At 59.9% G+C, this 57,467-nt stretch carries 54 protein-coding genes and 1 tRNA gene (2 of these 55 only partly in view); 24 read left to right on the forward strand and 31 right to left on the reverse strand.

The annotated features are described in order from the left end of the window. The 4 genes in view from P5706_RS20585 to P5706_RS20600 are tightly spaced (at most 41 nt apart) and all read left to right on the forward strand, a layout consistent with a single transcriptional unit that may run on beyond the window. On the forward strand, positions 1-1,178 hold the 3' portion of the coding sequence (locus tag P5706_RS20585; RefSeq protein ID WP_285681383.1) for a type VI secretion system Vgr family protein. It extends 760 nt beyond the left edge of the window; the window shows 1,178 of its 1,938 coding nt (coding positions 761-1,938); the start codon falls outside the window, past its left edge; its stop codon occupies positions 1,176-1,178. Between the two features lie 19 nt (positions 1,179-1,197). Next, the gene (locus tag P5706_RS20590; RefSeq protein WP_200433854.1) at positions 1,198-1,626 is read left to right on the forward strand and encodes a DcrB-related protein; all 429 of its coding nucleotides are present in this window, start codon (positions 1,198-1,200) and stop codon (positions 1,624-1,626) included. Positions 1,627-1,667: 41 nt separating this feature from the next. Next, positions 1,668-6,224 carry an RHS repeat-associated core domain-containing protein gene (locus P5706_RS20595; RefSeq protein ID WP_285681388.1) on the forward strand — a complete coding sequence of 1,519 codons (4,557 nt, stop codon included), beginning with the start codon at positions 1,668-1,670 and terminating at the stop codon, positions 6,222-6,224. Between the two features lie 17 nt (positions 6,225-6,241). After that, entirely contained in the window at positions 6,242-6,943 is a 702-nt protein-coding gene (locus P5706_RS20600) for an Imm25 family immunity protein (RefSeq protein ID WP_285681391.1), read from the forward strand. A 213-nt stretch (positions 6,944-7,156) separates the two neighbouring features. On the opposite strand, the gene P5706_RS37240 is transcribed toward P5706_RS20600, so the two are convergent. After that, complete coding sequence (locus P5706_RS37240; RefSeq protein ID WP_285681394.1) at positions 7,157-7,309, reverse strand: hypothetical protein; 153 nt, start codon at positions 7,307-7,309, stop codon at positions 7,157-7,159. Between the two features lie 94 nt (positions 7,310-7,403). Here P5706_RS37240 and tnpB point away from each other — a divergent pair, with 94 nt between their 5' ends. The 8 genes from tnpB to P5706_RS20645 all read left to right on the forward strand — a co-directional run bounded on the left by tnpB (position 7,404) and on the right by P5706_RS20645 (position 12,975). After that, positions 7,404-7,763: an IS66 family insertion sequence element accessory protein TnpB gene (tnpB, locus tag P5706_RS20610; RefSeq protein ID WP_060766773.1), complete on the forward strand. Its 360-nt coding sequence runs from the start codon at positions 7,404-7,406 to the stop codon at positions 7,761-7,763. Between the two features lie 18 nt (positions 7,764-7,781). After that, positions 7,782-9,314: an IS66 family transposase gene (tnpC, locus tag P5706_RS20615; RefSeq protein ID WP_060766772.1), complete on the forward strand. Its 1,533-nt coding sequence runs from the start codon at positions 7,782-7,784 to the stop codon at positions 9,312-9,314. A 16-nt stretch (positions 9,315-9,330) separates the two neighbouring features. Beyond that, a complete protein-coding gene (locus tag P5706_RS20620; RefSeq protein ID WP_285681397.1) occupies positions 9,331-11,094 on the forward strand; it encodes an RHS repeat-associated core domain-containing protein in 1,764 nt (587 codons plus the stop codon). A 93-nt stretch (positions 11,095-11,187) separates the two neighbouring features. After that, positions 11,188-11,646 (forward strand): SMI1/KNR4 family protein, encoded by a 459-nt coding sequence (locus P5706_RS20625; RefSeq protein WP_285681400.1) that lies wholly within the window; start codon positions 11,188-11,190, stop codon positions 11,644-11,646. A 72-nt stretch (positions 11,647-11,718) separates the two neighbouring features. Next, a complete protein-coding gene (locus P5706_RS20630; protein ID WP_285681403.1) occupies positions 11,719-12,174 on the forward strand; it encodes a hypothetical protein in 456 nt (151 codons plus the stop codon). Next, positions 12,171-12,323, forward strand: coding sequence for a hypothetical protein (locus P5706_RS20635; RefSeq protein ID WP_285681406.1), 153 nt, complete (start codon positions 12,171-12,173; stop codon positions 12,321-12,323). Before P5706_RS20630 ends, P5706_RS20635 begins: the two co-directional genes overlap by 4 nt. 34 nt (positions 12,324-12,357) lie before the next feature. Beyond that, positions 12,358-12,534 carry a hypothetical protein gene (locus P5706_RS20640; protein WP_285681409.1) on the forward strand — a complete coding sequence of 59 codons (177 nt, stop codon included), beginning with the start codon at positions 12,358-12,360 and terminating at the stop codon, positions 12,532-12,534. A 249-nt stretch (positions 12,535-12,783) separates the two neighbouring features. Next, positions 12,784-12,975 carry a hypothetical protein gene (locus tag P5706_RS20645; protein ID WP_200433855.1) on the forward strand — a complete coding sequence of 64 codons (192 nt, stop codon included), beginning with the start codon at positions 12,784-12,786 and terminating at the stop codon, positions 12,973-12,975. Positions 12,976-13,469: 494 nt separating this feature from the next. On the opposite strand, the gene P5706_RS20650 is transcribed toward P5706_RS20645, so the two are convergent. The 5 genes from P5706_RS20650 to P5706_RS20670 all read right to left on the reverse strand — a co-directional run bounded on the left by P5706_RS20650 (position 13,470) and on the right by P5706_RS20670 (position 17,185). Then, positions 13,470-13,545: transfer RNA gene (locus tag P5706_RS20650), tRNA-Gly, on the reverse strand. Between the two features lie 63 nt (positions 13,546-13,608). Further along, positions 13,609-14,169 (reverse strand): CDP-diacylglycerol--glycerol-3-phosphate 3-phosphatidyltransferase, encoded by a 561-nt coding sequence (gene pgsA / locus P5706_RS20655; protein ID WP_099547687.1) that lies wholly within the window; start codon positions 14,167-14,169, stop codon positions 13,609-13,611. Between the two features lie 32 nt (positions 14,170-14,201). Further along, positions 14,202-16,025, reverse strand: a complete 1,824-nt coding sequence (uvrC, locus tag P5706_RS20660) for an excinuclease ABC subunit UvrC (protein ID WP_138815548.1) — start codon at positions 16,023-16,025, stop codon at positions 14,202-14,204. Position 16,026: 1 nt separating this feature from the next. Continuing rightward, positions 16,027-16,668, reverse strand: a complete 642-nt coding sequence (gene gacA / locus P5706_RS20665) for a response regulator transcription factor GacA (protein ID WP_003190387.1) — start codon at positions 16,666-16,668, stop codon at positions 16,027-16,029. Positions 16,669-16,819: 151 nt separating this feature from the next. Beyond that, complete coding sequence (locus P5706_RS20670) at positions 16,820-17,185, reverse strand: helix-turn-helix domain-containing protein (protein WP_285681412.1); 366 nt, start codon at positions 17,183-17,185, stop codon at positions 16,820-16,822. 81 nt (positions 17,186-17,266) lie between these two features. Here P5706_RS20670 and P5706_RS20675 point away from each other — a divergent pair, with 81 nt between their 5' ends. Next, the gene (locus P5706_RS20675) at positions 17,267-17,506 is read left to right on the forward strand and encodes a DNA-binding protein (RefSeq protein ID WP_200433874.1); all 240 of its coding nucleotides are present in this window, start codon (positions 17,267-17,269) and stop codon (positions 17,504-17,506) included. A gap of 35 nt (positions 17,507-17,541) precedes the next feature. Here P5706_RS20675 and P5706_RS20680 read toward each other — a convergent pair whose 3' ends face one another. Both P5706_RS20680 and P5706_RS20685 read right to left on the reverse strand, forming a co-directional pair. After that, a complete protein-coding gene (locus P5706_RS20680; protein WP_285681415.1) occupies positions 17,542-17,988 on the reverse strand; it encodes a GNAT family N-acetyltransferase in 447 nt (148 codons plus the stop codon). A gap of 1 nt (position 17,989) precedes the next feature. Next, the gene (locus P5706_RS20685) at positions 17,990-18,739 is read right to left on the reverse strand and encodes a carbon-nitrogen hydrolase family protein (protein WP_285681416.1); all 750 of its coding nucleotides are present in this window, start codon (positions 18,737-18,739) and stop codon (positions 17,990-17,992) included. A 619-nt stretch (positions 18,740-19,358) separates the two neighbouring features. On the opposite strand from P5706_RS20685, the gene P5706_RS20690 reads away from it, so the two are divergent. Further along, positions 19,359-20,438 carry a 3-deoxy-7-phosphoheptulonate synthase gene (locus tag P5706_RS20690; RefSeq protein ID WP_285681418.1) on the forward strand — a complete coding sequence of 360 codons (1,080 nt, stop codon included), beginning with the start codon at positions 19,359-19,361 and terminating at the stop codon, positions 20,436-20,438. 1,136 nt (positions 20,439-21,574) lie between these two features. Here P5706_RS20690 and P5706_RS20695 read toward each other — a convergent pair. From P5706_RS20695 to P5706_RS20745, 11 genes are all read right to left on the reverse strand, one after another. Then, positions 21,575-22,276: an NAD(P)H-dependent oxidoreductase gene (locus P5706_RS20695; RefSeq protein ID WP_285681420.1), complete on the reverse strand. Its 702-nt coding sequence runs from the start codon at positions 22,274-22,276 to the stop codon at positions 21,575-21,577. A gap of 9 nt (positions 22,277-22,285) precedes the next feature. After that, on the reverse strand, positions 22,286-23,905 hold the full coding sequence (locus P5706_RS20700) for an ABC transporter ATP-binding protein (protein ID WP_285681422.1): 1,620 nt from the start codon (positions 23,903-23,905) through the stop codon (positions 22,286-22,288). 2 nt (positions 23,906-23,907) lie between these two features. Further along, positions 23,908-24,735 carry an ABC transporter permease gene (locus tag P5706_RS20705; RefSeq protein ID WP_200434073.1) on the reverse strand — a complete coding sequence of 276 codons (828 nt, stop codon included), beginning with the start codon at positions 24,733-24,735 and terminating at the stop codon, positions 23,908-23,910. Between the two features lie 3 nt (positions 24,736-24,738). Further along, complete coding sequence (locus tag P5706_RS20710; protein ID WP_200434072.1) at positions 24,739-25,698, reverse strand: ABC transporter permease; 960 nt, start codon at positions 25,696-25,698, stop codon at positions 24,739-24,741. 149 nt (positions 25,699-25,847) lie between these two features. Further along, the gene (locus P5706_RS20715; RefSeq protein WP_285681424.1) at positions 25,848-27,434 is read right to left on the reverse strand and encodes an ABC transporter substrate-binding protein; all 1,587 of its coding nucleotides are present in this window, start codon (positions 27,432-27,434) and stop codon (positions 25,848-25,850) included. A 19-nt stretch (positions 27,435-27,453) separates the two neighbouring features. Continuing rightward, positions 27,454-29,061, reverse strand: coding sequence for a 5-guanidino-2-oxopentanoate decarboxylase (locus P5706_RS20720; protein ID WP_285681426.1), 1,608 nt, complete (start codon positions 29,059-29,061; stop codon positions 27,454-27,456). After that, positions 29,051-31,159 carry an acetate--CoA ligase family protein gene (locus P5706_RS20725; RefSeq protein WP_285681428.1) on the reverse strand — a complete coding sequence of 703 codons (2,109 nt, stop codon included), beginning with the start codon at positions 31,157-31,159 and terminating at the stop codon, positions 29,051-29,053. Before P5706_RS20725 ends, P5706_RS20720 begins: the two co-directional genes overlap by 11 nt. 18 nt (positions 31,160-31,177) lie before the next feature. Continuing rightward, complete coding sequence (locus P5706_RS20730) at positions 31,178-32,338, reverse strand: acyl-CoA dehydrogenase family protein (protein ID WP_200434068.1); 1,161 nt, start codon at positions 32,336-32,338, stop codon at positions 31,178-31,180. Between the two features lie 18 nt (positions 32,339-32,356). Further along, positions 32,357-33,148, reverse strand: a complete 792-nt coding sequence (locus P5706_RS20735) for an enoyl-CoA hydratase/isomerase family protein (protein ID WP_285681431.1) — start codon at positions 33,146-33,148, stop codon at positions 32,357-32,359. Between the two features lie 150 nt (positions 33,149-33,298). After that, positions 33,299-33,937: a TetR family transcriptional regulator C-terminal domain-containing protein gene (locus P5706_RS20740; protein ID WP_285681433.1), complete on the reverse strand. Its 639-nt coding sequence runs from the start codon at positions 33,935-33,937 to the stop codon at positions 33,299-33,301. 41 nt (positions 33,938-33,978) lie between these two features. Beyond that, positions 33,979-34,737: a class II aldolase/adducin family protein gene (locus P5706_RS20745; RefSeq protein WP_285681435.1), complete on the reverse strand. Its 759-nt coding sequence runs from the start codon at positions 34,735-34,737 to the stop codon at positions 33,979-33,981. A 133-nt stretch (positions 34,738-34,870) separates the two neighbouring features. Between P5706_RS20745 and P5706_RS20750 the strand changes: the two genes are divergently transcribed. The 4 genes from P5706_RS20750 (at position 34,871) to P5706_RS20765 (ending at position 38,530) form a co-directional block, all read left to right on the forward strand. Continuing rightward, positions 34,871-36,826, forward strand: coding sequence for an oxidoreductase (locus tag P5706_RS20750; RefSeq protein ID WP_285681437.1), 1,956 nt, complete (start codon positions 34,871-34,873; stop codon positions 36,824-36,826). Then, positions 36,814-37,392: a cupin domain-containing protein gene (locus P5706_RS20755; RefSeq protein WP_285681439.1), complete on the forward strand. Its 579-nt coding sequence runs from the start codon at positions 36,814-36,816 to the stop codon at positions 37,390-37,392. The genes P5706_RS20750 and P5706_RS20755 overlap by 13 nt, the downstream gene beginning before the upstream one ends. A gap of 122 nt (positions 37,393-37,514) precedes the next feature. Beyond that, a complete protein-coding gene (locus P5706_RS20760) occupies positions 37,515-37,715 on the forward strand; it encodes a hypothetical protein (protein ID WP_202940736.1) in 201 nt (66 codons plus the stop codon). After that, complete coding sequence (locus tag P5706_RS20765) at positions 37,703-38,530, forward strand: hypothetical protein (protein ID WP_285681441.1); 828 nt, start codon at positions 37,703-37,705, stop codon at positions 38,528-38,530. Before P5706_RS20760 ends, P5706_RS20765 begins: the two co-directional genes overlap by 13 nt. 15 nt (positions 38,531-38,545) lie before the next feature. Here the strand turns inward: P5706_RS20765 and P5706_RS20770 are convergent, their stop codons facing one another. The 3 genes from P5706_RS20770 to P5706_RS20780 all read right to left on the reverse strand — a co-directional run bounded on the left by P5706_RS20770 (position 38,546) and on the right by P5706_RS20780 (position 40,847). Next, positions 38,546-39,313 carry an outer membrane protein gene (locus tag P5706_RS20770; RefSeq protein ID WP_285681442.1) on the reverse strand — a complete coding sequence of 256 codons (768 nt, stop codon included), beginning with the start codon at positions 39,311-39,313 and terminating at the stop codon, positions 38,546-38,548. Between the two features lie 125 nt (positions 39,314-39,438). Continuing rightward, the gene (locus tag P5706_RS20775) at positions 39,439-39,990 is read right to left on the reverse strand and encodes a DUF3455 domain-containing protein (protein WP_285681443.1); all 552 of its coding nucleotides are present in this window, start codon (positions 39,988-39,990) and stop codon (positions 39,439-39,441) included. 158 nt (positions 39,991-40,148) lie between these two features. Beyond that, positions 40,149-40,847 (reverse strand): hypothetical protein, encoded by a 699-nt coding sequence (locus P5706_RS20780; protein ID WP_200434059.1) that lies wholly within the window; start codon positions 40,845-40,847, stop codon positions 40,149-40,151. 273 nt (positions 40,848-41,120) lie between these two features. Between P5706_RS20780 and P5706_RS20785 the strand changes: the two genes are divergently transcribed. From P5706_RS20785 to P5706_RS20800, 4 genes are read left to right on the forward strand one after another with little or no spacing between them, the layout of a single operon-like run. Then, positions 41,121-41,969, forward strand: coding sequence for a FecR family protein (locus tag P5706_RS20785; RefSeq protein WP_285681444.1), 849 nt, complete (start codon positions 41,121-41,123; stop codon positions 41,967-41,969). 30 nt (positions 41,970-41,999) lie between these two features. Further along, positions 42,000-42,878: a Tll0287-like and HAMP domain-containing protein gene (locus P5706_RS20790; protein WP_200434057.1), complete on the forward strand. Its 879-nt coding sequence runs from the start codon at positions 42,000-42,002 to the stop codon at positions 42,876-42,878. Positions 42,879-42,888: 10 nt separating this feature from the next. After that, on the forward strand, positions 42,889-44,313 hold the full coding sequence (locus P5706_RS20795; RefSeq protein ID WP_285681445.1) for a serine/threonine-protein kinase: 1,425 nt from the start codon (positions 42,889-42,891) through the stop codon (positions 44,311-44,313). Further along, entirely contained in the window at positions 44,310-45,125 is an 816-nt protein-coding gene (locus tag P5706_RS20800) for a PP2C family protein-serine/threonine phosphatase (protein WP_200434055.1), read from the forward strand. Before P5706_RS20795 ends, P5706_RS20800 begins: the two co-directional genes overlap by 4 nt. 6 nt (positions 45,126-45,131) lie before the next feature. Here P5706_RS20800 and P5706_RS20805 read toward each other — a convergent pair whose 3' ends face one another. Further along, positions 45,132-45,527 (reverse strand): carboxymuconolactone decarboxylase family protein, encoded by a 396-nt coding sequence (locus tag P5706_RS20805; RefSeq protein WP_058420656.1) that lies wholly within the window; start codon positions 45,525-45,527, stop codon positions 45,132-45,134. Between the two features lie 512 nt (positions 45,528-46,039). Here P5706_RS20805 and dkgB point away from each other — a divergent pair. Further along, positions 46,040-46,858 (forward strand): 2,5-didehydrogluconate reductase DkgB, encoded by an 819-nt coding sequence (dkgB, locus tag P5706_RS20810; protein ID WP_285681448.1) that lies wholly within the window; start codon positions 46,040-46,042, stop codon positions 46,856-46,858. Here dkgB and P5706_RS20815 read toward each other — a convergent pair. The 8 genes from P5706_RS20815 to P5706_RS20850 form a co-directional block, all read right to left on the reverse strand. After that, positions 46,855-47,277 carry an ANTAR domain-containing protein gene (locus tag P5706_RS20815; protein WP_200434052.1) on the reverse strand — a complete coding sequence of 141 codons (423 nt, stop codon included), beginning with the start codon at positions 47,275-47,277 and terminating at the stop codon, positions 46,855-46,857. The genes dkgB and P5706_RS20815 overlap by 4 nt on opposite strands. 134 nt (positions 47,278-47,411) lie before the next feature. After that, complete coding sequence (locus P5706_RS20820) at positions 47,412-51,038, reverse strand: transporter substrate-binding domain-containing protein (RefSeq protein ID WP_502945500.1); 3,627 nt, start codon at positions 51,036-51,038, stop codon at positions 47,412-47,414. A gap of 6 nt (positions 51,039-51,044) precedes the next feature. Beyond that, positions 51,045-51,692 carry a response regulator transcription factor gene (locus P5706_RS20825; RefSeq protein ID WP_285681452.1) on the reverse strand — a complete coding sequence of 216 codons (648 nt, stop codon included), beginning with the start codon at positions 51,690-51,692 and terminating at the stop codon, positions 51,045-51,047. A gap of 282 nt (positions 51,693-51,974) precedes the next feature. Next, a complete protein-coding gene (locus P5706_RS20830; protein ID WP_200434049.1) occupies positions 51,975-52,691 on the reverse strand; it encodes an MgtC/SapB family protein in 717 nt (238 codons plus the stop codon). Between the two features lie 1,480 nt (positions 52,692-54,171). Continuing rightward, positions 54,172-54,753 carry a GNAT family N-acetyltransferase gene (locus P5706_RS20835; protein ID WP_285681455.1) on the reverse strand — a complete coding sequence of 194 codons (582 nt, stop codon included), beginning with the start codon at positions 54,751-54,753 and terminating at the stop codon, positions 54,172-54,174. Between the two features lie 13 nt (positions 54,754-54,766). Continuing rightward, a complete protein-coding gene (locus tag P5706_RS20840; protein ID WP_285681457.1) occupies positions 54,767-55,111 on the reverse strand; it encodes an FKBP-type peptidyl-prolyl cis-trans isomerase in 345 nt (114 codons plus the stop codon). Positions 55,112-55,210: 99 nt separating this feature from the next. Beyond that, positions 55,211-55,831, reverse strand: coding sequence for a transglycosylase SLT domain-containing protein (locus P5706_RS20845; RefSeq protein ID WP_017138992.1), 621 nt, complete (start codon positions 55,829-55,831; stop codon positions 55,211-55,213). A gap of 123 nt (positions 55,832-55,954) precedes the next feature. After that, complete coding sequence (locus P5706_RS20850; RefSeq protein ID WP_065911365.1) at positions 55,955-56,923, reverse strand: hypothetical protein; 969 nt, start codon at positions 56,921-56,923, stop codon at positions 55,955-55,957. A gap of 171 nt (positions 56,924-57,094) precedes the next feature. Between P5706_RS20850 and P5706_RS20855 the strand changes: the two genes are divergently transcribed. Further along, on the forward strand, positions 57,095-57,467 hold the 5' end (the start) of the coding sequence (locus P5706_RS20855) for a PAS domain S-box protein (RefSeq protein ID WP_285681461.1). 1,124 nt of this gene lie beyond the right edge of the window; 373 of the gene's 1,497 nt are visible here — the first part of the coding sequence; the start codon lies at positions 57,095-57,097; the stop codon falls past the right edge of the window.

The raw sequence follows: 57,467 nt of genomic DNA on the forward strand, positions 1-57,467 counted from the left end.
AGCACAAGGACTACGAACGCTACGACTACCCCGGCCGCTACAAACGCGACATCGCCGGCAAGCCCTTCACCAAAACCCGCCTGGCGGCGCTGCGCAATGACGCCAAGCTGGCCCATGTGGAAGGCGACGATGAACGTCTGCAACCGGGGTTGGCGTTCGACCTCAAGGATCATCCCCGTGAAGACTTCAACGATCGCTGGCGCACCATCGCCATCAAGCACGAAGGCAAACAGCACACCAGCTTGCAGGAAGAATCGTTCGGCAGCGGCCTCGGTACCTCTTACACGTTGAAGGCCAGCGCCATCCGCTGGACCTCGGATTGGAAGGCGCCGCTACGCCCCAAACCCTGCATCGACGGCCCGCAGATCGCCACGGTGGTTGGGCCACCTGGGGAAGAGATTTATTGCGATGAATGGGGCCGGGTGAAAGTGCAGTTCCCGTGGGATCGCGCGGACAAAAACAACGACCACAGCTCCTGCTGGATCCGCGTCACCCAAGGCTGGGCCGGGGCGACCTGGGGCTCGATGGCCATCCCCCGTGTGGGGCAGGAGTTAGTGATCAGCTATTTGGACGGTGATCCTGACCAGCCGATCGCAACGGGGGCAGCCTACAGACAGACCAACCTGCCGCCCTACGAGCTGCCCAAACACAAGACGCGGATGACCATCAAGAGCCAAACCCATAAGGGCGCAGGCTTCAATGAGCTGCGTTTTGAGGATGAGTTGGGGCAGGAGGAAGTTTTTGTCCATGCCCAGAAAGATCAGAACACCGTCGTCAAGAACAACCAGACCCAATCGATTGGCGCCGACCGAAGCAGCCAAGTAGGCCAAGACGAAACCATCACCGTGGGCCGTACGCGCATGCGGGTGGTGAAGGCCAATGACACCTTGAAAGTGGGCGGCAACAAGAACGATCACGTCGCGGGTGAGTATTACATCGGCGTGGGTAAACAGCTGCGTCTTGAGTGCGGCAAAACCGTCATAGAGCTCAACGAAAACGGCGACCTGAACATCACCTGCGAGAACTTCAACATCACTGGCATGAAGGCCGGCAAGGTCAACACCCTGTCAGGAAAACTCGATTTGAACATGAGTGGAAAGGCTTCCGGCACGACTGCAAACGGTGTCGGTGGCGCAGACATCCAGAGCGATGTGGACGGCTACTTCAACCATGAATAACCCCATAAGGACGGCGCCAATGCGCGAATACATAACCCACGATTTGATCATCGGGCTGGGCAATGAAAGGCCCGACGACAATAGCGTCAACATGCTGGTGTTCAAGGCACGCGGCACCACCCTGGTGCTGGCACGCGGCCTTATGGACCCTCAGAAAACGTTGGCCGAGACCTATACCCACCAGCTCACCGAGCTGCGCAAGAAAGTCACAGCCTTCAAATGCACCAAACCCGCAGAGGTGCGGGTAGGCGTCGACCGCAACATCGTCGCGATGGAGGTGCAAACCGAATTCACCCAGGGCAATGCGCTTTCCTGCCAGTACCAACTGGCCTGTGAGCTGCCTGGCGAACCCCGGCTTCTGGCGCTGACTTATAGCAAGGGCAGCACGCTCACTGAAGCAGATTTCGACCATTGGGAAACCCTCAAACAGTCGCTTCGGTTTGCCTAAACCTCTTTTCTCGAATGACCTGCTCGCAAGGAAGATGATTCGTGGCAGACACCGTACACGCCGCCCGTGTGGGCGACCCCATTCTGCACACTTCGGTGTGGGCAGAAATCCTCGCCACCGTCGCGGAGGCTGTGGTGTATGCCGCCGTCACTGCCGCAGTTATTGCCGCAGCACCTTATGTCTTGGGCGCTGCTGCAGTAGCAGCAGCAGGCGCGGTGGTGATCGGCGTAGGGGCCGGTTTGTTGGTGACGGCAACGAGCTTGATTCCTGCCGGTGACAAATCCATCGGGGAACATTTCAGCGATGCGTGCAGTGGCTTTTTCAGCGCGCTGATTCCCCCCACGCCCCAGGGCAACATCGCAAGCGGCTCCGTCGACACTCGCATCAATAGCGAACTGGCGGCCCGCGCCGCCGGCATGCAAACCGACGAACCCGACGAACCGTCGGCCAAGCCCAGTGTGATGGATACCCTTTTTAGCGTGGTTGCCGGACTCAACCCGGTCGTCGCGATTTACCAAACCATCGACGGCATTTTCAACCCACCCATGGTGGCCGCGCCTGCCAGCGGAACCCGCCCCGCCGAACTGGACCAAGTGGTGTGCATGCGGCATCTGCCCATGCCTACGCAATACCTGGCTGAAGGGTCCTCGGAAGTCTTCATCAACAGTCAACCTGCCGCCCGTTGCGGTGATCGCACCACGTGCGAGGCTACCGTTGGGCCGGATACCGCCGTATCGCCGGATGTGCGCATCGGCGGCGAACCGCTGGTGGTACGGCCCATCCAAGGAGGCAAAAACAAAATCGGCATGGCGGTGGGCATCATCGCCGGCATCCTTATCGCACGAAAATTCGGACCAAAGAGTTGCTCGGTGGGCAACCCGGTGGCCGTGTCCACCGGCAGCAAGTTCCAGGACGGCCCGGAAGACCTGGACTTCACTCTCCCCGGCATCCTGCCGATCATTTGGGCGCGTCGGTACAACAGCAATGACCGTCGCGACAACGGGCTGTTCGGCGTCGGCTGGAGCGTGTTCTACGAAGTCGAAATCGTGCGCGTACCGCATCCGAACGGCGGCGACCTTTGGGTGTACATCAACGCCGAGGGCGAGCGCCTGGAGCTGGGCCAGCTCAAGCCCGGCAACCGCTTTGTCAGCACGCTCGATGGTTTGGCATTCTTCGAAATGGGCAATGGCCTGACGGTGGTCGAGGACATCCATGACGGCCTGTATCAGGTCTTTGAAACCGATCCCCACAACCCGCAGCGTTCACGACTGGTGCGCCTGGGCGACCGCAACCGTAATACGGTCAACCTGAACTATGACGAGCAAGGGCGATTGCTACATCTGCTCGACCCGAACAGCCGCATTGCCGTGCGCCTGCGCTACAACGACCTGCACCCACGCCGGTTGGAACGGGTTGAGCGCCTGTATTTCAGTGATGAAGGCCCCGGCCATCTGGAGCGCACCGAGCCTTTGGTGCGCTACCGCTATGACAGCCATGGCGATTTGAGCGCCGTACTCGATTCCAGCGACCAGGTGTTGCGGCGTTTCACCTACACGCCCGAGCGCCACATGAGCAGCCATACGCTGCCCACTGGAGCGACCCGTCACTATGCCTGGGCGTCTTTCGAAGTCCCCGAGCAAGGCCCACAATCCGTCCGCGCCGACGGCACGCCCTACACCCTCCCGCCCTTGCTGGAACCACAGCCCGACCATGAATGGCGCGTCACCCGCCACTGGGGCAGCGATGGCGAGGACTATCACTTTCAGTACGACCTGGCCAAGGGCGAAACCCGCGTCGTTGACAGCCTTGGCCGTGAGGAACGCTACTACTGGGGTGCGCTGTACGAGGTCTACCACCATATCGACGCGCTGGGCCAATGCTGGCACAGCGACCTGCTCGCCGGGCAACTGCTCAAGACCACCGACCCGCAGGGCGGCGAATGGCACTACGTCTACGATGACCTCGGCCGCCTGATCGAAACCCGCGACCCGCTCGGCCGCAGCGAATACATCCTCTACACCGAACATTGGGCGCTGCCGCTGAGCATCACCGACCGTGGCGGCCACACCCGTACCTTCAGCTACGACGAGCGCGGCAATCTGCTCAGCGAAAAAGACCCGCTGGGGCACACCACCCGCTACCGCTATGACCCTCAGGGCCAGGTGGTGGAGGTCATCGATGCCCACGACAAACACAAGACCCTGGCCTGGAACCGTCATGGGCAACTGCTGCTGTACCGTGATTGCTCCAACTCGGAAAGCCATTACCGCTACGACGAACGTGGCTATCTGTGCGCCAGCACCAATGCCCGTGGCGAGACCACCCAGTACCGGTATGACACTCGCGGCCACCTGATCGAGAGCGAACGCCCCGGCGGACGCATCGACCGCTACCAGCGCAACCTGGCCGGCCAGCTCACCGACTATATCGACCCGGCCAACCAGCGCACCCAGTACCACTACGACCCCAGCGGGCGAATCCAACAGCGTATCGATGCGCTGGGGCATAAGGTGCGTTTCAGCTATGACGCCTATGGGCGCCTGCAACAGCTGAGTAATGAGAACGAAGAAGCCTACCGTTTCAAGTGGGATGTGCTGGATCGTTTGACCACCCAGATCGATCTGGACGATAGCTACCGCGTTTACCACTACAACGCCGTGGACGACGTCACTGGCACTGACGCTCATCCCACGCCTGCGCCGGAACCGCGCAACACTTACGAGGACGGCCCGCCTCCCCTTGAGTCAGACGTCCCTATTCGGCATCGCTTCACCCGAGATGCGGTGGGCCGTTTACTGCGTAAAACCACCGACGATGGGGTCACCGACTATCGCTATGACGCCGCCGACAACCTGCTGGCGATCACATTTACTGACGGGCAGGGTGCGCAGCAAACACTGAGCTATGCCTACGACGCCCTCGGCCAGGTGCTCAGCGAAAGCAGCGAGGCAGGTCAACTGGGCTATCGCTACGACGCCCTAGGCAACTTAGAAACTCTGACCCTGCCCGACCAACGCCAACTCAATCACCTGTACTACGGCAGCGGCCACCTGCACCAGCTCAACCTCAATGGCCGGGTGATCAGTGATTTCGAGCGCGACCCACTGCACGACGAAGTCCTGCGCACCCAGGGCAGCCTGCTGACCCGCAACCGCTACGACCAATGCGGCCGTCTCAGCCAGAAGGCCCTGCACTACCGCAACGCCGCCCGCGAAGAACTGCCGCTGCTGCAAAAGCGTTACCAGTACGACGCCAGCGACAACCTGATCATCGAGCGCCTGACCCAGACCCAGCGCCGCGGTGGCAGCGATCCACGCCAACCACTGCCGGACGACGGCCTGCTCGGGCGCTTCCTCGGCAAAAGCCACGGCAAAAGCGTCGAGGGCAACGAGCACTACAGCTACGACGCTACCGAGCGCCTGCGCGACCATCGCCAAAGCAATCTGCGCAACCCGGAACTGCACCGCGAAACCTACAACTACGACGCCGCTGCCAACCTGCTGCCCACTGGCCGCATGGGCGGCTACGTCAAACACAACCGCGTGCACGTGTTCGAGGACAAACGCTACCGCTATGACCGCTTTGGGCGCCTAAGCGAAAAGCGTATCGGCAGCCATACCGTGCAACGTTTTCGCTACGACGCTGAGCAACGCCTGATCTGCGTCGAGCAGGATCAAGGCTGGCAGCGGCTGCGCAGCGAGTACCGCTACGACCCACTGGGGCGGCGCATAGGTAAACGGGTGTATCGCAACGAGAGCGAACAGCCACAGAGCGATATGCAGTTTGTGTGGCAGGGGCTGCGGCTGTTGCAGGAGGTGGAGCACGGGTTCGGCAGTGTCTACGTGTATGCCAATCCCGACAGCTATGAACCGCTGGCGCGGATTGATGGCAGGCCCGGTAGTGAAGAGATCTTCTTCTTCCACACCAACCTCGCCGGGTTGCCGGAACAGCTGACCGACGAGGCCGGCCTGAGCGTGTGGCACAGTGAGTATGAGGGTTGGGGCAAGAGCCGGGACGAGTGGCACGATCAGCGGGTACGGCGCGAGCAGAACCTGAGGTTTCAGGGGCAGTACCTTGACCGGGAAACCGGGCTGCACTACAACACGTTCAGGTTTTATGATGCGGACGTGGGGAGGTTTACGCAGCCGGATCCGATTGGGTTGATGGGGGGGTTCAATCTTTACCAGTACGCTCCAAACTCCGTAAGCTGGTTCGATCCTTGGGGCTGGGAGTGTGGAAAATCTGGGAGAGGCTTTCTGAGTTGGGCAAAAAAATGGCATGACAAGCGTGTAATAGAGATTTTCGGCTCTCAAAAAGGTCGAAACTTTGGCAGACAACGCTCATATGATAGCCAATACAAAGGTCGTGACATTGAATACAAATCTGACAACTTTAACAAAGGCCCTCGCTCAACAGAGAGCTTGAATCGAATGACAAAGCAAATCGACACAGACATCAAACTAAAAAATTCGCAAGGTGCAAATCCCCATTGGCACTTTGAGCATGATCCAAGAGTAGCGCCAGAGATGCGCAGCGTTTTGCAAAAGCTAGAAGGCGCCAATATTCCTTGGACATTTGGCCCCAAAGCCCCACTCTAACACCAAGAGACATTTATATGCTTCGATCAAATTCGATTGCAAAAGCCTTATACACTCTTATCTCTGAATACAAATTTGTACCAGTTTACCCACTTTGGTCAAATAAAATAACTTCGCTTTGCCGGGCAATACCCAACAGCAAGCACTATTGCTACATATTAATAACAAAAAATAAAGATGACTCTCTTACGACAGACCTATGGATAGGTCCCATCAACTATCCCGATAGCTCACTAGACTCAAACTGCAGTGCATTTAAAATACCAATCGGCATAACGTACGACGAAGACCCAGACTTTCTTTCTAAATGTCAACAGCGCATCATTAAACTTCTCCCCCACACCGCCTCATTAGTAAACGCTGTACAAGAAGAACTACTATCCCCTTCCCTCGTAGCGACGAGCCAAACTACAGTAGGAAGAATGGTGGCTTATAATCATTTCCTGGAAGCCTACGAACAACTAAAGCAACACCAGGCTTTCCCGCAAATTCAAAACGAACTAATAAACCTATACAAAAAAAGTGGCAAGAGCCTTTCAAAAACAATTAAAAATATAAACAATATTGCGCCGGATATATTGAACAATATTTCGCAACCAGCCTTCAACTTCCTTAAAGACTATCTAACTCCACCGTTTGACCTCTCGTCCATTCTTGCAGAGTTCGCATTCATTGAGGCATCAACCAGACATGCCGCTCAACATCCAATAAATGTATAAACTCTCAGTACAATCCAACCGATATCACTTGGATGCCCCAGTAACAGTCCGGAGATAAGCTATCGAATTGAGACTACGACCGCTTACCCATGAGAGCCGACTTGGAAGGCAGCTACCGCGTTTAGCAATACAACGCCGTGGATGACGTCACCGGCACTGACGCTCATCCCACGCCTGCGCCGGAACCGCGCAACACTTACGAGGACGGTTGAGTCAGACGTCCCCATTCGGCATCGCTTCACCCGCGATGCGGTGGGTCGTTTGCTGCGAAAAGCCACCGACGATGGCATCACCGACTATGCCTACGACACTGCCGACAATCTGTTGGCGATCACTTTCAAAGCGCACAACGGCGAACAGCAGCAACTGAAATTCCGTATCCGCTCCACGAACCCCACATTCCAAACGAATAGCTGACAGCTGATGCTGTGCTCCCGATTTCCCTCAGGAGCCCGCAACCATGATGCGTCCCGACGCCAAGGTCGAAAAAGTCTATCTCTACCCCAAACCTGTCGACTTCCGAAAATCCATCGACGGCCTCGCCGCCTTGGTCGAATTGGATATCAAAGTGGCGGTGTTCGACCCCGTGCTTTTTGTTTTTCTGAATCGCCCCCGTAATCGGGTGAAAATACTTTATTGGGAGCGCAACGGCTTCTGCCTTTGGCTCAAGCGCCTCGAATCCGAACGATTCAAAACGTCCCCTGACGATACGGATGAAGCCATTGTCCTGACGGTTCAGGAACTGAACTGGCTGCTCGACGGTTTTGATCTCTGGCGCAACCGTCCGCATCAGGTTTTGACGCCGCGATTCGTCGCTTGATTGGGTATAATCCGGGCCATGATTTCCATGCCCGACGACCTCCCCGATGATCCGGTTCTGCTCAAGCAAATGCTTGTGCAGATGCTCAGTGAGCGTCAGGTGGACAAAGACCAGATTGTTGATCTGAAAGAACAGATCCGGCTATGGCGTGAACGTTTTTTCGGGCGTAAATCAGAACAAACCGTCGATCCGCAGACGCCACAGCTCGCGCTCTTTAATGAACCTGAAAGTCTCGCTGTTCCGGTCTGCGACGAGTCTGACGAAGAAGCCGTTGCGCCTACCAAGCGCCGTGGCAAGCGCAAGCCGTTGTCGACTGACTTGCCGCGCATCGAAGTTATCCACGAACTTCCAGAGCACGAACTGACCTGCGCCTGCGGCTGTCGCAAACACGTCATTGGCGAAGAAACCAGCGAACAGCTGGAGATCGTGCCGATGCAGATCCGCGTACTCAAACACATCCGCAAAGTGTACGGTTGCCGCAGTTGTGAAACCGCGCCGGTCACCGCTGACAAACCCGCTCAGATAATCGAAAAGAGCATGGCCAGCCCCAGTGTGCTGGCGATGTTGTTGACCACCAAGTATGTCGATGGTCTGCCGCTGCATCGTTTTGAAAGTGTACTGAGTCGACACGGCGTCGATATTCCACGGCAAACCCTGGCGCGTTGGGTGATCCAGTGCAGTGAACACTTTCAGCCACTGCTGAACCTGATGCGTGATCGATTACTGGAAAGTCCGGTGATCCACTGCGACGAAACCCGCGTCCAGGTACTCAAGGAACCGGATCGAGACCCGACCAGCCAATCCTGGATGTGGGTGCAAGCCAGCGGCCCGCCAGAGCGGCCAGTGATCCTTTTTGACTACACCACCAGCCGAGCGCAGGAGGTGCCGTTGCGCCTGCTCGGCGACTATCGCGGCTACGTGATGACCGATGATTATGCGGGTTACAACGCATTGGCGTTGCAACCCGGAGTTGAGCGTTTGGCGTGTATGGTCCATGCGCGACGCAAGTTCGTCGAAGCGCAGAAGGTACAGCCCAAGGGCAAGACCGGTCGCGCCGATATCGTGCTGGCGATGATGAGCAAGTTGTATGGCATCGAACGCGAGCTCAAGGATGCTTGCGATGAACAGCGGTTTATCGGTCGGCAGGAGAGAAGCTTGCCGGTACTCGCCGAGTTGAAAAGTTGGCTGGAGAAAACACAGTCCCAAGTCACGCCGCAAAGTGTGCTGGGCAAGGCGGTGAATTACCTGGCGAACAACTGGAGCCGGTTGGAGCGCTATGTGGAGGCCGGCCATTTGCCGATCGATAACAACTTGGCGGAGCGTGCGATAAAGCCGTTTGTTATTGGGCGCAAGGCGTGGCTGTTCAGTGACACGCCTAAAGGCGCCACGGCCAGTGCGCAGATCTACAGTTTGGTCGAGACAGCCAAGGTCAACGGCCAAGAGCCCTATACGTGGCTGCGCCACGTACTGGAGCGATTGCCGCACGCCTCGTCAGTAGAAGATTACGAAGCGCTGCTGCCGTGGAACTGCTCGCCACAGATGCCACGGTAAACCGAGGTTACATCTTGTGGTAGGTGGGGTTTGTGGATCGCACTCGAAATTCCGCTATGACGCCCTCGGTCAACTGCTCAGCGAGACCTGCGATGCGGGTGAACTGAAGTATGACTACGACGCCCTCGGCAATCTACAAACCCTGACCCTGCCCGACCAACGCCAACTCAACCACCTGTACTACGGCAGCGGCCACCTGCACCAGCTCAACCTCAATGGCCGGGTGATCTGCGATTTCGAGCGCGACCCACTGCACGACGAAGTCCTGCGCACCCAGGGCAGCCTGCTGACCCGCAACCGCTACGACCAATGCGGCCGTCTCAGCCAGAAGGCCCTGCACTACCGCAACGCCGCCCGCGAAGAACTGCCGCTCCTGCAAAAGCGTTACCAGTACGACGCCAGCGACAACCTGATCATCGAGCGCCTGACCCAGACCCAGCGTCGCGGTGGCAGCGATCCACACCAACCACTGCCGGACGACGGCCAGCTCGGGCGCTTCCTCGGCCAAAGTCATGGCAAAAGCGTCGAAGGCAACGAGCACTACAGCTACGACGCTACCGAGCGCCTGCGCGACCATCGCCAAAGCAATCTGCGCAACCCGGAACTGCACCGCGAAACCTACAACTACGACGCCGCTGCCAACCTACTGCCCACTGGCCGCATGGGCGGCTACGTCAAACACAACCGCGTGCACGTGTTCGAGGACAAACGCTACCGCTATGACCGCTTTGGGCGCCTAAGCGAAAAGCGTATCGGCAGCCATACCGTGCAACGTTTTCGCTACGACGCTGAGCAACGCCTGATCTGCGTCGAGCAGGATCAAGGCTGGCAGCGGCTGCGCAGTGAGTACCGCTACGACCCACTGGGGCGGCGCATAGGTAAACGGGTGTATCGCAACGAGAGCGAACAGCCACAGAGCGATGTGCAGTTTGTGTGGCAGGGGCTGCGGCTGTTGCAGGAGGTGGAGCACGGGTTCGGCAGTGTCTACGTGTATGCCAATCCCGACAGCTATGAGCCACTGGCGCGAATTGATGGCAGGCCCGGTAGTGAACAGATCTTCTACTTCCACACCAACCTCGCCGGGTTGCCGGAACAGCTCACCGACGAGGCCGGCCTGAGCGTGTGGCACAGTGAGTATGAGGGTTGGGGCAAGAGCCGGGACGAGTGGCACGATCAGAGGGTACGGCGCGAGCAGAACCTGAGGTTTCAGGGGCAGTACCTTGACCGGGAAACCGGGCTGCACTACAACACGTTCAGGTTTTATGATGCGGACGTGGGGAGGTTTACGCAGCCGGATCCGATTGGGTTGATGGGGGGGTTGAACCTTTATCAATATTCCCCAAACCCTACGGGCTGGCTTGATCCTCTAGGATTAAGTGGGTGCTCTGGAGTAAACAAAAAGCCAACAAGAGGCGATAACCCATATCAGACTAGGTTTGACCCTAGGACGCCAGGACGACCGGATCCAAAATTCTCAATAGACACACGAACATTTACTAGTGGGACGAAAACCTCAAATGGCGGCATTAGAAATAACAGGGAGTTTTGGCAGCAATGGAGAAACCTCCAGCCAGAATCTTTAAGCAAAAGCAATCAATATCGAATAAATGAGCTTGGCATCGCTCCTAAAATAGATAATATCTGGATAAAGAATTTCCCTGAACACGCCAAATATAAAGGTGACAATTTAGTCCACCACCATGTTAATTTTGGACAATACGCCATACCTGTACCTTCAAAAACCCATGTGGGCAGCGGCGGCCCTTGGCATGCAAAGTGAGAGATAAAAATGCTACTTACCATAGAACAGATCGAGTCTCAACTCAAAGCAAAATTCAAACCTTTAGGCGACGACATGGAGGACCTTGTTCTTATGCAGCGCGCATCCCCCCCTACAAATATAAACATGCTGGAAAAGTGGATCAATACGAGTATCCCTAACGAGTTTAAACTCTTCATCCAAAAATACAATATTAACAACTTTACTCTTGGACCAATATCATTTGGCACAAACGAAGACTACATTGAGCAACTTATAGATATAAATACAGATAACGAATTTAGACGCTGGTGGACTGGAAATTCAAGACCAGCCGACACCATTGCTATAGCAACCTCCGACCCTTACACCATATTACTAAACACGGAAAATGGAAAGATTTTTGCTATCACTAGCGAATCAAACATGTCTGACTGGCAGACTATCGCTTGCAACTTTGAAATGTTTGCAAGAGGAGTCGGCACTGTTTTTCTGAAGCAAGGCAAACCGTCAGAAGTAGTAACTGCAGTAAACGCAGAGAACAGTAAGTTCTGGCATGAACTTTCGTCATAATTCAGTAACTGTCCGCAGTAGCCAGGATACCTGCGACAAACCGATCCCCACAACCCGCAGCGTTCACGACTGGTGCGCCTGGGCGACCGCAACCGTAATACGGTCAACCTGAACTATGACGAGCAAGGGCGATTGCTACATCTGCTCGACCCGAACAGCCGCATTGCCGTGCGCCTGCGCTACAACGCCCTGCACCCACGCCGGTTGGAACGGGTTGAGCGCCTGTATTTCAGTGACGAAGGCCCCGGCCATCTGGAGCGCACCGAGCCTTTGGTGCGCTACCGCTGTGACAGCCATGGCGAGTTGATCGCGGTACTCGATTCCAGCGACCAGGTGTTGCGGCGTTTCACCTACACGCCCGAGCGCCACATGAGCAGCCATACGCTGCCCACCGGAGCGACCCGTCACTATGCCTGGGCGTCTTTCGAAGTCCCCGAGCAAGGCCCACAATCCGTCCGCGCCGACGGCACGCCCTACACTCCTACGGCAGCGGCCACCTGCACCAGCTCAACCTCAATGGCCGGGTGATCTGCGATTTCGAGCGCGACCCACTGCGCGACGAAGTCCTGCGCACCCAGGGCAGCCTGCTGACCCGCAACCGCTACGACCAATGCGGCCGTCGCCAGGAAGCCCTGCACTACCGTAACGCCGCCCGCGAGGCGCAGCCGCTATCGTAGAAGGACTTCGCGTACGCAAGAGAGGACAAGGTTGATGCCATCTAACAAAAGTGTTTCACAACTGATACCTGTGTTCTGGCCCAGGCGCCGACTGCGCATCCTCACGGACGAAGAAGCACGTTTGATCGAACACTTGCGAACGCTGTCCAATAGCGACCGTATAGCCATGCGCAATATGACCAGCGTATTCAAGGAGGTGTCCCGTTTTTGACAGGTTTCCACCCTCCCACCGGCCCCGACGATTGAGGCCGGTTTTGCAGGCTCTCCATTCCATCGAGCCTTGATTCAGTCGGCTTTGAAAGATCTGTCCTACGCCTCTACCAAGCACTTCCGACGGCCCCTTCTGAAAAACCGAACAGTCGCGAAAAAAGACGAGCCTACCTCTTCGATAAACGTTATGTATTCAGTTGTTCTGGGCAAGACGCCCATGCCTCCATTCGCCTCATGAAGGGCTAGATTCATGCTAAATACTTCGTTTATTTCTTCACTGCGTACCGCCGTCGGCACATCCTTGCGCCCCCGCCAACTCAACCGAGAGGAAGAGCGACTGATCCGCTACTACCGCTTATTGTCAGAACAGGATCGTGAAGCGGTGCGCTGTCTGATGTTTGCGGTCAAGGAAACCAACCGATCCGAACGCCCTCGCCAATAAAAAGTGACGCTGCTATCTGTCAGCGAACAATGAAACACCGGCTGGGTTGGACATTTGGCCCAGGGCCTTCCCGATGGAGTTTTCCTACCCAGCCGAAGCATGCCTGCAGTCCCCAAAAACAACTCCACTGTGAGCGTGATTGGTACCGCGACCTCGCCGCCGAAACATTTTGCCCTCCTAGAGTACGAAGCCCACCGCCGTGGAGGACCTGCGTATTCCCATGCCCGCCTTCGCCACTCTCCTACCCCGATTTCCCATCGGCGGCCGGATCATCTCCCACTGTGTCGACCCCTCATCCGACGGGATCTGCTCGACGTGCGCCGACACATTTGTGGCGAATTGGCGATATGCGTGCAGGGCATCGGTGCTACAACGACGCGGCTCTGGAACTCGGCGGTTGCCTGCTGTCGTCCAATAAAAGGACGCCGAAGCGTCTATTACCTAAATCGCAGGCAAAAAAAAGCCACTCGTTAGAGTGGCTTTTTCTTTGTGTTTGGAGCGGGAAACGAGACTCGAACTCGCGACCCCGACCTTGGCAAGGTCGTGCTCTACCAACTGAGCTATTCCCGCGTCTTGGTGGTGTGCATTCTATAGATTCCAGAACACACGTCAACCCCTTGATTCAAAAAAGTTTTATTTCTTTTCAACGGTGGTGCGCAGGTGCGGCCAGGCGGCGCGCAAATACTGAAGCATGGACCACAGGGTCAGGCCGGCGGCGATCAGCAGCAAGGCGTAACCAATCAGCACCCAAATCGAGAAGTCCGATGGGTTGGCCAGCAAAATCACCAGTGCAAGCATTTGCGCGGCGGTTTTCCATTTGCCCATGTTGGAGACGGCCACGTGGGCGCGGGCGCCGATTTCGGCCATCCATTCGCGCAGGGCCGAGACGACGATCTCGCGGCCGATGATCACGGCGGCCGGCAGGGTCAGCCACAGGTTGCCATGTTCCTGCACCAGCAGGACCAGGGCGACGGCGACCATGAGTTTGTCGGCCACAGGGTCAAGGAACGCGCCGAATGGCGTGCTCTGCTCCAGGCGGCGTGCCAGGTAGCCGTCGAGCCAGTCGGTGGCGGCAGCGAAGGCAAACACCGAACTGGAGGCGGCGTAGCTCCATTCGTAGGGCAAATAGAACAACAAAATGAAAATCGGGATAAGCAGGACGCGTAGAACGGTGATCAGATTAGGGATATTCATCGGCACAACTGGCTACGAGGTGAGAAGGCATTCTATTCGCTGTGCAGACTTGCATAAATCAATTCTGCGAGCTTTTTACTGATACCGGGTGCTTTGGCTATTTCGTCAATGCTGGCACGGGATAGCTCCTGCAAGCCACCAAAATGTTTAAGCAAGTCGCGACGGCGGGTCGGGCCTACGCCTGCCACCCCTTCCAGGGTTGAGGTTCGCCGGGTTTTGCCACGGCGGGCGCGGTGGCCGGTAATGGCGAAACGGTGGGCTTCGTCGCGAATCTGTTGGATCAGGTGCAATGCAGGCGAGTCGCCCTTCAAAGTGAACTCATGGGCGGCATCATTCAAGTACAACGTCTCGAAACCGGCCTTGCGCGTGGCGCCCTTGGCCACGCCGAGCAGGATCAGGTCAGGCACCGCCAGTTCGTTGAGCACGTCGCGGGCCATGGACAACTGGCCCTTGCCGCCGTCTACCAGCAGGATATCGGGGAGCTTGCCCTCGCCGTCCTTGAGTTTGCTGAAGCGCCGCGTGAGAGCCTGGTGCATGGCGGCGTAGTCATCGCCGGCGGTGACGCCTTCGATGTTGTAGCGCCGGTAATCGGACTTGATCGGCCCTTCCGGCCCGAATACCACGCAGGAGGCCACCGTGGCTTCGCCGCTGGAGTGGCTGATGTCGTAGCACTCCAGGCGCTGGGGCGGCTCATCCAGGTTGAGGACTTCGGCCAGGGCATCGAAACGAGCGGCAACGTGCTGACGATTGGCCAGGCGCGCGCCCAGGGCCTGTTCGGCGTTGGTCACCGCCAGTTGCTGCCAGCGCGCGCGGGTGCCGCGTACACGGTGGCTGATGTCCAGCTCGCGGCCGCGCAGCTCGTGGATCGCCTCGATGAGCGTGGGGAAGTCCTCATGCACCACGTTGACGATCAGTTCGGACGGCAAGTCGCGTTCGGGGCTACTCACGTAGTACTGGCCAAGGAAGGCGGCCATGACTTCGGCCACTTCCTCGTCGATACCGGTCTGCGGGAAGAAGTTTTTGCTGCCCAGCACCCGCCCGCCACGCACGCTGATCAGGTGCACACAGGCGCCGCCGGGGTTGACGAAGGCAGCGATCACATCGACGTCGCCAGTGCCTCCCTCCATGCTTTGCTGGTCCTGCACACGGCGCAGCAGCGAAATCTGGTCGCGCAGCTCGGCAGCCCGTTCGAAATCCAGGGTGCTGGCGGCCTGCTCCATGGCACCGGAGAGTTCATCGGTGAGGGCATTGCTGCGCCCTTCGAGAAACATCACCGAGTGGCGCACATCTTCGGCGTATTCCGCCGGTTCAACCAAGCCGACACAGGGCGCCTTGCAACGCTTGATCTGGTATTGCAGGCATGGCCGCGTGCGGTTCTTGTAGAAGCTGTCTTCGCACTGACGCACAAAAAAGGTCTTTTGCAGCAGGCTCAGGCTTTCGCGGATCGCACCGGCGCTCGGGTACGGGCCGAAATACTTGCCCTTGGCCTTCTTCGCGCCCCGGTGAATGCTCAGGCGCGGGAAGTCGCCGTCGGACAAATACACGTAGGGGTAGGATTTATCGTCACGCAGCAGAATGTTGTAGGGCGGCCGCCACTCCTTGATCAGCGTCTGCTCCAGCAGCAACGCTTCGGTTTCATTGGCGGTGATGGTGGTTTCAACCTGGGCGATACGCGCCACTAGCGCGGCGGTTTTCGGCGCCAGCCCGGTCTTGCGAAAGTAGCTCGCCAGGCGGTTTTTCAGGTTCTTGGCTTTGCCCACGTAAAGCAGGCGTGCCTCGCTGTCGAACATGCGGTAAACGCCAGGGCGGCCACTGCAGGTTGAGAGAAAGGCACTCGGATCAAACGGTGTAGTCATGTCAGGCGCTGGCGTCCACCATGCCGTGGCGTACCGCGAGCAGGGTCAATTCAACATCACTGCTGATGGCGAGCTTCTCGAAAATACGATAGCGGTAGGTGTTGACGGTTTTAGGCGACAGGCACAGCTTGTCGGAGATCGTCTGCACCTTCTGGCAGCCGACGATCATCAAGGCGATCTGGATTTCCCGCTCCGACAGCGCGTCAAACGGCGAGTCGCTGGTCGGTTGGAACGATTTGATCGCCAACTGCTGGGCAATCTGCGGGCTGATATAGCGCTGGCCGGCAAATACCAGGCGTATGGCTTGCACCATCTCGGCCAGGCCTGCGCCCTTGGTCAAGTAACCCGCCGCTCCGGCTTGCAGGAGGCGTGTAGGAAATGGATCTTCCTCGCACACGGTGACCACCACGACCTTGATGTCCGGATGGCTGCGCAGTAATTTGGTCGTGGCGCCAAGACCGCCAATCCCAGGCATCTTGACGTCCATCAGCACCACATCGGGTTTCAACTCCCGGGCCTTGATCAGGGATTCCTCCCCCGATTCGGCCTGGCCGACTACTTGCAGGCCATCGATGTCAGCCAGCATTCGTGTAATGCCCGTACGAACGAGATCATGGTCATCGACTACTAGCACCCTAATCAAGCAGACACCTCGCGATATGGTCTTATAGGTTGCTGAACACCTTAGCAAAAAACCAAGGCGCAGACCTAGCTGCAAGCGTCATATATATAGAGTTTCAACGCGATGAGGCTGCCCACCGGATGATGAGCAGCGCTGTTTCCTGGGTAAAAGGTCAGGAATCCTGGGGTTGCGGTTTGATTTTGCCATTCGACGCAGCTGAATGTTCGGCCAGGGTAGACGTCAGGCGGCGAATTGCATCCTGGTCTTCCTTGAACATGGAGCGGTAATCACCAAGGACTTTCTCTTCGATCTGGCTGAGGTTTTCCAATTGAATCGGCGTGGCAACGCCGGTCAACACGTACAGGATATCAACACCTTTTTCGGCTACCCGTGACAGGTAGTCGGCTTTAGGCGCCCGCCCTCCGTTTTCATACTTGCCTTGGGCATTGGCTTCAACACCTCCAATCTCACCAAAAACTTTTTGCGACAGCCCAAGTCGCTCTCTTTCCTGCCGCAATCGCGAACCGATTCCACTCATTTGGATGTATGATCCTATCTGGCACACCCCAAGAGGTGACACACTCATCTCGTTTTACACAAACTTGAACGGTTTTGAACTATGCCCGGAATCCGTACCGCCGCACAAGCCAAGGCTTGGCTGGAACATCAAGGAAAGTCAGTTCAAGCGTTCGCGCGTGAACATGGCGTTGATCCGGCCACCACGTATCAAGTGCTCGCTGGGCGTAAAAAGGGACGGCGTGGGGAAGCCCATAAAGTAGCGGTCCTGCTGGGCATGAAAGACGGGATTATCGTGGATGAGGCTGTGGCTCAATACCGCGATCCAAACAGCGTGTCTTGAGCGCAGTATGCGCTTATTCCTACGGTGTGCTTGATTTAGTCCACTGTGCCAACTCGACACTCGCGCTCCATGCGCCAAAAGCAGTCCTCCTCCCCGACAATGCTCAAACCCTGGCGTTGATACAGGCGCTTCGCCGGATTGGTCTTGAACACGGTCAAGCGTAATAGGCCCAAGCCCTGTGCACGTGCTTTGAGCACCATCTGTTGTAATACCCAACTGCCGGCGCCCTGTTTGCGACAGCGCTCGAGCAGGTGTAATTCGCGGATATAAAGCGCCCGACTGTCCCGACTCACGCTGATAAACCCCATCACGGTTTCACCCTGGCAAATCAGCCAGTTTTCCCGCGAAGCCCAGGCGACGTCAAAGCCATGGTCAGACCACAACAAATCGTACTGCAAGTAGTAGCGATTCATGGCTTCATGGGTCAGCGTTCGCGCGAATGGCAGGTCGCGATCCGTCGCCGCGCGCAGGTGAAAAACCATCTCAGAGGGCTACCACTTGGCCAGTCCAGTGCTGGCCCTCGCGGCGGGCAATCACCAAGGCCTCGCCAATGCCCGGTACGTCAGCAAGCAGGGTTCCATCAGCGGCCCAAATAGCGCTGCGCCCCGCACAGGTATAGCCGCCGGATGGGCCACCATGGTTGGCCATCAATACCAGCATGCGATGCTCGGCAGCATAGCCTTGCAGCAGCGCGCTGTCGGTCGCGTACCCGCCTTCGCTGATCAGCACACCGGCGGCGTACACCGTGGCGCCTGCCTCTGCCGCCAGACGCGGATGGCTGGCGTGGGAAAAGTCCGCACAGACCGACAGTGCAATCCGCTCATTCGCCCATTCGAGTGCTGCACCGCCCTGCCCCGCGACAAACGCCACCTCTTCGCCTGGGTGCAGATGTTGCTTGGTATAGACCGCCAGCGAGCCGTCTGCGCCCAGCACCAGGGCGCCAATAAACACACCGGTCTCGGGTGCCAGGCGAATAGGCATGCCCACCACTGCGGTCATTCGCAGCTCCTGCGCCATATCACGCAGCGGCGCCAGCAATTCGTCCTCGGGCGTAATTGCCAATTGAGCTGCCAACGCTGGTTCATAGCCGGTCAACGACAGTTCCGGAAACACCAGCAACTGCACGCCATGCTCCGCCGCCACCTGCATAAACGCCAAATGCCGCTGGAGGTTGGCCGGCACGTCGCCGGCAAGGGAAAGGGTTTGAGCTGCGGCGAGGGTCAAGGCAGTCATGGTCGCGTCCTGGCAATCATTATTAACGTGTTACCAGCATATCGGCACTTACCCCATAGCCGTAAGTAGGTCACGCGATAGAAATTACTGATTGAATCCACCCGCGTGCCTCTAGTAAGCTCCCCCCATCATTTGGAGACACACCATGTTGCAACTCACCCACACTCAGGTTTGCCCTGCTGCCAGCGCCCAGCGCTCGGTGTCGGCTACCCGTGTGAGCGGTTTGAGCGCACTGGTCAGCTTTTATTTTGGGTATTGGTTTAGCCACTGGCGCGCCTGATACCTGAAATCGGCGCCCACTACTCAAGGGGTCGCCTACCAGAGAAATCTAACCCCCGGTCGGCTCCCCGACCGGGGGTTTTGTTTTTTCAGGCCCTAATTATTTTGCTTCACACCGGACACTAAAAGGACTCAAAACATGAACTACGCCACTTATTACCGTTACGACACTTCGACTGCATGGCGATTTAGCAAGCTCCGTTCGGGACAGCCTGCCGCCTCCGATCGGTCACCTATTGGTGGCAAGCCAACACACGTAGCCAATACGGCCAATTGTCGAACACCCCAGTAGGGCAAAGCGTGCGGGAACAGCCCGCCGCTTGCCCAGGAAGCCTTGAATATGAACTCTGCCACCGCCGCACTGACTGTTGCCAACCTGACCAGCGCCAATGAAGCCCTGACCCAACGCCTGCCCAGCTCCCTTGAGCTTAAGCACCAGCTGCCTCTGAGCCCGTTCCTCAACGAACAGATCCACGCCCATCGCCAAGCCGTGCGCGCCATCCTTAATGGCGAAGACTCGCGTTTGCTGGTGATTGTCGGCCCGTGCTCGATCCACGACCCCGAGTCGGCCATGGAATACGCGCGCAACCTCAAGAAGCTCGCGCTGGAAGTCAGCGACCAGATGCTGCTGGTGATCCGCGCCTACGTCGAAAAACCGCGCACCACCATCGGCTGGAAAGGCCTGGCCTACGACCCGCACCTGGATGGCAGCGACGACATGGCCGCAGGCTTGACCCTGTCGCGCGAACTGATGCGCGAGATGCTGCGCCTGGGCTTGCCGGTTGCCACCGAGTTGCTGCAACCCATGGCCGCCGGCTACTTCGATGACCTGCTCAGTTGGGTCGCCATCGGCGCACGCACCACCGAATCGCAGATCCACCGCGAAATGGCGAGCGGCCTGGGCATGCCGGTCGGCTTCAAGAACGGCACCGACGGCGGCGTCGCGATTGCCTGTGATGCGATGCGCTCGGCGTCCCACCCGCACCGTCACTTCGGGGTGGACAGCCAAGGCCATCCGGCGATCATCCAGACACCGGGCAACCCTGATACGCACCTGGTACTGCGCGGCGGTCATCGTGGGCCGAACTACGATGCACAAAGCGTGGCGCAGGTGAAGCACGACCTGGCCAAGTCCAAGGTCGCGGCGCGCATCATGGTCGATTGCAGCCACGCCAACAGCGGCAAAGACCCGCTGCGTCAGCCGGCGGTGTTCAACGACGTGCTCGAACAGCGCCTGCAGGGCGACACTTCGCTGATCGGCATGATGCTCGAAAGCCACCTGTTCGAAGGCTGCCAACCGTTGAGCGCGTCGATGAAATACGGGGTGTCGGTGACCGATGGTTGCCTGGGTTGGAACGGCACCGAGCAATTGCTGCGCGGTGCGGCTGAGCGGTTGCGGGCACAGCATAAAGCCAACTGATCCATGCGGATCAAAAATGTGGGAGCTGGCTTGCCTGCGATAGCGGTTTGTCGGTGTACATATCCGTTGCTGCGGTAACGGCTGAGTAGGGTTCCGCCCTTACGGCGGGTCACTTTTGCAAGGACGCAAAAGTAACCAAAAGGTCCTCGCCCCACCACTCGGCACCTCGCTTGGGCTCGGTGTGCCCTCACTCCGGCTTGAATCCGTGGGCCGCCGCGATGGGCCATCCTTGGCCCAGCGCGGCTAACCCGGCGTCCTGCCGGGTTACCCACGGATTCAAGCCTGCGTTCGGCCATCGTGGTTAACGGGGCGTCTCAGATCAAAATCAAAAGCAGATCAAAAGCAGAGCACGGCGGCCTGAAAGCCGACCTGAGTGGTTGAAGCATGAGCCAGATCAAGTGCAAAGCAAAAGCCTATGTACCTGATGCAACTGGTTCTAAATGTGGGAGCGGGCTTGCTCGCGAATGCGGTGGGTCAGTTACAGATGAATTGACTGGCCCACCGCATTCGCGAGCAAGCCCGCTCCCACAGTTGACCGCATGCAGTTTTGAATATGAGGTCGACTGCGGATTTGCATGCACTGAAGAACTGCTTTTCTTTGGGATCTGCCTTTCTGTGGGAGCTGGCTTGCCTGCGATGCAGACACCTCGGTGTATCAGGCACACTGAGTTGATGCCATCGCAGGCAAGCCAGCTCCCACCTTTGACCGAGTATGGCTTTGCTGTTGCTGTTGCTGTTGCTCCGGCCCTTACATCCTTTTCGATGACGAAGTCAGCGGTCTTTTGATCTGCGCTTTTGATCTTGATCTGAAATCGCCCCGTCAAACACGATGGCCGGAATCTGACAGTGATTTGGGGGGTAAACCGGCAGGACGCCGGTTTAGCCGCGCTGGGCCAAGGATGGCCCATCGCGGCGGCCCCCCAAATCACTGGCGGATTGCGGGCATGCCGAGCCTAAGCGAGGCACCGAGTGTTGGGGCGAGGACCTTTTGGTTACTTTTGCGTCCTTGCAAAAGTGACCCGCTGTAAGAGCTGAACCAATACCAGCCGTTACCGCAGCAACGGATATGCCCCCCGACCGCCCAGCCATATGACCATCGCAGGCAAGCCAGCTCCCACATTTGAATATCGTTGCGTTCAGGACAGTGGATACAACGCCTCATCAAACTGCGCCAGCTTCGGAAATACCAAGGGCTGCTCATCCGCAAGCCCTTGCAGCCGCTGTTCATATCCGAGCAAAAAATCCTGCCGCGCCTCGGCACTGATATACGGCACATGCCACGCCACAAACGGCGCCAGCACGTCATAACCGACATACGCCAGGGTGCCGCGCAGAATCGGCCGCAGCATCTCCTCCAATGGCCCATGAATCGCGCCCTCACCAAACATATGCTCGCGCCCGCCCAAGGTCACCGTGACCAGCGCGCGCTTGCCCGCCAGCCCGCCTTGATCGTAAAAACGCTTGCCGCCGTAACACACGCCGGACACCAGCACCCGGTCGATCCAGCCCTTGAGTATGGCCGGCGCCGAGAACCAGAAGATCGGGAAGTTGAGGATCAGCAGGTCGGCCCACAGCAGCTTGTCCAGTTCGCCCTGGATGTCCGCCGCGATCGACTGATTTTTTACGCCCAGGCGCTGCTCCAAGGCATACACCAGATAATCCGGATTCTCCCGCGTGGCAAAGTCAGCGGCAGACGCCACCGGGTTCCACTGCATGGCGTACAGGTCGCTGACCTGCACTTCGTGCCCCTGGCTTTGCAGCGTGCTGAGCGCCTGATCGCGCAGCGCGGCGGTAAACGACTGAGGCTCGGGGTGAGCGTGAACAATCAACACCTTCATGTGCATTCCTCAAACAGTGAGCGCCGCCCGTTGGGCCAGCAAATGGTCAAGCCAGTCGGGGTCCATTTCCGGCTCCGATGAAAACAACAGGTCGGTGTAAGCCTGGTACGGCGGGGTAAAAATCGCGCTGCGGCTGCCGTGGTCCACCACCCTGCCCCGCTGCATCACCAGCACTTCATCGGCAATCGCGCGCACGGTGGCCACGTCGTGAGTGATAAACAGGTAGGCCACACCCAGTTGTTGCTGCAGGCGGTTGAGCAGTTTCAGCACGCCCTCGGCCACCAGTTGATCAAGGGCCGAGGTGACTTCATCGCAGATGATCAGTTGCGGGTCGGCCGCCAGCGCGCGAGCGATGCAGATGCGTTGCTTTTGCCCGCCCGATAATTCTCGCGGCTGGCGTTCCATGAACACCGCCGGGTCCAGCTCAATCATCTCCAGCAACTCGGCGACCCGCGCGCGCATCGCCTTGCCTTTGAGGCCCAGGTAAAACGTGAGTGGCCGGCCGATGATGTCAACGATGCGCTGGCGCGGGTTCAGCGCCGTGTCGGGGGTCTGGTAGATCATCTGGATGCGCCGCAATTGCTCCTTGCTGCGCCGCCGAAAATCCACCGGCAGCGCCTCGCCGTCATACAACACCTGCCCCGCCGTGGCCGGCAGCAGCCCGGTAATCAAGCGCGCGGTGGAGCTTTTACCGCTGCCGGACTCGCCAATCACCGCCAGGGTCTGGCCGCGATACAGCTGCATCGACACCTCATGCAGCACCGGCTGCTGCCCGTAGCTGGCGCAGGCCTGGCGCACCTCCAGCAACGGCGTCTGCGCCACCGGGCACGCCTTGGGCTCGGTGCGAAAGCTGCGCACCGCCCACAGCGATTTGGTGTAGTCCTGCTGCGGCTGGCTGAGCATGCTGCGGGTGTCGGCCTCTTCCACCAGTTTGCCGTGGCGCAGCACCATGATGCGGTCGGCCATCTGCGCGACCACCGCTAGATCGTGGCTGATATACAACGCGGCGCTGCCGAAGGTTTTCAGCGCGTCACGGATCGCCGCCAGCACGTCGATCTGGGTGGTGACGTCGAGGGCGGTGGTGGGCTCGTCGAAGATAATCAGGTCCGGATGGCAGGCCATGGCCATGGCCGTCATTACCCGCTGCAACTGCCCGCCCGAGACTTGATGCGGGTAGCGTTGGCCAATGGTTTCGGGGTTGGGCAAACGCAGTACGCGGTACAGTTCCACCGCCTCGCGCTCGGCCTGGGCGCGGCTGATGCCGCCGTTGATCACCGCCGTTTCCACATGCTGGTCGATCAGGCGATGCGCCGGGTTGAAGGACGCCGCCGCGCTTTGCGCCACATACGCGATGCGCAGGCCGCGTAGCTTGCGCAAGGCCTCAGGCTTGGCTTGCAGTAATTGGATACCGTCGAAACACACCGAGCCGCCGATGATGCGGCAACCGTCGCGGGCATAGCCCATCGCCGCCAGCCCGAGGGTGGATTTACCCGCTCCGGACTCACCGATCAGCCCCAACACTTCACCGCGCTGCAAGGTCAGGTCAATGCCCTTGATCAACGGATGCCAGGCATCCTCGTAATGCCCTTCGACCTGCAGGTTGCGGATTTCCAGCAATGGCCTGTCCATCCTCAACACTCCTTCAGGCCGCTGGATTTATGCAGCATCCAGTCGACGACAAAATTCACACTGACGGTGATCAACGCCACCGCCAACGCCGGCAGCAATGGGCTGATATCGCCGAAGGTGATCAGCACCGCGTTGTCGCGCACCATGCTGCCCCAATCGGCGGTAGGCGGTTGGATGCCCAGGCCGAGGAACGACAGCGCGCTGATAAACAGGAACACAAAACAAAAACGCAGGCCGAATTCGGCAATCAGCGGCGCTGCGGCGTTAGGCAGCACTTCACGGCTGACCAGCCACCACAGGCCTTCGCCACGCAGGCGGGCGGCTTCGACAAAATCCTGCACCACCACGCTCATGGCCACCGCGCGGGCCAAACGAAACACCCGCGTCGAATCCAGCAGCGCAATCACCAGCACCAGCGAGGTGGCATTGGTGCCGACCACGCTGAGAATCAACAAGGCAAAAATCAGCTGCGGGATCGCCATCAGAATATCCACCACCCGCGACAACCCCTGGTCAACCCAGCCGCCCTTGATCGCCGCGATCAAACCGCTCAAGCCTCCGAGCAGAAACGCCAGCGTGGTAGTCAGGAAGGCAATCCCCAAGGTATTGCGCGCGCCGTACACCAGGCGGCTGAACATGTCGCGCCCCAGGTTATCGGTGCCCAGCAGAAACTGGCCGCTCCAGGGCGCGAAGCCTTCGCCCACCACCTGGGTTTCGCCATAGGGCGCCAGCAGCGGCGCCAACAGTGCCACCGCGACGTATAACAGAATAATCAGCAGGCCGAACTTGGCGCTCAACGGCGCCCGGGCCACTTGGCTCAACAGGCTCATGGCTTACCCCTTGGGATGCATCAGGCGTGGGTTGCTGGCGATGGACAGCACGTCAGCCCCGGTATTGAGCAGGATGTAGGTGGCGGCAAAAATCAGGCTGCACGCCTGCACCACCGGGATGTCGCGCTTGGACACCGAGTCCACCAGCAACTGGCCGAGACCTGGATAGACAAACACCACCTCGACCACCACCACTCCCACCACCAGGTACGCCAGGTTCAACGCCACCACGTTGACGATCGGCGCCAGCGCATTGGGCAGCGCGTGCTTCCAGATAATCCGCGCTTGGCTGATGCCCTTGAGCCGGGCCATTTCGATATACGGGCTGGCCAACAGGTTGATCAGGGAGGCGCGGGTCATGCGCATCATCTGCGCGATCACCACCAGACTCAGGGTGGCAACCGGCAGCACCGAGCGCTCCAGGAGCGTGCCGAAGGTGGCATCCGGCGCCAGGTTGGACAGGCTGGGAAACCAGCCCAGCTTCACCGAAAACACCAGGATCAGCAGGTACGCGACAAAGAATTCCGGGAACGACACCGCGCTCAACGCCGTGGTGTTGAGCAGGCGATCGAACCAGCTGTTGCGGTATAACGCCGCGAGCATGCCCAGCACCAGTGCGGTGGGCACCGACACCAACGCCGCCAGGGCGGCCAGGCTCAGCGTGTTACCCAGGCGCGCACCGATCAGCTCGGCGATCGGCCGCTGGTTGGCCAGTGACGCGCCCAGATCACCCTGTAACAGCCGCAACAGCCAGTGCGCAAAACGCGTCAGCGGCGGTAAATCCAGGCCCAATTGCGCGCGAAAAGCGGCGATGGTTTCCGGCGTGGCGGACTGGCCGAGCATGGCCTGGGCGATATCGCCGGGCAGCAGGCCGACGGCCAGAAAGATAATCACCGAGACGGCGAACAAAGACAGTACGCCGAGGGCCAGGCGTTGGAGCACCAGTTTGAATAGGCTATTCATGTGTGTGTTGACTCCTAAGCCACCACAAATCAAGTGTGGGAGCTGGCTTGCCTGCGATAGCGGTACATCAGCGATAGATTTTCAGCCTGACACACCGCCATCGCAGGCAAGCCAGCTCCCACATTGGGTCTTCATTGTTTGGAGGGTTTCTATGCCTGCCACCACCGCTCAATCAACCGCAACCCATCCAGCTCACCATAGGGCGCCGTCAGCGGCCCATGACTCACGCGGTTCGAACGCGCCGCCACGGAGCTGGCGAACAGCGGCACAATCGCGCCGCCGTCATCGCGGCACAGGGCCTGCATTTCGTTGTACATCTCTTGGCGCAGCGGCGCGTTCATCTCGCCACGGGCGGCGGTGAGCAGTTGGTTGAAGCGTGGGTTGTCCCAATGGGTTTCGTTCCAGGCCGCACCCTTGGCATAGCCGATGCTGAACATGCGGTCGGCGGTCAGGCTGCTGTACCAGAACGAGGTAGTGAACGGCTGCTTCATCCACACATTGGAGAAGAACCCGTCGGCCGGTTCGCGCACCACGTCGATGTCGATACCAGCCTGGCGCGCCTGCTCCTTGAACAGCACCGAGGCGTCCACCGCGCCGGTGTAGGCGGCGTCGGAGGCTTGCAGGCGGACCTTGAGCGAGTCCATACCGGCTTTGCGCAGGTAAAAGCGTGACTTGTCCGGGTCGTAAGTGCGCTGCTCCAGCGCCGCGTTGATAAAGCGGCTGCCGGGCTGGATCGGGTGGTCATTGCCGACCAGGCCGTAACCGTGCAACACCGAAGCCAGCAAGGTTTCGCGGTTGATCGCGTGCTTCATCGCCATACGAATGTCGTTGTTCTTGAACTCGTTGCTGTCGCACAGCATCGGGAAGGTGTAGTGCTGGGCGCCCTTGGTTTCTTCAATCACAAGGCTCGGGTTGCGCTTGAGCAAGGCCACGGTTTTCAGGTCGACCTTGTTGATCACATCCACTTGCCCTGTCACCAGCGCATTCACCCGCGCCGCGCCGTCGGCGATGGCCAGCAGTTCTGCGCTGGCGAAGTGCGCGCGGCCGGGTTTCCAATAATCGGGGTTGCGCTCCAGGTCCATGCGCACGCCCGGCTCGAAGCTTTTCAGGCGGTAACCGCTGGTGCCCACGCCGGCCTGCCAATCGGCGGTGCCGTCCTTGGCGGGCATGATCACCAAATGGTAATCGGCGACCACATAGGCGAAGTCGGCATTGCCGGAATGCAGTTCGAACACCACCGCGTCGCTGCCCTTGGCGCTGACACTGGCGACGTCGCCAAGCACGGTCTTGGCCGCTGAGGTGGAGTCTTTGCTCAAGTGATGGTTGATCGACGCCACCACATCGTCGGCGCTGAGGCTTTTGCCGTTGTGGAAGGTCACGCCCTGGCGCAAGTGAAAGGTCCACACGCGGGCATCCGGGGTGGACTCAAAGCGCTCGGCCAATTCAGGGATCGCGCTGCCGTCGACGGCGATTTCAGTCAACGTGTTGTACACCGCCGAGAAGCCGACGAACGTGAAGGTGTCGACCCAGGAGCCTGGGTCGCGCGAATCGGTGGTGCTGCCGCCGGCCAGGCCCAGGCGCAGCACGCCGCCGGCTTTGGGGGTTGCCTCTTCGGCAAACGCGTGCAGCGGCAGGCCCATGGAGAACGCCGCCGCCACTGCACCTGCCACGGCGCTGTGTTTGAGGAAGTCCCGTCGGTGCATTGCTTGAGTCATTTTGTTGTTGTTTTCGCTCATGGTCTTGCTCCTCTAAGGGTCAACAGGCACAGGCATGTTTGAGCTCGATCAAGGTCACGCCGTTGCGTTTGAAACCGTTGCGCAAGTCCGTTTGCAACTCATCCAGGTTCTTGGGCTGGTTCACGGTGCAGCCGAACGCCTGGGCGAACAGCGCAAAATCCGGGTTGCGTGGCAGCACGCCGATGGGCTCGATGTCCAGGTTGAGCATGTCGTCGCGGATCTGGCCGAGGGCGTCGTTGTTCCACAGCAGTATCACCAACGGGCTGTGCAGTTCCTCGACAGCCGTGGCCAGTTCCTGGGCGGTGTAGAGAAAACCGCCATCGCCCACCAGCACCAGGCCTGGGCGCAGCGGTGCGCCGAACTTGGCGCCAATGCCGGCGGGCAAGCCATAACCCAAGGTGCCGTAGCCCGTGGGGTGCAGCCAACTGCGCGGGGCGCGACTGCGGTAGGCGTAGTTGCCGGTGTAGGCCAGTTGGGTCATGTCGCTGCTGATAAAGGCGTTGGCGGGCAGCTCGGCCTCGATACGGTCAAGAATGGCTTGGTGAATGGACTGCAAAGGGCCGTGCCCCAGCTCGACTGCCTCAAGCAATGTCGCGACCTGTTGGCGTGCCGCATCGGCGCTACGCGGTGCCGGCGGCAGACGTTCGAGCAAGGCCAGCAAGGTCTGTTGGGCATCGCCTTTGAGCGCCACGGCGCAAGGGTAGAAATCGTTGAACTTGCGCGGGTCGATATCGATGCGCAGCAGTTCGCCGGTGATGGGCAAGCGCTCGCGCCAGTAATCGGTGTCGGCCATTTCCGTGCCGACGGCCAAGACCACATCCGCCTCACTGATCAGTTGCCAGCCGGGCTCTACGCACAGGGTGGCACCGGCATTGAGCGGGTCATTGATCGCCAACAGACCTTTGCCAGCCACGCTGCTGAAAAACGGTGCGGCTAAAAGCGTACTTAAACGCTGCAACGCCTCACCCGCCGCCAGCGCGCCGCCACCGGCAATGATCATGGGCCGCCGGGCCGCTGCGAGCTTGACCACCGCCTGCTCCAGCGCGTCGGCCGATGGCAGGCCGCACCCCGGACGCCGAACAACCTCATTACTCCAGTCGCGCGTGATCGGCGCTGCCAGCACATCCAGCGGCACCGAAATATGCACCGGCCGTGGCCGCTCGCTGTCGAACACCGCATAGGCGCGGGCGATCAATTCGGGCAAATCCTCGGCACTCAAGGCCACCGCCGAAAACGCGGTGATCGGTGCGGTGATTGCGCGCTGGTCCTGGGTCTCATGCAGGCTGCCCCAGCCTTTGCCGAGGCTGGCGGTATGGTTGACGCTGGAGATCACCAACATCGGGATCGAGTCGGCGTAGGCCTGGCCGATGGCGGTGGCGGCGTTGGTCACGCCAGGCCCGGTAATCACAAAACACACGCCCGGTTTGCCGCTGACCCGCGCATAACCGTCGGCCATAAAACCGGCGCCCTGTTCGTGGCGCGTCAGCACATGGCGAATGCCACTGCCGGGCAAGCCGCGGTACAACTCAAGCGTGTGTACGCCGGGAATACCGAACACGGTGTCGACGCCATAGTTGGCCAGCAACCGCACCAGCGCCTGGCCACCGGTCAGGGTCTTATCTTGCATGTTCATCTCCTAGGCGAATCAATGCATCCACTGCCAGTGCGCCGTCGGCATTGACCAATAGTGGGTTCACATCCAGTTCCAGCAACTGCTCGGCGTTGGCGCAGGCGTAGTCGGCCACCGCGCGAATGGCCGCCACCAGCGCATCCATATCCGCCACTGCACGCCCGCGAAAACCTTGCAGCAAGGCGGCGCTGCGCAGGCTGAGCACGGCGTTGCGAATCGCCTCATCGGTGGTCGGCAGCAGTAGGCTGCGGCTGTCTTTGAGCAACTCCACCAGGATGCCACCGGCACCAATCACCAGGGCCAGGCCAAAGTCATTTTCCCGCTTGATGCCCACGATCAACTCGGCCAAGGGCCTGGTAGCCATGGCTTCCAGCAGCAATTGATCGAAGACCACGCCTGGCGCATACGCAGCGATTTGCCCGCGCATTTGCTCAAGGGCAACGGTCAGGGCAAAACCATCCTGCAGGTTCAACGCTACGGCCCCGGCTTCGGTTTTGTGCGGCAGGTCGGTGCTGACGGCCTTGAGTACCAGCGGGTAGCCCAAGAGTTTGGCGTCTGCGATGGCGCGCCCTGGCGTGCTCAGCACCGCTGCTGGCGTGCTCAAGCCAAAGGCGCGCAAGGCTTGTTTGGACGTCCATTCATCCAGCGCCAAGCCATGGCCCGCAAGAGGCTGAGGGCACAGCGGGGCAAGGATCGACTCGCCCCGCTCCAGCAACACACGACGATGGTTTTGATAATCGGCAATCCGCCCCCAGGCAGCGAGTGCATCTTCCACCCCTTGCAGCGCGGCAATGCCGTGGGCATGCAGGCGTTCGCGGGCATGGGCCGGCAGTAATTCGGGAAAGGCCGAGGTGACAAAACCGGTTTTGCCATGGCGGCTGAGCGCGGCACAAAACAACTCCAGCAACAGGTCGCATTCCTTGCGCTCGCCGGTGAATTCGGCTGGGTAATCCAGCACCAGCATCGCCGCATCGGCGTCGGTGCGCAGGGCCGTTTCGAGCATGCATTCGAGCGCCTCGCGGTCGCCCCAGATGGCGGTGGTAAAGTCCAATGGGTTGACCAGGTTGGCGTAGTTGGGCAGCACCTGCGCCAGCTCGGCGCGCTGGCCTGCGTCGAGCTTCGGCAAGGCCAGTTGGTTGCGCTCGGCGTAGTCGGCAATCAGCCCCGCGTCGCCACCGGAACAGGCCAGTGCGATCAGGCAATTGCCGCCAGGTAGATTGCCGCAGGCCGCGGCTTTCAAGGTTTCGACAAAACTCACCGGTCCGCTCACGCGGATCACGCCCAGCCGCGCAAACAGGCTGTCGTACAGCGCATCGGAACCGGACAGCGAACTGGTGTGACTCAAGGCCAACTCGGCGCCGATCTGCGACACGCCGGTTTTCAGCGCGATAATCGGGATGCCTTTTTCCAGCGCCTTGTGCGCCGCGCGGGCAAACCCTGGCACATTCTTCAAGCCTTCCAGGTGCAGGCCGATGGCGGTCACGCGCGGCTCATCGAGCAGCACGTCCATTAACTCGGCAACCCCCAACTGCGCCTGGTTGCCCACCGATGCCATATAAGCAATGGGCAGCGAGCGGTCGCTCATCGACAGGTTGTAGGCGAAGTTGCCGCTCTGGGTGAGCACTGCCACGCCCTTCTCTACCGCCTTGCCGCCATGGGCCACCGGCCACAGCGCGGCGCTGTGCAAGTAGTCCAGCAGGCCGTAGCAGTTTGGGCCGAGCAAGGCCATGTCGCCCGCCGCTGAAATAAGCTGCTGTTGCAAGGCCGCACCATTGGCACCGGTTTCGGCAAACCCGGAGGCATAACAAATGGCGCCGCCGGTGCCGATGGCGGCGAGTTCGGCGACGCAGGCCAAGGTCAGCTCACGGTTAGTCGCGATAAACACCGCATCCGGGCCGCAAGGCAAATCGGCAACCCGACGCACACACGGGATGCCGTCGAGGCTGTCATGCTGCGGGTTGACCAGCCACATCGGTCCGCTAAAACCGCCGTCGGCGCAGCGCTTTAGGGCGCGGGCCATGCTGCGCCCACCGACAAAAGCCAGGTGCCGGGGCGCCAGCAGGCGCTTGAGGTTGTCGCGAATAGCCTGGGACATAAGCGTTCTCCGCGCCGATCAGCGCAACAACGGCCGCAACAGTTCACGGGCAATAATGTGCCGCTGGATTTCCGACGTGCCTTCCCAGATCCGTTCGATCCGCGCGTTACGCCAGATGCGCTCCACCGGCCCTTCATCCATCAAGCCCATGCCGCCGAAGATCTGCACGGCTTCATCGGCCACCTTGCCCAGGGTTTCACTGGCAAACAGTTTGGCCATGCCGGCCTCGCCGTCGGTCATGCTGCCCTGGTCCATCTTCCAGGCGGTGTGCAGGGTCAAAAGCTCGGCAGCGCGAATCTGCGTGGCCATGTCGGCCAGCTTGAAACTCACGCCCTGGTAGGTGCCGATGGGCTGGCCGAACTGCTTGCGGTCCGCCGCCCATTGCAGCGACACCTCCAGCGCACGCTGGGCCTGGCCGACGCAGTTGGCAGCGACCATCACCCGGCCAGCGGTGAGCCAGGCGTTGGCGACTTCCCACCCCTTACCGACTTCGCCGAGCACTTTGGAGGCGGGCACGCGGCAGTCGTCGAAGAACATTTCATAGGTGTGATAACCGCGGTTGCTCACGCACTTGGGGCCACGGCGGATGGTCATGCCGGGCGTGCCGCGATCGACCAGGAACGAAGTCACCGCATTGCGCTGGCGGCCGTTGTGTTCGTAGGTGTCGGTGACGGCAAACACGATGGCAAAATCGGCGTGGCCGGCGTGGCTGATGAAGTGCTTGCTGCCGTTGATGACGAAGTCATCGCCACTGCGCACGGCACGGGTCTTGATCGCATTAGCATCGGAGCCGGCGCCGGGTTCGGTCAGCGCAAAACAGTCAATTTTGTGGCCTTGCACGCACGGCAACAGATAGTCCTCGACCTGCGCGCCGGTGCAGGCCATGAGGATCTTCGACGGGCGCGCGACAAACACATGCAGCGCCCACGAGACTTTGGACAACTCGCGTTCGATCAACGCCTGGGACAGGTAATCCAGGCCACCACCGCCCACCTCTTCGGGCATGTTGAAAGCATAGAAGCCGGCAGCCACAGCCTTGTCGCGAATCTGCGCGGCAAGCTCAGGCGACACCGCGTCGGCACGGTCCACCGCGTCCTCATGGGGCAGCAATTCCCTGGCGACAAAACTGCGTACCGCGTCCACCAACATGTCTTGTTCTTGGCTGAGTTGGAAATTCATGGCGCTACCTGTGTGTGCTTATTGACCGGAGAAAACCGGCAGGCGTTTTTCCATTGAGGCACGCAGCGCTTCGGCGCCGTCGTCGCTGCGCCCGCACAACAGTCCGGCGGCCAGTTCGGCCTCAAGCTGTTCAGGCAGGCTGCGCCCGGCGCCTTCGCGGATCAGGGTTTTGGTCTGGGCGAAGGCGAAGGTCGGTCCGTTGGCCAGGCGCGTGGCCAGCTCGCTTGTGTGGGCATGCAGTTGCGCATCGGCGACCACTTCGCCCACCAACCCGGCAGCCAGTGCGCGCTCGGCGCTCCACAGCTCATCGAGGAACAGCAGGCGCTTGGCTTGCTCGCTGCCGATCAAGCGCGGCAAGTGCCAACTGGCGCCAGCGTCCGGCGAATACGCCATGCTGGTATAACCGGCCTTGAAACGCGCCGAGTGGGCGGCGATGCGCAGGTCGCAGCACAGGGTCAGGTCCATGCCCGCGCCGACGGCGGTGCCGTTGATCGCAGCAATCGTAGGTTTGTCGAGGGTGTGCAGGCGGGTCATCAGGGCGTGAGCGGTTTCGGTCCAGCCGTAGGTTTCCAGAGCGCCGCGGGACTCGGCGTCGGCCCATTCAGCCAGGTCGGCACCGGCGCAGAAACTGCGGCCGCTGCCGGTAAGCACCACCACGCGCACATTGGGGTCGGTGTTGAACGCGTCGAGCACGGCATGCAGGTGTTTGAGGGTCGGGATGTCGAGTGCATTGCGCTGCGGGCCACGGTTGAGGGTGATCCAGGCAACGCCAGCTTGCACCTGAGTGAGCACGGGCGAATCGGTAGTCATGGCTTCCTCGAATTATTTTAATTGGCGTGAGGGGTGCGACATGGCGAGATACTAAACGAGTGTTCAGCAAGGAGGCAATCGGCAAACTGCAAATATTTTCAGGGCGAAAAAAAACGCCCGAATAGAGCGTCAGGACGGTGAAGGGAAGGCTCAGGCTTTGAGCTGGTAGCGCGCGCGACCGTTGCCTTGCAGGCCGTCGACCCAGGCTTCGCAGATCTGGATGCCCTGCTGCGGCGTGAAGGTGCCGGGGTTGAGCCCCGACTCCAGCCACAAGCCATCGAGCAACGCGCTCAAACCGATGGCGGCCAAATCCGCATCGAATTGCTCCCAGCCTTCTTCCCTGGCCATGTCCGCCAACGCCGAACGCATGATGGTGCGGTACTCGCCATAGGAATGCTCGTGGGCCTGGTTGATCGCCGGCGCGGTCTTGACCGCGCCCCAGAACACCAGCCAGGCGTCCAGCAGTTGCGGGTCGAGCAGTTCCGCCGAAAAGGAGCCTCGGAACAGCGCCGACAAACGCTCACGCGGCTCGGGCGACGCCTTGGCCATGGTCTCGCGCAACAGGCTCATGACTTGCGCGGTGATGGTGCGATAGGCCTCGGCCACCAGCTCATCCTTGCCCGAATAGTGATGGCTGATCAGCCCGACCGACACCCCGGCCTCAGCGCTGATCTTGCGGATCGAAGCACCCTGGAAGCCATCGCGCTTGAGGCACGTCAGCGTCGCCTGGACCAGGTTGGCCTTGCGCAATTGTGGCTCCATGCGGGAGAAACGCGATTCCTGGGTCATGGGGCGGTGTCCTTCGGTTGAGTCGGCTGCACGACTCTACCTCAGTCGCGATAACCGGGCGACACCCGATCCAGCATCCGCAGCAACGCCGCCCATGCCAGTTGCATGGCATTCAAATCGGTCAGCTCGCCCTCCTCCAACGGTCGGTTGGGGTTATTGAATTGCTGCTCGGTGTAAGCGCAGACCTCAGCCGGCGGCAGGATCAGCTTGCCGCAGGCCTGGGCGGCGATCTGAATATCGCAGGCTTTGTCCAGGTAATACATGCGCAGAAACGCCTCACCGACCGTCTCACCCAGCGTCAACAAACCGTGGTTGCGCAGCATCAGCACCGGCTTGTCGCCGAGGTCCTGCACCAGCCGGCGCTGCTCGTGCATGTCCAGGGCGACGCCTTCGTAGTCGTGGTAGGCAACCTTGCCGTAGAACTCCATCGAGATCTGATTGACTGGCAACAAGCCGCACTCCAGCGCCGCCACCGCACAGCCGGCACGAGTGTGGGTATGCAGCACGCACTGAGCGTCTTCGCGAGCGCCATGGATGGCGCTGTGAATGACAAAACCGGCCGGGTTGACGGCATAAGGAGAAGGTTCGACCGCCTGCCCGTCCAGGCCGATCTTGACCAGGTTGGAGGCGGTGATTTCATCGAACATCAGCCCATAAGGGTTGATCAGAAAGTGATGTTCCGGCCCGGGAATACGCACCGAAATATGCGTGAAGATCAGATCGCTCATGCGGTAGTGCGCGATCAATCGATAGCAGGCCGCGAGTTCTTCGCGCAGTTGCTGCTCGGTGGAGTGAGTCATTTTTTATTCTCCAGGCACGGGGTTGGTGAGGGCGACGCTAATCCAGCCGCCAGTAAAAAAACAAGTTGATTTTTTACTGGCGCTCGCCGCTTACTAGAAAAATAACAATAACAGCGCCTGGAGTATCCGCACCATGTCGCACCCAACCTTCGTGCACCTGTTCAAGCCCTTGGTACTGCGCGGCAAGCGCCTGAAAAACCGCATCATGTCCAGCGGGCATGACACCTCGATGCCGACGGATAACCGCGTCAATGCACAATTGATCGCCTATCACCGTGCGCGCGCCGAAGGCGGTGTGGGGTTGATTGTGCTGCAGGTGGCAGGCGTGCACGACAGCGCGCGGTACACCTCCCATGTGCTGATGGCCACCGACGATAGCTGCATCGACGGCTATCGCGAGCTGGCCGATATTTGCCATGCCCAGGACACTCTGGTGCTGTCGCAAATCTTCCATCCAGGGCGCGAGATCATGGAGTCGGCAGACGGGTTGCTGGCGGTGGCGTACTCGGCGTCGGCGGTGCCCAATGAGCGGTTCCGGGTGATGCCTCGGGCGCTTGACCCGGCGATGATCGATGAGATCGTCAGCGGTTACGCGGCGGCGGCCAGGCGCTTGCATCAGGCGGGAATTGATGGCGTGGAAGTGGTCGCCAGCCATGGCTACCTGCCCGCGCAGTTTCTAAACCCACGAGTTAACCGGCGCACCGATGATTACAACGGTACGCTTGAACAGCGCTTGAGATTCCTGCGGGAAATTATTGCCGCCGTGCGGGCCGCGACCGACGCGCAGTTCATCATCGGCCTGCGCATTTCTGCCGATGAGCGCGACAGCGAAGGCCTCACCGAAAGCGAATCCCTTGAGGCGGTAAAAAGCCTGCAAGCGCAGTTGGACTATGTGCATATCGTCGCCGGCACCTCGGCGTCCACAGGCGGCGCGGTGCATATCGTGCCGCCCATGGCCATTGCCGCCGCGTACCTGGCCGATGCGGCCGCAACGTTCAAGGCCAGCCTGTCGATTCCACTGTTTGTCACCGGGCGGATCAACCAGCCCCAGGAGGCCGAGTTGATCCTGGCGCGCGGCCAGGCCGATGTGTGCGGCATGACCCGCGCACTGATCTGCGACCCGCTGATGCCGGCCAAGACCCTCGAAGGCCGCGCCGACGATGTGCGTGCGTGCATCGCCTGCAATCAGGCGTGTATCGGGCACTTTCACAAGGGCTTGCCAATCTCCTGCATCCAGCACCCCGAGACGGGGCGCGAGCTGCACTTCGGTAAGCTGCAACCGACGTTGAAACGCCGCCGCATCATGGTGGTCGGCGGTGGCCCGGCCGGCATGAAAGCTGCCGCTGTGGCTGCGCAACGCGGTCATGACGTGACCCTGTTTGAAGCCAGCGCACAGCTGGGCGGGCAAGTGTTATTGGCGCAGTTGCTGCCACGGCGCAGCGAATTCGGCGGCGCCAGCACCAACCTGCAACGGGAGATGACGCTGGCAGGCGTGCGTGTGGTGCGCAATACCCGTGTCGACCGCGCCCTGGTGGTGCAGGAGCAACCCGACCACGTGATCATCGCCACTGGCGCCGAACCCTATTGGCCGGCGTTCGAGCGCGGCGGCGAGCTGCAAGTCGTCGATGCCTGGCAGGTGTTGCGCGATCAGGTCAGCCTGGGGCGCTCGGTGGTGGTGGTCGACTGGCGCTGCGACTGGATCGGCCCCGGCATCGCCGAGCGTCTGGTGCGCGCCGGCCATCAGGTGCAACTGGCGGTCAATGGCACGCACTGCGGGGAAAACCTGCCGCTGTATGTGCGCGATCAATTGGCGGGCGAGCTGCACCGCCTGGGCATTCCCATCGTCCCTTATGCCCGCCTCTACGGCTGCGACGACAGCACGGTTTACCTGCAACACAGCGCCAGCGGCGAACCGATGCTGCTGGAGGATATCGACAGCCTGGTGTTGTGCCAGGGTCACCAGTCGGTGGACACTCTGGGCGCTGAGCTTGAGGGGCTGGTGACCTTTGAGCGCATCGGCGACTGCCTGGCGCCGCGCACCGCCGAAGAGGCGATCTACGAAGGGCTCAAGACAGCGTGGAAACTTTGAACGACGAACCGCAGCCACTGTTCCTCGGTACGCGCATTCGCGGCCTGCGCAAGGCACGCGGCTTGACGCTGACCGAACTGGCGCAACTGAGTGAACTGACCGCCGGCTATCTCAGCCAGTTGGAGCGCAACCTGGCGTACCCATCGATCCCGGCGCTGTTCAATATCGCCCGCAGCCTGGGCGTGACTATCCAGTGGTTTTTCGCCAGCGAAGCCGCCCCTGCGCCAGCGGATGAAGGCTATGTGGTACGCAAAAACAATCGTCAAAGCATCCGCTATGAAGATGGCATCGTCGACCAACTGCTGACGCCGTTGCCCAACCACCAACTTGAGATGCTGCACTCCTGCTTTCCACCCGGCGCCTACAGCCAGCAAAGCTACAGCCATGAAGGCGAAGAAGCAGGCTATGTGTTGAGCGGCACCTTTGAGCTGTGGGTCGGTGAGCGGCATTTCCTGCTGGCTGCAGGCGACAGTTTCAGCTTTGCCAGCAGCGAGCCGCACCGGTATGGCAACCCGGGCAAGGTGAATACAGAGGTGATCTGGGTGATTACACCGCCGACATTTTAGACCGCTGGCGCAAATGCAGACGTTTCCTACGGGAACCGACGACAGTGGCGCGGCTTGCCATCAGTGGTGAGGGGCCGAACCGCTTGCTATAAAAATGGCTACTTCTTTTCGAGGTTGTCGCCATGTCTTTATTGCACTTGTTGTTTGGCAAACCCACTCAAGATGATTGGGATCGAGTAAGGGACGTCAAGTCCCGTAAAACCTGGAAGGTCGTACAGGGAGGCATTGGCTTGGACATCGATGAGGTTATCGCCTCCGAGGGTTACAAGGATGCGATGCGCCAAGTACAAAAAATGGAGTCAGACGATTCATGGGCCTGCTGATCATTGTGCCGTTACTGGTCAGCGGCTATCTGGTCTGCCTCAGACATCCGTTTTTCTACTTGCGATTGCACCGGTTCCAGGGGCAGCTGCTCTACCTGCAGGTAGCAAGGCTCGGAATGGTCTGCCTGACCGTCGCTACAATCTTGAGTGCAGCCCTGCTGACGTTATCAAAACAAACTGTTGTTATCGCCGGGCATGAAGTCGCGGTGGACTACAGCCAATACCTGGGTGCGCTACTGGTACAGCTCGACATTGCCAATGAGAAGAACGGCACGCTTTGGGTTTTTCTGTTGCAAGCGGGCATCACCGCGTTGGTGATTCCGTTCTTTTGGGCAAAGCTTTATGTGCGCACAAAGAAGAAACTGCTCAAGCTGCAAACTGACGCGCAGCTCTATCACACGCTGTCGCTGGGTGTTCTTGAAGGCACGCCGTTCAGGTTTTTATTAAGGGAATCCATCGTCAAGTGCGCGCCGTGCATGTTCAGCTTGAGCGACAGGAAGGTCTATGTCGGGATTGTATTATTCGCCGGAACACCCACGGAGTCCGAAGGCGTCGATCATGGGTTCACCCTGGTGCCCATACTCAGCGGTTACCGGGACAAGGACACCTTGGAAGTCACGTTCAGCACCCATTACACGACCAGGGACCAGCCCTTGCCCATCATGCTGATTCAGGAACACGTCGTATCAGCCACTCGCTTTGACTTCACCACATGGACCCGTTCCCAGTCCCGCAGAAGCCGAAAGGCGCAGCAGGGGCAGTGCTATCACCACCGCACTGTGCGCCCGATCAAAGCCTCACGCATCTGCGCATGAGGCTAGGTAACCGCGTCAATCAAACTTCCAGTTCAACCCCACGCGCAGCATCTGCCCGTCGTTCTTGAACTTGGAGTCATACCCGGTGCCCGCCCCGCCACTGCCCGGAATCACTGCCACGTTCAGCTTGTCCTGGCCCAGGTCGTAGTACAGGTACTCGGTCTTGAACGACAGGTTTTTGGTAAGCGACTGTTCGATACCCGCGCCCACGGTGTAACCCATCTTGAAGTGGCTTTGATCGCCGCTGAACTGGGTGTTGCCAGTGGGGCCGAACATGTCGACGCTCTGGCTGGTTTCACCGTAGGCCAGACCGGCAGTGCCGTAGATCAGGGTATGGTCGAAGGCATACCCAAAGCGCCCGCGCAGGGTGCCCAGGTACTTGATCTTCGATTCGAATTTATTGTTCAACGCCAGGTGGGTATTGAGTTGCGAGGTGCCGATATTGCGGCTGTCGTTCAGGTCGGTGTGGGAGATATCGGCCTCGACGCCGGCGACCCATTGGCCGAACTGGTAGTTGTAACCGATCTGCGCACCGCCGAGCAGGCCAATGCGGTCCAGATCCACTCGACCAGGGCGAGCACCACCGTTGATGTTGGCGATGTTGGGTGCAGCCTGGCCTTTGGTGTTGACGTCACCATCGCCACCAAAGCCGTAGCCGGCACTCAAGCCGCCGTAGAAACCGGTCCAGTCGGTAGGGCCTTCGGACGAGTAGGCATCTGCCGCCTGGGCAGCAGACGACGCCACGACGGTGAGTGCGGTAACAGCGAGTAAACGAGTGATCATGTAATAGCTCCTATGATTTTTGGGGTGTTGCAGACACGGCGTTGCCGCACGCCGATAGCTATCGGCGCGAGACAAACAGGCAAATAAGGGGGTGTTACAGCCGAGCCGAATGGCTCGGGCTCAGGCTATTGGCCGATAAAACGGTAATCGGCGCTGTAAGGTTCGAGGTGTAATTGCCCGGTCTGTTCGCAGCCGCCACTGAATACACCACCCAGGGTATGCAGACGCTCTACCGCGACGACCTGCGCCAATTCGCCAGTGCCTTGGTGCGCCGTCACGTCGAGGCGCAGCAGTGGGATATCTTTCGCGCTGGCCCCCGGTACCTGGGCGATAACCTTGCCCATGACCGCACTGCGGTCATTCAGTTGCCAGGCAGGCCCGGCGAAGTGGCGGCCTACGGTCTTGCCGTCGACCATCAACGTCGCCAGCGGCTCGCGAAACTGCCAGCTCAACTGGCCGTTGCTGTCCTTGGCGCAGGTGTAGATCTGCACGCCGGTGGCCTGTACCGTCATCAGAATGTTTGTCGCCGCACCCACGGCCGGTTCCGGCAAGTCCTGGGCCTGAGCGCGCTGTGCGCCGGCCGCGCAGATCACCAGCACAATCAGACCGATCACCTGCAGTACCAGCAGCGCCAGGCGATTACGGCGCGCCTCAGTTTCAGGGTCGGAATTGCTCATTTTGCGCCTGCCGAGAGAAGAGTCGAGAAGGGTCGGGTTAATCATCAAAAAAGTCCGTCAGTGGTCGAACATGGCTGGTTATCAGCGTCTGCAGGATGAACAACCGACCCGAAGTGTTTATTCCCGACTATTTTTCAAGTCGGGTAAAAACCCTGGGTTTACCAGACTTCAACCTTGAGTTGCGCACGTTGGCTGGCCGGCATTGGCAGCGCTTTACCGCTGTGCACCACACCATGGCGCGGTGACTCGCGCTTGAGGTTCGGCACCGGTATGCGCCCGCCGCCACGCACGGTTTGCGCACCGTTCATTTGGAACTTGCCGTAGGCAAAGTTCAGCCCCACACCGTTCTGGCGCTGGAAATAAATCCACCAGCGCCCTTCCTCGAATTTCATAAAGGCAAAGCCCCGTGGGTAGGCATCCTCGCCATAATCGTCAAAGGTCATGGCCGTGGCGAAACCCAACCCGTGCCCATCAAAACGGCTGAGGTATTCCTTGTTCAGGTAGTCACTGCCGCCCTGCACGTGGAATACCCGGTAGGTGGTATCGTCGATATGGTCGATCAGGATTGAGCAGCCACTGAAGTCCGGGGTAAACACATACCCGGTCGCGCCGGGGTTGGCCGGGATATCGCAAAAACTGCCCTGGGGCACCCAGTGTCCCATCAGGGGGCGCTCGACCTTGCCGTGTTCGCCCGGCTTGTCCAAGGTGGCCAGGCGATAGCCGCCGGCCTTGTGATCGTTGACGTCGAACACGTTCAAGCCGGCCACTAACCCTGAGGGGATACGCTTGGCGGTCATGAAATTCTGTTGCAGGAAGGTCTTGGTCGACGAAAACGCGTTCATGCAGTGGGTAGTCATAAAGGCTCCAGGCAGATGGAAGATGTAGACGCAAAGCCAATCCCTGCAAACGCCATTCGAATCACGCGAAACCATGAGAAGAACACCCGTGCCCGCGGCTTTATTCCATGATTTCGCTTAATCGAATTCGGCGTTTTCCATGCAGATAATTGTCTTCGTCCTACACCCATTCAGCCGTTAGCCTTCGGCCCTGCGATGCCTTGCGCACGCACGAACACCGGCTGTAACCACAGCATCGGTGCCTGACCCCAGTGCTCGACAGATGGCGCCCCCGTGAAGAAACTTTCGATAGCCCTATTGCTCGCCAGCCTGTTCCAGTTACCGCTGGTATTGGCTGCACCCACCAACATTGCCGTGATTGCCTACGCGGAAAAACCGCTGAAGCTGATTCGCGCCACCACGCTGTACACGGTGGGGCCAGGCACGCGGCTGCAAGGTGGCGACATCCTGCAAACCGGTGCCGCCGGCATTCAGATCGAAGGCCTTAATGCAGCCACCCTGGCACTGGGGCCAGACACGCGCATCCTTATCGCCACCAATAGCAAGGCGGCGCAGATCAACCTGCTCAATGGCTGGCTGAAACTGCAACCGGTCGCCGGCAACAGCCACGCCAACCTTGCGGTGACCACCGGCGCCCTGGCCTTCAGCTTGACCAACAGCGCCAGCGTGATTCACGTGGGCAAGCGCCAGACCGAAATCTTTGTCGAGGACGGCAGCCAAGTCATCAGTGAAATCGACAACCACGGCAAGGCTGATCGCAATGTCACCTTGGGCCACGAAGATTTCGCCCAGCGCGAAGGCGACGCCCCACTGAAGATCGTTGCGCGCCCTGAACAAGCGTTTATCGACGCCCTGCCCCCGCAGTTTCTCGACCCATTGGTGCCCCTGGGCAAGAAAACCCCCAAGGCTCAGGAGCCGAAGAAAGAGCGAGAGGTTAATTACGACGACATTGCGCCCTGGGTGGTCAGCCCGCTCAACCTCAGCCAGCAGATGCTTGCCAGCCGCTTTGCCCCGCGCCTGAACGACCCTGCGTTCGTGCAGGCAGTGAAAACCAACCGTGGCGGCGTGCTGGCATGGGAACTGGAACTGCTGCGCCTGGAACGGCGCAAAAATGCGCACTGATCCTCACCACGCTGTTGCCCAAAGGTTCTTATGAAATTGTCGCTCGCGGTTAAATTCAACGTGGTGTTCCTGGCGGTGTTTATCGTCGGTTTTATCGCCACCAGCCTGTCCACTAATTACATGCTGCAACAGAGCGCGCGCCGGGAAACCCTGGAGACCGCGCGCATGCTGATGCGCTCGGCGTCTGCGGCCAGCACCTACACTGCCGAGCAGATTGTGCCGCTGCTGGAGAACCGCCTGAAATTCCAGTTCCTGCCACAGTCGGTGCCGGACTTCGCCGCCATTTCGCACCTGCAGGAATTGCTCAAGTCCTACCCGGACTACGCCTACAAGGAAGCCACGCTCAACCCGACCAACCCGCGCGACCTGGCCGATGACTGGGAGAAATCCCTGATCAACACCCTGCGCAGCCAACCGCAAAGTGCGGAGATGGTTGGCGAGCGCAGCGACGACAAGGGCGCGTCGCTGTACATCGCGCGGCCGATCCAGATCAAGGACGGCGCCTGCCTGGCGTGCCACAGCACCCCGGACGCGGCGCCGAAAACCATGGTCGACATCTATGGTGCGGTGAATGGGTTCGGCTGGAAACTCAATGACACCATTGGCGCGCAGTTGGTCACGGTGCCGCTCGACCTGCCGTTGCAACGCGCCAGGAGCTTACTGCACAGCTATATGCTGTCGATGCTGGGCATTTTCGCGGTGCTGTTCGTGGCCTTGAACGTGGCCGTGCACCTGTTCGTCACCCGTCGCCTGCGGCAAATGTCGGCGCTGGCCGACCGCGTCAGCCTGGGAGAAACCGATGTGCCAGAGATGGACATCAGCGGCAAGGATGAACTGGCGCGCCTGGGCCAATCCTTCGGTCGTATGCGCACCAGTCTGGTCAGTGCCATGAAGATGCTTGAGGAATAGGTCCGCGATCATGCTTGAACAACTGGGCAAGTACCGCATCGACAGCGTGCTGGGCAAAGGCGCCATGGGCACGGTGTACAAGGCATTCGACCCGAATATCGCGCGTACCGTGGCGCTCAAGACCATCCGCAAGGAGCTGTTTGGCGACAGCCAGCACGCCGAATTGGTCAGCCGCTTCAAGAACGAAGCCCAGGCCGCCGGCCGGCTGATGCATCCCAATATCGTCGGTGTGTACGACTATGGCGAAGACGAAGGCTCGGCCTACATCGCCATGGAATTCGTCGAAGGCACGCCGCTTAATACCGTGCTCGCGGCCCAGACACCGCGCGACCTGAACCACAGCCTCGGCTGGATGCGCCAATTGTTGTCGGCGCTCGACTATGCGCATTCCAAAGGGGTGGTACACCGCGATATCAAGCCGGCCAACTTGTTGATCACCGCCGAGGGCCAGGTCAAGGTCACCGATTTTGGCGTGGCTCGCCTCGACTCCTCGACGCTCACCCAGACCGGTTCGATGATCGGTACACCCAGCTACATGTCGCCGGAACAATTCTGCGGTGAATTGATCGACGGCCGCTCCGACGTGTTCTCCGCCGGCATCGTGCTGTATCAACTGTTGACGGGCGAGCGCCCGTTCTCCGGCTCCGCGACCATGGTCATGCAACAGATCCTCAACCAGACCCCGGTGGCGCCGTCGAGCCTGAACCTGGCGCTCGACCCGGCACTCGATGCCGTGATCGCGCGCGCCCTGGCCAAGCGCCCGGCCGAACGCTACCCGTCGGCCCAAGCGTTTCTCGAGGACCTGGAGGCCTTGCTCGGCACCACCACCGGCACCTGGATCAACGCCGAGATCGACGACGACCGCACCGTACTGATGCGCCCGAACCAGCCGCTGAGCAGTGGCGTCAATCACTTGCCAACCGCCCCGGGCGTGATGACCGAGGCGGTGGAAACCCTGACGCCCTGGAAGCTGGCGGTGATGCCTGAACTGGAGTCGCTGCTGTCCCATCAGATCGGGCCACTGGCGCGCTTTCTGGTGCGCAAGAGCCTCACTGGCGCCGATGACTTCGACGCGATATGCGCGGCGCTGTTGCCGCATATACCTTCCGAACGCGGGCGCGAGCAGTTCGCCAGCGCCAGCCAGTCATTGTTCCAGCGGCTCAACCCGCCCACAGCCGCGCCCCTCAAAGAACCTACGACCTTAGAGCCGCCCACCGCGGTAACTGAAAGCACACCGGCACAGGTCGATGCGCAATTGGCGCAACTGGCCGAACGTCGTCTGGCCGTGTTGATCGGCCCTATCGCCCGCATCGTGGTCAGCCGCGCCCTGCGCGCCACCGCCCAGCACCCGCCGTTCCTGCACCTGCTGGCTGCGCATATCGAGAGCGAGGCCCAGCGCCTGGCATTCCTCCAAAGCTTTGAGCCCCTGCCATGACCGACGCCCCACTCAGTGCCTGCGGGCCCCATTGTCTGGCCTCGGCAATTGCTTACGGGATCAGTGATGTGGGTTCGGTGCGCCAGAGTAATGAAGATAACTTTCTCGTGGAATCCGCCCTCGGGCTGCTGGCCGTGGCCGATGGCATGGGCGGCCACGAAGCCGGTGCACTGGCCAGCGCACAGGCGTTGATCAGCCTGCGCCTGGCCCTTAAGGCACCTGCCGCCGTACCCTCGCGCATCGACAGCGACCCGGACGCCACATGGTCGGACCCGACCATGCAAGCCGCGGGCAGGCTGCACACTGCCATCGACCACGTGAACCAATGCGTCTACCAACAGAATGTGGCGCGCCATATGAGCGAAGGCAGTGGCATGGGCACCACCCTCACCGGCGTGTGGCGCCCGCAACCCGATGGGCCGCTGTTGGTGTTTCATGTGGGCGACAGCCGCTTGTACCGCTATCGCGACGGCGAGCTGAGCCTGCTGACCCGCGACCAGACCTGGTACCAGCAAGCCCTCGAAGCCGGCAAGGTCGACCGACTGCCGGCGCGCAACCTGCTGCTGCAAGCCATTGGCCCAGGGCCCAAGGTTGAGCCGCAAGTGCGTGTGCAACCGGCACAGCCGGGCGACCTGCTGATGCTGTGCAGCGATGGCCTGCACGGTTGCGTGCCGCACCAGGAGATGGTCCAAGTGCTGAGCCTGGCCCGCCGCGACACGCTGGATACCGCGTGCCAACGGCTGGTAGACCTCACCCGCGAATACGCCGGGCGCGATAACGTCACGGTGCTGCTGGCCTGGTTCGACCGCTGAGCGTGTTTACGGCCACTTGAACATATCGTCCACCGGCACGCGGTAGCCGGTGGCCAGGCGGTTGGTCTCGTTGGCCATGCCGACCACGGCCTGCAATTCACCAAACATCTCGTCGGTCATACCGGCCTTGCGTGCGGCGGCGGTGTGGGAGGCAATGCAGTACGGGCAATTGTTGGTCACGCTGACCGCCACATACAGCAGCTCCTTGGTCAACGGGTCGAGTGCTCCCGGCGCCATGATTTCCTTGAGGCTTTCCCAGGTGCGGCGCAACGTCGGCGGGTGGGCGGCCAGGCATTTCCAGAAGTTGTTCACCTGGTCGACCTTGCGCGTTTGCATGATGTCGTCGTAGACCGCACGCACTTCAGGGCTGGCGTCGGCGTATTCGGTGAGGTGTTGGGTCATGGTCGTTCCAAGGCTGGCATAAAGCATTCTGGAATACCGCGTCGCGCCTATCGTTGGCAAGTGAAGCCTGTAAGCGGGAACCGCATGCTCGACATTCCCTTTATCCATCATGTAGTGCCGAATGTGGGCAGCGAGGTTAAAAACCATTACGCCCCTGGAGTGGACAGGCTTACTGTGTGGAGCGGGCTTGCTGTGGCTAACGGGCTTACTGTGGCGAGCGGGCTTGCCCCGCGTTGGGCTGCGTAGCAGCCCCACTAAGACCACCGCGTTAATCCAGACAATACCGTGTCGCCTGGTTTTGGGGGCGCTTCGCGCCCCAACGCGGGGCAAGCCCGCTCGCCACAACAACCCTAATCACCACAGTAAGCGGGCTGCCACAACAAGCCGCACATACAGCGCTTGGGGGTATTCGTGACTTGTAGTTAAGAGTCCTTTTCGCAATGGGCGGTTTTTCCGAGTGAACGACGCGCGGATACTCGACTCCATTGTTCACACCCCTTCTGGAGTTACTGATGTCTATCCCTACCCAAAACGTCCCCGCCTTCGGCCTCGGCACCTTCCGCCTGCAAGGCCAGGTGGTGATTGACTCCGTAAGCACCGGCCTGGAACTGGGCTACCGCGTCATCGACACCGCGCAGATCTACGAGAACGAAGCCGAGGTCGGCCAAGCCATTGCCGCCAGCGACGTTGCACGTGATGAGCTGTTTATTACCAGCAAGATCTGGATCGCCAATTTCGCCGAAGGCCAGTTGATCCCGAGCCTGCGCGAAAGCCTGCGCAAACTCAAAACCGATTACCTCGACCTGACCCTGATCCACTGGCCATCGCCGGAAGATCAAGTGCCAGTCGCCGAGTTCATGGGCCAGTTGCTGGAAGCCAAGCGCCTGGGTCTGACCCGCCAGATCGGTATTTCCAACTTCACCATTGACCTGATGAAGCAGGCAATCGCTGCGGTGGGTGCCGAGAACATCGCCACCAACCAGATCGAGCTGCACCCCTACCTGCAAAACCAGAAGGTGGTGGATTTCGCCACCGCCCATGGCATCCAGATCACCTCGTACATGACCCTGGCCTACGGCGAAGTGCTCAAAGACCCGGTGCTCCAGCAGATCGCCGAGCGCCATCAAGCCACGCCGGCGCAAGTGGCCCTGGCCTGGGCCATGCAGTTGGGTTACGCGGTCATCCCATCGTCGACCAAACGTGCCAACCTGCAAAGCAATCTAAAGGCCCTGCAACTGACCCTGAGCGCCGCCGACATGGCGCAGATTGCCGCCCTGGAGCGTGGCCACCGTTTGACCAGCCCAAAGAGCATCGCGCCGAAGTGGGACTAAACCCCGGCCAGCGGTTTGCGCGATAATTCCCGCAGCCATGGCAACACCCGCAGGCCCGCCGTGGCCTCGGGTGGGTCGATGATGTCCATGAAGTGTTCGAGGTTGACGTTGTCCGGTATACCCGGCAATCGCACCAGCACCGCAGGCTTCGTACCCGCCGGCTGGCCCAGGTCCTGATGGTCATAGAGCAGCACATGCCGCACCTGGGGCTGCGGCCCGCAAGCCTGCGCCGCCAGCCCCGCATTGATGATCAACACGTCGAAGGGTTCGGCCGGAATTGCGGTCAGTATCTGCACTTCTTGATAGGTTTGCACCGGCACAATCCGGTGGTAACCCAACCGATTGAGCATTTTTTCGATGTGCAGTCGTTGCAGGTGTTGTTCATCGGCAATCAGGATAGTCAGTGCTTTGTTCGGCATGGCGAACCCCTGGGATGGCAGCGCTCGTCAGTGAGCCCGGTCCATTTTCCAGACATATGCCGAATACAAAATCAGGCATGTTCCCGCTTCATGTAGGAGTTCTCCCAAATCCACCGAATGCCCCTCAACTGCCATCAGGCCTGCTTGTAATAGTCACCCATGTGCTGATGCAAATCACCGATCGCCACGTCTATCGCTGCAACGGCGGCGGCCAATGCGCTGCGCTCCTGGCGTTCACATATCGCTTCGAGCGTTTCGCAACTGGCGATCAATGCCTCGGCCTTGACCATGCGCGCCCCTCCTTTGACGCGGTGTGCAAGGTCGTGCAACTCACCAAAACGGTGCTGGCGTTGCAGCGACGCCAGCATCGCGCGGTCTACCTCCAGGCTGTCGAGCAAGGCGCTCAGCAGCTCCTTGAGCGCCGCGCGATCATCCCCCGTCACCACGGTCAGCGCCCTCAAATCAAACCCCGGCTCAGCGGCGGTTGAACCCGGGTTGAGCGCATAGGCGCCCAGCGCTGAGCGCAAATCCTCAAGCCCAGCTGGCTTGAACAGGCAGCCATCCATGCCCGCCTGCCGGCAGCGCTCGGTTTCTTCCGGCTGGGCATTGGCGGTAAAGCCCAGCAGCAGGCAGGCATGCAACCCTTGCTCACGCTCTTGCGCGCGGATCTCACGCGCCAAGGCATAGCCATCCTTGTGGGGCATGTTGCAATCGGTGATGACCACATCCGGCCGGTGGGTTTGCCAGCATTCAAAGCCTTGGGCGCCGTCTTCGGCCGTGATGATGCGATGCCCCAGAAAGCTCAACTGCCGAGCCAGCAACAGGCGATTGGCCGGGTAGTCATCCACCACCAAAATGTCCAACACGCGCACGGGCTGAATGGCTGCCGGTGTGGCCAAAACCTCGTGCGCTATTGCCGCTGTCGTAGCCAAGGTGAGTGCCACGTCTATCCGTGTGCCCTGCCCCAGCGTACTGCTCAACTGCAGCTTGCCCGCCATCATTTCGCACAGTGTGCGGCTGATCACCAGGCCCAGGCCCGAGCCACTGCGCGCCGACTGCTCGGTATTGCTGCCCTGGATAAACGGGTTGAACAGCCGCTGCTGGTCCTCGGCACTGATGCCTATGCCGGTGTCTTCTACCCATAAGGTGAGGTTCAATTGGCCGGGGTTCGCTGCCAACCCACAGTGCCCACCCAAGCGCACTCGGCCCTGGTCGGTAAACTTGATGGCATTGCTCAGCAGGTTGGACACCACCTGCTTGAATCGCAACGGATCGATCAACACCGCACAATCCATCTGCGGGTCAAGCTCGACTTGCAGCGCCAGGCCCTTCGCGCGCGCCAACCCTTCGAACACCCGTGCCACCGACGTCAACAGTTCATGCAGATTGGCCGGCTCAAGGGCCAAAGACAAATGGCCGGACTCGATTCGGGCAATATCCAGAATGTCGCCGATCAGCTCCAGCATGCCGTGGGAGGCCACCGAGGCCACTTCCAGGGCATCGCGGTCGGCACGCCCCTGTTCGGCGTTGGCCAGCGCCAGTTCGATCATGCCGATCACCGCATTCATGGGGGTGCGAATTTCGTGGCTCATGGTCGCCAGGAATGTGGTCTTGGCGCGGTTGGCGGCGTCGGCGTCTTCCTTGGCCTCCTGCAACTGGCCCAGCAGCCGCTGGCGCTCACTCACATCGACCCAACCGGCAATCATGCCGACGACATTTTCGTCGCCGTCACGGTACGGCAGCATCCAGTGGTAGATGGTCAATACCTTGCCCGCGGGCAACCTGAGCACTCGATCATGAATCTGCGGTTCGCCCCGCTCCATCAACCGCAAGTAATCCTCATGGTAAGACTGGGCCTGCGGCGGGTTGCCGGTGTCGGTCTCGATCACTGTCTTGCCGATCACCGCTTCAAGCTTGAAGCCAAACACATCCAGGTAAGCGCTGTTACAAGCCATCAGCCGGCCCTGGCGATCACGCACGTAGATCGGGTGCGGTGTACCGTCGATCAGCACCCCCATAAAACGCATCTGGTCGCTCAACGCCCGTTCAGCCTGAGCCCGCTTACGGATCAGGCTGCGCAGGTAAATCGCCCATCCCAGCGTAATCAGCAGCAATACCGCCGCCAGGCCGAACCCTTGGATAATCGCACTGCGATGGCGTAGCCACTGGTCTTCGATGATGACATCGGTGCGCCATTGGCTGACCAGCTCATCCATTTCCTGAGGCGGGATGCTCAGCAACGCCTTGTCCAGTATCGAGTACAGCTCCAACTGCCCCCGGTTGACGCCGAAGGTCATACGCACGGGTTCAGAGCCGACGGTGCTGGTCACTTGCAAACGGTCGCGGTACTCAAAGGCGATCAGGTAACGCGCATAGATCAATGAACTGACGGCACCCTCGGCGCCGCCGCTGGCCACCAGGGCCATCGCATCCTTAGGGTTCTTCGCCTCAACGAAGTGGATACCGGGATAGTCACGGTTGATGATCTCACGCAGTACGTTGCCGCTGGGCAGCGCCAGGCGCTTGCCCAGCATATTCTCCAACGTCATGATGCCTGGGTCGTCGCTGCGGGTGACCAGCACCAGCGGATTGGTCAGGTACGGCCTTGTAAAGCGCACCTGATCAGAGCCCTCTATGCTGGGGGAAACCACCGCCATCATGTCCGCCCGGCCCGAACGGACCGTTTCGATTTGCTGGGGCATCGAGCCGCCTGGGACCACATCGAACTTCAAGCCGGTGCGCAGGCTGATCCGAGTCAGAACGTCGGCACTCAAACCCTCTGATCGCCCCTTCGCCGTGAAGGATGCCAACGGCAGCATCTGGTCGGACGCCACCACCCTCACACGCGGGTGTTTTTCCAGCCAGCGTTGTTCGCTGGTACTCAGGTGCAGCCGCTCGGCCCCCAAAACACCAAGATCGCCCGCACTCCAACGGCGCACTATATCCAGCTGCTGGTTACCCGGGATCGACCTCAGTGCGCTGTTGATAATGCGCAGCATGCGGATATTGTCACGGGACACTGCAAACGCGAACGCGTTGGACTCCAAGGTGGAAAAATCCGCCAGTTGTACATTATTGAGGTGGTTGCGGTTGATCTGGTAGTGCGCGCTGATGGCATCTCCGAGGTAGACATCGGCGCGACCAAAGGCCACGGCGCCGATGGCTTCGAACACCGACGCAAACAGCGCCACATGGGCCTTGGGGTAAAAAGCCTCGACCACATCGGGCGGCATGTAGTGATAAAGCATCGCCACACGCTTGCCGGCCAGGTCGACACTCAGGGATTGGGTATCACCGGTACGTGTGACCAGAACCGGTTGATCATTGGCATAGGAGCGCGACAGGACGAGTTGCGGGTCCCCGGCTTCAAACCCGTTGGCGGAACCGAGGAAGTCGATGGCGCCCTGCTTGAGCGCCTCGATCACCTCATCACGGGTGTCATAGCGGCGCACTTCAACGCTGACATTCAGCGCCTGGGCGAGCAGCTTTGCATAGTCGGCCGTCACGCCTTCCAGTTCGTCGTTGTTGTTGGTCAGTTCGAAAGGCCCGTAATCCGGCGCGGAAACCCCCATCAACAGGGTGCGCCGCTCACGCAGCCAGTGCCAGTCAGCTTCGCCCAGCACCACAGGCGGGCTATTCCTATCAAGGCTTGAATGCCCCAACAACCGCAAGGTGTGAGGCTCATCAAGGGCAACAGCGAACATCGGCAGCAGGCTCATCGACAACGCCATGAGCAACCACCGAACCTGGGCAAGGATCATCGGCAATCAGATCAGGTGATTACGCTGGGCAAACTTGGCCATGTGCACCACAGACGTCATGCGCAGCTTCTCCTTGAGCCGGGTCTTGTAGGTGCTGATGGTCTTGTGGCTCAGCAGCATATCTGCAGCGATTTTGTTGTTGTTGAAACCCAGCGCCAGCATCCTCAGCACGGCCACTTCGCGATCCGAAAGCAACTGCACCAACTCGTGCTCGGTCGCCTGCAAATCATCACGGCGTACCGAACTGCTCGGCAGGCTGGGGAAGCAGTTGTAGTTGGACATCACCGCCCTGATCGCTTTTTGCAGCTCCTCAAGTTCCCCAGTCTTGGCGACAAAGCCCATGGCACCGGCACGCATGCACCGCGTGGAAAAAAACTCCGGCAGGAACGACGTCAGTACCAGAATCTTGCACGGCACGCCCAGCGCCTTGACCCGGCTAATCACTTCCAGCCCACCCAGTTTTGGAATGGCAAGGTCGAGAATGATCAAGGCGGGGCGCCCCTCTCTCACCTTCTGGAGAGCATCCGCGCCTGTACCGGCTTCATCGATATCAGTGAACCCTTCGGCCTTCAGCAAATGCCTGACAGTTGCGCGGATGAACGGATGGTCATCCACAATTAGTGCTTTGTTCCCACTACCTGACGCTTTGATCATATATCTACCCTGAGAAGAATAAGCACCCTTACACAGCACATGGGATACAGGTACCTGTGAGAAATAACAGTTCCGACCAGCGGTACGGCCTTCACTCAGGCGGATAACCAGGCCAAACCTGGTCCCTTTCGATCGAAAACATGCCAAGCACGTATCGCTAAACCGTTACCGCCGGCTGGCTGCAAGTGCGCAACCTTAACAACGAAATAACGTTTTGACCGAAGGGGTAATCCCATTCATATGTAGGACTTTTCCTCGCAGGAAAGCCTGTGCAAGCGCTTGCTAATCGGTGGTACTCGGGCTCCAGAACGCCTGTACCACCAGGGTCGAGGTGGAAATGCGCGCCACCAGCGCGTCCAGTTCGTCGCCATCGACCGAAGTTGCCGCCAGGGTCGCCTCGATCTCCACTTCTTCGCTGCCGAACGGCCGCACGTCAACGTCACTGGCCGGGTAGTTGCAGCGCGCAAGCTCGGCTTCCAGCATCACCATCACCGCCTGTTGCTGGCTGCGCCGGGCGATGACATAGAGGATGTTGGTGACCTCCGCCGACACCACGTCCAATGGCTGGCGGTTGATGTTATTGACGATCGGCCGCAGCAAGGTGTTGGCCGCCAGCACAAACAGGGTTCCCAACAGCGCTTCAAGGATCAGGTCGGCCCCTGCACAGGCTCCCACCGCCGCCGATGCCCAGAGCGTGGCGGCGGTGTTGAGACCACGCACGTTGCCTTCTTCACGCATGATCACGCCGGCGCCCAAAAAGCCGATGCCCGAAACCACGTACGCGACCACTCGCACCGCACCTTCGGCGCCTCCCAGGCGGTTGGCCATATCGACAAAAATCGCCGCGCCCACCGCCACCAGCACGTTAGTGCGCAAGCCCGCCGTGCGTTGGCGGTACTGGCGCTCAAAGCCGATCAAACCACCGAGGATAAACGCCGCGGTGAGGCTGACCACGGTGTCGACCAAAGAGTTGAGGTTGATGTTGTTGATTGCCTGCATAAAAATTCTCCATGACTGCTGCGCATGCCAGAAACCTTCGTGCAGGTATGACCGGCTGCACCGCGCCCGTTGTTACGGCACAGTCAGCTTGGCCCGCCCACCGTAAACGGCAGGCGCGTCCGTAGCATCCCAAGTGATTTGAGGTGCTGGTCAGCGTCGATGAGAGGGATGCAGGCAGGTGCCAGGACTGGCCGCTGCCGGAATGCCGCTTCTCGCTTTTTGAGGCGAGACAACGGCATCAGGAAAAATGCGCGTTACCTTGCCAAGTTTGTGCCGGTTACCGAAACCGGCCGACGACTGTCACTCGAACAAGTACCCACTGAGGGTCTCCGCTATTGATGAAAACGCGCGGAGTTTACGCCGCGTTTTCGAGGGAGTAAACCGTAGGAAAATTTACCGATGGCGTTTGGGTGGATTGTTCAGGGTGAGTTCAGGAACTGGTTTTTGGACACGACGAAGGTCAACTGTGGGGGTTGGCTTGGCTGCTGTGGCGGTTTGTCGGTGTACATATCCGTTGCTGCGGTAACGGCTTCTATTGGTTCCGCTCTTACAGCGGGTCACTTTTGGCAAACGCCCCAAAAGTAACCAAAAGGTCTTCGCCCCACCACTCGGTGCCTCGCCTAGGCTCGGCATGCCCTCACTCCGGCTTGAATCCGTGGGCCGCCGCGATGGGCCATCCTTGGCCCAGCGCGGCTAACCCGGCGTCCTGCCGGGTTACCCACGGATTCAAGCCTGCGTTCGGCCAGCGTGGTTAACGGGGCGTCTCAGATCAAAAGCAGATCAAGATCAAAATCTACAGCACGGCGGCCTGAAAGCCGACCTGAGTGGTTGAATCAAAAGCAAAAGCGGATTTGCATACACTGAAGAGCTGCTTTTCTGTGGGAGCTGGCTTGCCTGCGATGCAGACACCTCGGTACATCAGGCACACCGAGTTGATGCCATCGCAGGCAAGCCAGCTCCCACCTTTGACCGAGTATGGCTCTGCTGTTGCTGTTGCTGTTGCTGTTGCTGTTGCTGTTGCTCTGGCTCTTACATCCTTTTCGATGACGAAGTCAGCGGTCTTTTGATCTGCGCTTTTGATCGTGATCTTGATCTGAAATCGCCCCGTTAAACACGATGGCCGGAATCTGACAGGGATTTGGGGGGTAAACCGGCAGGGATGCCGGTTTAGCCGCGCTGGGCCAAGGATGGCCCATCGCGGCGGCCCCCCAAATCACTGTCGGATTGCGGGCATGCCGAGCCATAGCGAGGCACCGAGTGTTGGGGCGAAGACTTTTTGGTTACTTTTGTGTCTTTACAAAAGTGACCCGCTGTAAGAGCGGAACCCTACTCAGCCATTACCGCAGCAACGGATATACACCCCGACCGCCAGCCCGTTAACGTTGTGTAGATCCCCATACTGCGATAGCGGAGTGTCAAGCAATAAACCTCCCGCTTTCGCAAGCAAACCAACTCCCACAACCGCTATGCACATCCGCTATTACGGCATATCGGGCCGATCCCGCTCAACCTGCTTCAAGTACTCGTCCATCTGCCCACCTGCCAGCGGCTTGATCTGGATCGACACCCTATTCACCTGGCGTCCCATCCTGATGCCTTCACGCGTGCGCACCTGCACATACCCAAGCGTGGGCCAGAAGCGCTCGGCCTTGGTATTGCCGAAAACCACCGTCAACCGCAGCCACTGGGCACCGTTGCTCACCGCCCACGCTTCAAGATCGGCATGCAATTGTCGCGCAAACCCGGTGCCATGCAGGCGTGTATGCACCAGTAGCAAACCGATATGCCACACGCCGACGGCCAGCAAGTCGGCCGCGATGTTCACGACGGCGGCCAGTTGGTCCTGCGTATCGCGATAACCCAGCCAGTACATCCGGCTGCAACGCCAACCTGCCGGCAACTGACCCTGTAACTCTTCGTGCGCTTCGGTCGGTGTGGCCGGTTCACCATTGACCGCGATGAAATATTCGGGTGCCTGTTCAAAAAAACACTGCAGCTCACCCGCGTCGCCGCCGTGCAGTTCAACCACCCGAATACCTTCGAGTGAGCAACCAACTTCCATGTTTATTTCCCCTTTAATCGTCCCGCGTCAGCACTTCCAGCAACTCAATTTCAAAGCGCAGATTGCTGTTGGGCGTGATATGCGCGCCCATCGAACGCTCGCCATAGGCCAGGTGCGCCGGTACAAACAGTGTGCGCACGCCACCGACCTGCATGCCCATCAAGCCTTGATCCCAGCCCTTGATTACGCGCCCGGTGCCGATCACGCACTGGAACGGTTTACCGCGCTCCCAGGACGAATCGAACACGGTGCCGTCTTCGAGGGTGCCGGTATATTGGGTGGTGATCAGCGCGCCCTTGACCACGGTTTTGCCGGTGCCCTGGCGGGTGTCGGTGATCTGGAGTTCGTCGTTGCTCATGGGGCTCTCGTAGGCTGCATAAAGGCTGGGTTTTCCCAGAATTGGGTGAGCTTGGCAAGTGCACCCTTTGTAGCAAGGGAACGATCAGCCAAGCGTTCATTACAGCCAATGCCAGAACCGGCTCCAGAAACCTCGGCCCAAATCATCCTTGCAGCGCGCATATTGCGCCGCATACATCTGCGAGCGCGCCTGCACCTTGCTCGCCACCGGCGGCAGCCAGGCTTTGGCCGCATAGGTACGTTGGCGATAGCCGCCCCAGCCTTCGTGGTAGTTCAGGTATTGGCCGTAGGCATCGTATTTGTAGACGCCGTTGATGGTGTAGGTCTTGTCCATGTACCAACCCACAAAGTCGATGGAGTCATCGAAATCCTGACGGCTCGCACCGCTGCGGCCGGTGCTCTTGCGGTAGTCGTTCCACACTTCATCCTTGGCCTGGGAATAGCCTTCGGCGGTCGACACGCGCCCCCAGGGGATGATCCATAGCAGGTATTTGCGCGGGGTCTTGGCATCCTGGCGAAAGCCCGACTCTTGATACATGATCGCGAACGGCACCTGGATCGGCACGCCCCAGCGCTTTTGCGTGACCTTGGCGGCATCGTACCAGTCGTCTTTTTCACGGAAGATGCCGCAGATGTCGTTTGGCGTGCGTGGCGGCGAAGTACCGCACGCCGCCAACAGGGAGGTGAGTAATAACAGTCCGACAGCTTTGCCTGCGCTCAAGGGGCACCTTTGCGTGATACACGTAAAAAGCCGGTATTTTACGCATTCATTCGAGCGCAGGGGGTAGCGAGTTCACTCCATAATCGGTGGGAGCTGGCGGCGTCCATGCCGCACATGCTCTGCTTAAGCCAACGGCACGCGACGCGTGGTCAGCGCGGTACGCCCCACAAAGAAGCTCAAGGCTGCGCCCAACAGCAACATCGCCAAGGTGCTCCAGGCTGCGCGGGACAGCTGTTTAGCCGCTACTTCACCGGCTTCACGGGCTTTCTGTTCGGCTTGCTGCTTGAGCTCATCGACCTTCTGCATGGCTTGCTGGTAAGCCTGGGCATAGTTGTCGACGATCTGCGTGGCTTCGGCTTTGCTCTTGCCGGTACGGGCGGCCACGATGTTGACCAGCGCGTCTTTATCCGCTGCATTCAACGCAGGCTCGCCGGAGGCTTTGACGCGTTCGAACCACTGCTTCAACTCATCACCGGCCTGTGCAGGGTTGGTCGCGGCGTCCTTGGCCGATTGCTTGCCGTCAGCGGCGGCCTGGTCGGTTTTCTGCTCGACGTTGGCCGGGTCCAATTCAGGCTTGCCGCTTTGCTTGAGCAAGGTGTCGAGTTGGCCTTGCAGGCTGTTCCAGTCCAGTTGGATGCCCTGCTCGTTCAACTGCTGCTTGATGCTGTTGCCGATCCCAGGCGCAGCAGCGGCGATACCACTGCCGGCGGCGGACAAACCTTTGCCTACTACGTTACCGGCGGTGCCGACCACGCTGGCGGCCAGGCCAGCCAGCAGCCAGGTGGTGAGCAAGGTGGTGAAGGTCCAGGTCAATAGGCCGTGCAAGCCGCCACGGTCCGGTGCAGTGCGCCCGGCCACAAAGGCGCCGAGGCCGACCGCCACCAGGGTCGAGACAAACAGCCAGATCCCGGCGCCGGTGCCGAAGCCGCTCAGGGGGTTGCCCGCTTCCATCGGGTTGACTGCACTGGCGCCGATGGCCGTGCCCAGCACGCTGAGTACCAGGTAGGTCACCAGGGCAATTGCACTACCGGCCAGCACAGAGCTCCAGGACACGCGAAATGGTGAACGGTTGGTTTCATAGACAGTTGTCATGATTAATCCTTTGAGTGGTTGACCGTATCAGTCTGGCGAGACCGTTGCCGGCCGTCCCCGCTCAAATGCACCAGAGCATCTGGTGCATTCGCACCCCGCAACGGGAACTCTGTGTGCACTATCCTGAGGCCTGGGTGTCGTAACCTTCATGCGCCCATCCCCGGAGAGACCATGACCCAGGACGTTCTTGCCAAAGAAACCAACCGCCGCCAATTGCAGCAGATCATCTCCGGGTTATCGGACGGTGTGATCCTGGCCGAAGTCGACCAGACCATTCTGTGGGCCAACGAAGCCGCGCTGACCATGCACGGGGTCAGTGAGGTCGAGCAGCTCGGCGCCAATACCGAGCAATACGCCAAGCGCTTCGCCTTGCGCTATCGCAACAACCATCCCTTGCCGCTGGACAACTACCCGCTCAGCCGAATCGCAGCCGGTGAAGAATTCAGCGATGTGGTGGTGGAAGTCACCCCTGCCGCCGACGAGGACCGCAGTTGGGTCCACCGCTTGCGCAGCCTGGTGCTGACGGACGCCCACGGCGAGCCGG

The organism is Pseudomonas sp. ChxA (assembly GCF_030263855.1).
In the GTDB taxonomy this organism is placed as follows: Bacteria; Pseudomonadota; Gammaproteobacteria; order Pseudomonadales; family Pseudomonadaceae; genus Aquipseudomonas; species Aquipseudomonas fluorescens_CB.

Coding starts and splice junctions, on each gene's coding strand:
- P5706_RS20600 (WP_285681391.1), top strand. CDS start 6,242: ATGCTTCGATCAAATTCGATTGCAAAAGCCTTATACACTCTTATCTCT.
- P5706_RS20815 (WP_200434052.1), bottom strand. CDS start 47,277: ATGCCGAACAAAGCACTGACTATCCTGATTGCCGATGAACAACACCTG.
- uvrC (WP_138815548.1), bottom strand. CDS start 16,025: ATGACTACACCGTTTGATCCGAGTGCCTTTCTCTCAACCTGCAGTGGC.
- P5706_RS20830 (WP_200434049.1), bottom strand. CDS start 52,691: ATGCAGGCAATCAACAACATCAACCTCAACTCTTTGGTCGACACCGTG.
- P5706_RS20590 (WP_200433854.1), top strand. CDS start 1,198: ATGCGCGAATACATAACCCACGATTTGATCATCGGGCTGGGCAATGAA.
- P5706_RS20850 (WP_065911365.1), bottom strand. CDS start 56,923: ATGACAACTGTCTATGAAACCAACCGTTCACCATTTCGCGTGTCCTGG.
- P5706_RS20695 (WP_285681420.1), bottom strand. CDS start 22,276: ATGAAGGTGTTGATTGTTCACGCTCACCCCGAGCCTCAGTCGTTTACC.
- P5706_RS20625 (WP_285681400.1), top strand. CDS start 11,188: ATGCAGCGCGCATCCCCCCCTACAAATATAAACATGCTGGAAAAGTGG.
- P5706_RS20725 (WP_285681428.1), bottom strand. CDS start 31,159: ATGTCCCAGGCTATTCGCGACAACCTCAAGCGCCTGCTGGCGCCCCGG.
- P5706_RS20805 (WP_058420656.1), bottom strand. CDS start 45,527: ATGACCCAACACCTCACCGAATACGCCGACGCCAGCCCTGAAGTGCGT.
- tnpC (WP_060766772.1), top strand. CDS start 7,782: ATGATTTCCATGCCCGACGACCTCCCCGATGATCCGGTTCTGCTCAAG.
- P5706_RS20790 (WP_200434057.1), top strand. CDS start 42,000: ATGAAATTGTCGCTCGCGGTTAAATTCAACGTGGTGTTCCTGGCGGTG.
- pgsA (WP_099547687.1), bottom strand. CDS start 14,169: ATGAATATCCCTAATCTGATCACCGTTCTACGCGTCCTGCTTATCCCG.
- P5706_RS20670 (WP_285681412.1), bottom strand. CDS start 17,185: ATGAGTGGAATCGGTTCGCGATTGCGGCAGGAAAGAGAGCGACTTGGG.
- tnpB (WP_060766773.1), top strand. CDS start 7,404: ATGATGCGTCCCGACGCCAAGGTCGAAAAAGTCTATCTCTACCCCAAA.
- P5706_RS20770 (WP_285681442.1), bottom strand. CDS start 39,313: ATGATCACTCGTTTACTCGCTGTTACCGCACTCACCGTCGTGGCGTCG.
- P5706_RS20710 (WP_200434072.1), bottom strand. CDS start 25,698: ATGAATAGCCTATTCAAACTGGTGCTCCAACGCCTGGCCCTCGGCGTA.
- P5706_RS20760 (WP_202940736.1), top strand. CDS start 37,515: ATGTCTTTATTGCACTTGTTGTTTGGCAAACCCACTCAAGATGATTGG.
- P5706_RS20780 (WP_200434059.1), bottom strand. CDS start 40,847: ATGACTACCCACTGCATGAACGCGTTTTCGTCGACCAAGACCTTCCTG.
- P5706_RS20835 (WP_285681455.1), bottom strand. CDS start 54,753: ATGGAAGTTGGTTGCTCACTCGAAGGTATTCGGGTGGTTGAACTGCAC.
- P5706_RS20795 (WP_285681445.1), top strand. CDS start 42,889: ATGCTTGAACAACTGGGCAAGTACCGCATCGACAGCGTGCTGGGCAAA.
- P5706_RS20675 (WP_200433874.1), top strand. CDS start 17,267: ATGCCCGGAATCCGTACCGCCGCACAAGCCAAGGCTTGGCTGGAACAT.
- P5706_RS20720 (WP_285681426.1), bottom strand. CDS start 29,061: ATGCAAGATAAGACCCTGACCGGTGGCCAGGCGCTGGTGCGGTTGCTG.
- P5706_RS20735 (WP_285681431.1), bottom strand. CDS start 33,148: ATGACTACCGATTCGCCCGTGCTCACTCAGGTGCAAGCTGGCGTTGCC.
- P5706_RS20765 (WP_285681441.1), top strand. CDS start 37,703: ATGGGCCTGCTGATCATTGTGCCGTTACTGGTCAGCGGCTATCTGGTC.
- P5706_RS20705 (WP_200434073.1), bottom strand. CDS start 24,735: ATGAGCCTGTTGAGCCAAGTGGCCCGGGCGCCGTTGAGCGCCAAGTTC.
- P5706_RS20700 (WP_285681422.1), bottom strand. CDS start 23,905: ATGGACAGGCCATTGCTGGAAATCCGCAACCTGCAGGTCGAAGGGCAT.
- P5706_RS20715 (WP_285681424.1), bottom strand. CDS start 27,434: ATGAGCGAAAACAACAACAAAATGACTCAAGCAATGCACCGACGGGAC.
- P5706_RS20775 (WP_285681443.1), bottom strand. CDS start 39,990: ATGAGCAATTCCGACCCTGAAACTGAGGCGCGCCGTAATCGCCTGGCG.
- P5706_RS20840 (WP_285681457.1), bottom strand. CDS start 55,111: ATGAGCAACGACGAACTCCAGATCACCGACACCCGCCAGGGCACCGGC.
- P5706_RS20645 (WP_200433855.1), top strand. CDS start 12,784: ATGCTAAATACTTCGTTTATTTCTTCACTGCGTACCGCCGTCGGCACA.
- P5706_RS20740 (WP_285681433.1), bottom strand. CDS start 33,937: ATGACCCAGGAATCGCGTTTCTCCCGCATGGAGCCACAATTGCGCAAG.
- P5706_RS20800 (WP_200434055.1), top strand. CDS start 44,310: ATGACCGACGCCCCACTCAGTGCCTGCGGGCCCCATTGTCTGGCCTCG.
- P5706_RS20820 (WP_502945500.1), bottom strand. CDS start 51,038: ATGATCCTTGCCCAGGTTCGGTGGTTGCTCATGGCGTTGTCGATGAGC.
- P5706_RS20685 (WP_285681416.1), bottom strand. CDS start 18,739: ATGACTGCCTTGACCCTCGCCGCAGCTCAAACCCTTTCCCTTGCCGGC.
- P5706_RS20745 (WP_285681435.1), bottom strand. CDS start 34,737: ATGACTCACTCCACCGAGCAGCAACTGCGCGAAGAACTCGCGGCCTGC.
- P5706_RS20730 (WP_200434068.1), bottom strand. CDS start 32,338: ATGAATTTCCAACTCAGCCAAGAACAAGACATGTTGGTGGACGCGGTA.
- dkgB (WP_285681448.1), top strand. CDS start 46,040: ATGTCTATCCCTACCCAAAACGTCCCCGCCTTCGGCCTCGGCACCTTC.
- P5706_RS20690 (WP_285681418.1), top strand. CDS start 19,359: ATGAACTCTGCCACCGCCGCACTGACTGTTGCCAACCTGACCAGCGCC.
- P5706_RS20825 (WP_285681452.1), bottom strand. CDS start 51,692: ATGATCAAAGCGTCAGGTAGTGGGAACAAAGCACTAATTGTGGATGAC.
- P5706_RS20680 (WP_285681415.1), bottom strand. CDS start 17,988: ATGGTTTTTCACCTGCGCGCGGCGACGGATCGCGACCTGCCATTCGCG.
- P5706_RS20750 (WP_285681437.1), top strand. CDS start 34,871: ATGTCGCACCCAACCTTCGTGCACCTGTTCAAGCCCTTGGTACTGCGC.
- P5706_RS20640 (WP_285681409.1), top strand. CDS start 12,358: ATGCCATCTAACAAAAGTGTTTCACAACTGATACCTGTGTTCTGGCCC.